At 28.5% G+C, this 57671-nt stretch carries 48 protein-coding genes, 3 pseudogenes and 2 riboswitches (2 of these 53 only partly in view); of the genes and pseudogenes, 8 read left to right on the top strand and 43 right to left on the bottom strand.

The genetic code is table 11. From position 1 onward, the window contains the following. The 3 genes in view from purF to purE are tightly spaced (at most 11 nt apart) and all read right to left on the bottom strand, a layout consistent with a single transcriptional unit that may run on beyond the window. Window positions 1-1241, bottom strand: the 5' portion of a protein-coding gene (gene purF / locus ACTG45_RS01675; RefSeq protein ID WP_021382604.1) for an amidophosphoribosyltransferase. Its footprint begins 127 nt before the window's first position; only the first 1241 of its 1368 coding nucleotides appear in the window; its start codon is at window positions 1239-1241; the stop codon falls past the left edge of the window. An 11-nt stretch (window positions 1242-1252) separates the two neighbouring features. After that, window positions 1253-1951: a phosphoribosylaminoimidazolesuccinocarboxamide synthase gene (gene purC, locus ACTG45_RS01670; protein ID WP_479917920.1), complete on the bottom strand. Its 699-nt coding sequence runs from the start codon at window positions 1949-1951 to the stop codon at window positions 1253-1255. Between the two features lie 5 nt (window positions 1952-1956). After that, on the bottom strand, window positions 1957-2433 hold the full coding sequence (purE, locus tag ACTG45_RS01665; protein WP_003425290.1) for a 5-(carboxyamino)imidazole ribonucleotide mutase: 477 nt from the start codon (window positions 2431-2433) through the stop codon (window positions 1957-1959). Window positions 2434-3334: 901 nt separating this feature from the next. Between purE and ACTG45_RS01660 the strand changes: the two genes are divergently transcribed. Beyond that, window positions 3335-3550, top strand: coding sequence for a hypothetical protein (locus ACTG45_RS01660; protein WP_021364155.1), 216 nt, complete (start codon window positions 3335-3337; stop codon window positions 3548-3550). Window positions 3551-3555: 5 nt separating this feature from the next. After that, the gene (locus tag ACTG45_RS01655; RefSeq protein ID WP_479917919.1) at window positions 3556-3849 is read left to right on the top strand and encodes a spore coat protein; all 294 of its coding nucleotides are present in this window, start codon (window positions 3556-3558) and stop codon (window positions 3847-3849) included. Window positions 3850-4096: 247 nt separating this feature from the next. Here ACTG45_RS01655 and ACTG45_RS01650 read toward each other — a convergent pair whose 3' ends face one another. The 10 genes from ACTG45_RS01650 to ACTG45_RS01605 form a co-directional block, all read right to left on the bottom strand. Beyond that, the gene (locus ACTG45_RS01650; RefSeq protein WP_479917918.1) at window positions 4097-6160 is read right to left on the bottom strand and encodes a sulfatase-like hydrolase/transferase; all 2064 of its coding nucleotides are present in this window, start codon (window positions 6158-6160) and stop codon (window positions 4097-4099) included. 17 nt (window positions 6161-6177) lie between these two features. Beyond that, entirely contained in the window at window positions 6178-6903 is a 726-nt protein-coding gene (locus tag ACTG45_RS01645) for a sugar phosphate nucleotidyltransferase (protein ID WP_479917917.1), read from the bottom strand. Window positions 6904-7248: 345 nt separating this feature from the next. Then, complete coding sequence (locus ACTG45_RS01640) at window positions 7249-7980, bottom strand: HAD family hydrolase (protein ID WP_021382659.1); 732 nt, start codon at window positions 7978-7980, stop codon at window positions 7249-7251. Between the two features lie 87 nt (window positions 7981-8067). Further along, window positions 8068-9333, bottom strand: a complete 1266-nt coding sequence (locus ACTG45_RS01635; RefSeq protein ID WP_021382650.1) for a class II D-tagatose-bisphosphate aldolase non-catalytic subunit — start codon at window positions 9331-9333, stop codon at window positions 8068-8070. A 91-nt stretch (window positions 9334-9424) separates the two neighbouring features. Beyond that, complete coding sequence (locus ACTG45_RS01630; RefSeq protein ID WP_021382617.1) at window positions 9425-9733, bottom strand: PTS fructose-like transporter subunit IIB; 309 nt, start codon at window positions 9731-9733, stop codon at window positions 9425-9427. A gap of 87 nt (window positions 9734-9820) precedes the next feature. Further along, window positions 9821-10876 (bottom strand): PTS fructose transporter subunit EIIC, encoded by a 1056-nt coding sequence (locus tag ACTG45_RS01625; RefSeq protein ID WP_021382645.1) that lies wholly within the window; start codon window positions 10874-10876, stop codon window positions 9821-9823. A gap of 1 nt (window position 10877) precedes the next feature. Next, window positions 10878-11330, bottom strand: a complete 453-nt coding sequence (locus tag ACTG45_RS01620) for a PTS sugar transporter subunit IIA (protein ID WP_021382613.1) — start codon at window positions 11328-11330, stop codon at window positions 10878-10880. Beyond that, entirely contained in the window at window positions 11327-13357 is a 2031-nt protein-coding gene (locus ACTG45_RS01615; RefSeq protein ID WP_479919673.1) for a BglG family transcription antiterminator, read from the bottom strand. Before ACTG45_RS01615 ends, ACTG45_RS01620 begins: the two co-directional genes overlap by 4 nt. Before the next feature lie 261 nt (window positions 13358-13618). After that, a complete protein-coding gene (locus tag ACTG45_RS01610; protein ID WP_479919672.1) occupies window positions 13619-15862 on the bottom strand; it encodes an EAL domain-containing protein in 2244 nt (747 codons plus the stop codon). Window positions 15863-16188: 326 nt separating this feature from the next. Continuing rightward, window positions 16189-16770 (bottom strand): sugar O-acetyltransferase, encoded by a 582-nt coding sequence (locus ACTG45_RS01605; RefSeq protein ID WP_479919671.1) that lies wholly within the window; start codon window positions 16768-16770, stop codon window positions 16189-16191. A gap of 281 nt (window positions 16771-17051) precedes the next feature. Between ACTG45_RS01605 and uvrA the strand changes: the two genes are divergently transcribed. Together uvrA and ACTG45_RS01595 are read left to right on the top strand one after the other, a co-directional pair. Next, window positions 17052-20480 (top strand): excinuclease ABC subunit UvrA, encoded by a 3429-nt coding sequence (gene uvrA / locus ACTG45_RS01600; protein WP_479919670.1) that lies wholly within the window; start codon window positions 17052-17054, stop codon window positions 20478-20480. A gap of 189 nt (window positions 20481-20669) precedes the next feature. Continuing rightward, window positions 20670-21503: a serine aminopeptidase domain-containing protein gene (locus ACTG45_RS01595; RefSeq protein ID WP_021382615.1), complete on the top strand. Its 834-nt coding sequence runs from the start codon at window positions 20670-20672 to the stop codon at window positions 21501-21503. Window positions 21504-21839: 336 nt separating this feature from the next. Here ACTG45_RS01595 and ACTG45_RS01590 read toward each other — a convergent pair whose 3' ends face one another. Then, a complete protein-coding gene (locus ACTG45_RS01590) occupies window positions 21840-22406 on the bottom strand; it encodes a chromate transporter (protein ID WP_021382648.1) in 567 nt (188 codons plus the stop codon). Then, window positions 22403-22969 (bottom strand): chromate transporter, encoded by a 567-nt coding sequence (locus ACTG45_RS01585; RefSeq protein WP_479918769.1) that lies wholly within the window; start codon window positions 22967-22969, stop codon window positions 22403-22405. The genes ACTG45_RS01590 and ACTG45_RS01585 overlap by 4 nt, the downstream gene beginning before the upstream one ends. Window positions 22970-23081: 112 nt before the next feature. Between ACTG45_RS01585 and ACTG45_RS01580 the strand changes: the two genes are divergently transcribed. After that, entirely contained in the window at window positions 23082-23954 is an 873-nt protein-coding gene (locus ACTG45_RS01580; RefSeq protein WP_044212096.1) for a LysR family transcriptional regulator, read from the top strand. Between the two features lie 151 nt (window positions 23955-24105). Here ACTG45_RS01580 and ACTG45_RS01575 read toward each other — a convergent pair whose 3' ends face one another. Next, entirely contained in the window at window positions 24106-25497 is a 1392-nt protein-coding gene (locus ACTG45_RS01575; RefSeq protein WP_479919669.1) for a metallophosphoesterase, read from the bottom strand. 512 nt (window positions 25498-26009) lie between these two features. Beyond that, window positions 26010-26106: riboswitch (cyclic di-GMP riboswitch) on the top strand. Between the two features lie 53 nt (window positions 26107-26159). On the opposite strand from ACTG45_RS01575, the gene ACTG45_RS01570 reads away from it, so the two are divergent. Next, window positions 26160-26336, top strand: coding sequence for a hypothetical protein (locus ACTG45_RS01570; protein WP_021382611.1), 177 nt, complete (start codon window positions 26160-26162; stop codon window positions 26334-26336). Between the two features lie 305 nt (window positions 26337-26641). Here ACTG45_RS01570 and guaA read toward each other — a convergent pair whose 3' ends face one another. From guaA to ACTG45_RS01530, 8 genes and pseudogenes are all read right to left on the bottom strand, one after another. Beyond that, window positions 26642-28177, bottom strand: coding sequence for a glutamine-hydrolyzing GMP synthase (gene guaA, locus ACTG45_RS01565; protein ID WP_021382647.1), 1536 nt, complete (start codon window positions 28175-28177; stop codon window positions 26642-26644). Between the two features lie 220 nt (window positions 28178-28397). Beyond that, window positions 28398-28499, bottom strand: a riboswitch (purine riboswitch). A 59-nt stretch (window positions 28500-28558) separates the two neighbouring features. Continuing rightward, a pseudogene (gene larC, locus ACTG45_RS01560) lies at window positions 28559-29742 on the bottom strand (nickel pincer cofactor biosynthesis protein LarC). A gap of 87 nt (window positions 29743-29829) precedes the next feature. After that, window positions 29830-30570, bottom strand: coding sequence for a nickel pincer cofactor biosynthesis protein LarB (gene larB, locus ACTG45_RS01555; RefSeq protein ID WP_021382633.1), 741 nt, complete (start codon window positions 30568-30570; stop codon window positions 29830-29832). A gap of 164 nt (window positions 30571-30734) precedes the next feature. After that, window positions 30735-32363 carry a chaperonin GroEL gene (groL, locus tag ACTG45_RS01550; protein ID WP_479919668.1) on the bottom strand — a complete coding sequence of 543 codons (1629 nt, stop codon included), beginning with the start codon at window positions 32361-32363 and terminating at the stop codon, window positions 30735-30737. A 32-nt stretch (window positions 32364-32395) separates the two neighbouring features. Next, window positions 32396-32680, bottom strand: a complete 285-nt coding sequence (locus tag ACTG45_RS01545) for a co-chaperone GroES (protein WP_003420907.1) — start codon at window positions 32678-32680, stop codon at window positions 32396-32398. Window positions 32681-32872: 192 nt separating this feature from the next. Further along, entirely contained in the window at window positions 32873-34363 is a 1491-nt protein-coding gene (cls, locus tag ACTG45_RS01540) for a cardiolipin synthase (protein ID WP_479919667.1), read from the bottom strand. 18 nt (window positions 34364-34381) lie between these two features. Beyond that, window positions 34382-35257 carry a DNA-3-methyladenine glycosylase family protein gene (locus ACTG45_RS01535; protein WP_021382664.1) on the bottom strand — a complete coding sequence of 292 codons (876 nt, stop codon included), beginning with the start codon at window positions 35255-35257 and terminating at the stop codon, window positions 34382-34384. 293 nt (window positions 35258-35550) lie between these two features. Continuing rightward, on the bottom strand, window positions 35551-36582 hold the full coding sequence (locus ACTG45_RS01530) for a YeiH family protein (protein WP_479919666.1): 1032 nt from the start codon (window positions 36580-36582) through the stop codon (window positions 35551-35553). Window positions 36583-36769: 187 nt separating this feature from the next. On the opposite strand from ACTG45_RS01530, the gene ACTG45_RS01525 reads away from it, so the two are divergent. After that, entirely contained in the window at window positions 36770-37660 is an 891-nt protein-coding gene (locus ACTG45_RS01525; RefSeq protein ID WP_021382668.1) for a LysR family transcriptional regulator, read from the top strand. 51 nt (window positions 37661-37711) lie between these two features. On the opposite strand, the gene ACTG45_RS01520 is transcribed toward ACTG45_RS01525, so the two are convergent. From ACTG45_RS01520 to ACTG45_RS01450, 15 genes and pseudogenes are all read right to left on the bottom strand, one after another. Beyond that, on the bottom strand, window positions 37712-38638 hold the full coding sequence (locus tag ACTG45_RS01520) for a ketopantoate reductase family protein (RefSeq protein ID WP_021382628.1): 927 nt from the start codon (window positions 38636-38638) through the stop codon (window positions 37712-37714). Window positions 38639-38855: 217 nt separating this feature from the next. Beyond that, entirely contained in the window at window positions 38856-39440 is a 585-nt protein-coding gene (gene pyrE, locus ACTG45_RS01515; protein ID WP_021382612.1) for an orotate phosphoribosyltransferase, read from the bottom strand. Between the two features lie 84 nt (window positions 39441-39524). Continuing rightward, on the bottom strand, window positions 39525-40427 hold the full coding sequence (locus tag ACTG45_RS01510; protein WP_479919665.1) for a dihydroorotate dehydrogenase: 903 nt from the start codon (window positions 40425-40427) through the stop codon (window positions 39525-39527). Continuing rightward, window positions 40420-41112 (bottom strand): dihydroorotate dehydrogenase electron transfer subunit, encoded by a 693-nt coding sequence (locus ACTG45_RS01505; RefSeq protein ID WP_479919664.1) that lies wholly within the window; start codon window positions 41110-41112, stop codon window positions 40420-40422. Before ACTG45_RS01505 ends, ACTG45_RS01510 begins: the two co-directional genes overlap by 8 nt. A 38-nt stretch (window positions 41113-41150) precedes the next feature. Beyond that, window positions 41151-42071 (bottom strand): aspartate carbamoyltransferase, encoded by a 921-nt coding sequence (gene pyrB, locus ACTG45_RS01500; RefSeq protein WP_021382639.1) that lies wholly within the window; start codon window positions 42069-42071, stop codon window positions 41151-41153. A gap of 290 nt (window positions 42072-42361) precedes the next feature. Beyond that, window positions 42362-43387, bottom strand: coding sequence for a C40 family peptidase (locus ACTG45_RS01495; protein WP_479919663.1), 1026 nt, complete (start codon window positions 43385-43387; stop codon window positions 42362-42364). 425 nt (window positions 43388-43812) lie between these two features. Further along, entirely contained in the window at window positions 43813-44085 is a 273-nt protein-coding gene (locus ACTG45_RS01490; protein ID WP_479919662.1) for a hypothetical protein, read from the bottom strand. 142 nt (window positions 44086-44227) lie between these two features. Continuing rightward, complete coding sequence (locus ACTG45_RS01485; protein ID WP_234781077.1) at window positions 44228-44320, bottom strand: hypothetical protein; 93 nt, start codon at window positions 44318-44320, stop codon at window positions 44228-44230. A gap of 315 nt (window positions 44321-44635) precedes the next feature. Further along, window positions 44636-45766 (bottom strand): M56 family metallopeptidase, encoded by a 1131-nt coding sequence (locus tag ACTG45_RS01480; protein ID WP_044212092.1) that lies wholly within the window; start codon window positions 45764-45766, stop codon window positions 44636-44638. A gap of 330 nt (window positions 45767-46096) precedes the next feature. Then, entirely contained in the window at window positions 46097-46243 is a 147-nt protein-coding gene (locus ACTG45_RS01475) for a hypothetical protein (protein ID WP_479918768.1), read from the bottom strand. A 210-nt stretch (window positions 46244-46453) separates the two neighbouring features. Beyond that, window positions 46454-47563: an IS200/IS605 family element RNA-guided endonuclease TnpB gene (gene tnpB / locus ACTG45_RS01470; RefSeq protein ID WP_479919661.1), complete on the bottom strand. Its 1110-nt coding sequence runs from the start codon at window positions 47561-47563 to the stop codon at window positions 46454-46456. A gap of 75 nt (window positions 47564-47638) precedes the next feature. Continuing rightward, window positions 47639-47737 (bottom strand): annotated as a pseudogene (locus ACTG45_RS01465) (transposase); the annotation flags it as partial. 583 nt (window positions 47738-48320) lie between these two features. After that, window positions 48321-49235: pseudogene (locus ACTG45_RS01460) on the bottom strand (M56 family metallopeptidase). 169 nt (window positions 49236-49404) lie between these two features. After that, window positions 49405-50670, bottom strand: coding sequence for an NAD-specific glutamate dehydrogenase (gene gluD / locus ACTG45_RS01455; RefSeq protein ID WP_021382594.1), 1266 nt, complete (start codon window positions 50668-50670; stop codon window positions 49405-49407). Between the two features lie 128 nt (window positions 50671-50798). Beyond that, on the bottom strand, window positions 50799-51623 hold the full coding sequence (locus ACTG45_RS01450; protein ID WP_479917909.1) for an ATP-binding protein: 825 nt from the start codon (window positions 51621-51623) through the stop codon (window positions 50799-50801). A 277-nt stretch (window positions 51624-51900) separates the two neighbouring features. Between ACTG45_RS01450 and ACTG45_RS01445 the strand changes: the two genes are divergently transcribed. After that, window positions 51901-53082: a class I SAM-dependent methyltransferase gene (locus ACTG45_RS01445; RefSeq protein ID WP_479919660.1), complete on the top strand. Its 1182-nt coding sequence runs from the start codon at window positions 51901-51903 to the stop codon at window positions 53080-53082. A 134-nt stretch (window positions 53083-53216) separates the two neighbouring features. Here the strand turns inward: ACTG45_RS01445 and ACTG45_RS01440 are convergent, their stop codons facing one another. From ACTG45_RS01440 to ACTG45_RS01425, 4 genes are all read right to left on the bottom strand, one after another. Beyond that, window positions 53217-54443, bottom strand: a complete 1227-nt coding sequence (locus tag ACTG45_RS01440; protein ID WP_479917907.1) for an NAD(P)/FAD-dependent oxidoreductase — start codon at window positions 54441-54443, stop codon at window positions 53217-53219. Continuing rightward, entirely contained in the window at window positions 54418-54891 is a 474-nt protein-coding gene (locus tag ACTG45_RS01435; RefSeq protein WP_009895266.1) for a 4Fe-4S dicluster domain-containing protein, read from the bottom strand. Before ACTG45_RS01435 ends, ACTG45_RS01440 begins: the two co-directional genes overlap by 26 nt. Then, a complete protein-coding gene (cooS, locus tag ACTG45_RS01430; RefSeq protein WP_169467575.1) occupies window positions 54884-56785 on the bottom strand; it encodes an anaerobic carbon-monoxide dehydrogenase catalytic subunit in 1902 nt (633 codons plus the stop codon). Before cooS ends, ACTG45_RS01435 begins: the two co-directional genes overlap by 8 nt. A gap of 169 nt (window positions 56786-56954) precedes the next feature. Continuing rightward, a protein-coding gene (locus tag ACTG45_RS01425) for a CapA family protein (protein WP_479917906.1) crosses the window boundary here: on the bottom strand, window positions 56955-57671 show its 3' portion. The gene runs 351 nt beyond the window's last position; 717 of the gene's 1068 nt are visible here — the last part of the coding sequence; the start codon falls outside the window, past its right edge; the stop codon is at window positions 56955-56957.

Here is a 57671-nt window from a genome sequence, read left to right as displayed (position 1 = left end):
CTATCACATCCAATATATTCTCTCATTTCTTCTACGTTGTTACTTGATGCAATTAATTTAGAACGATTTGGAGTATCTATTCCATAATAACAAGAGTAAGCTACTGGAGGAGATGTTATTCTAAGATGAATTTCTTTTGCTCCTGCTTCTCTTAAAGATTTTACTAACTGTTTAGATGTAGTTCCTCTTACAATTGAGTCATCTACTAAAATTATAGATTTTCCTTTTATTATTGTTGAAAGAGGGTTCAATTTTATTTTTACTGCTATTTCTCTTTCTTCTTGTGTAGGTTTTATAAATGTTCTTCCTACATATCTATTTTTAACTAAGCCTTCACTTATTTTTAATCCACTAGCATTTGCATAACCAATAGCTCCTGGCCAACCTGAATCTGGAACTGGAACTACCATATCTGCATTTACATTTTCATTTTGAGCTAATCTTTCACCACATTTAATTCTAAATTCATATGCATTTACATTGTCTATAGTTGCATCGTTTCTTGCAAAGTATATGTGTTCAAATATACAACTCTTCTTAACCGGCTTATAATTTTCTGAATAAAAATATGATTTTAATTCTCCATCTTTAACTATTATTATTTCCCCTGGCTCTACATCTCTTATAACTTCTCCGCCAAGTATGTCTATTGCACAATTTTCTGATGCAAATATATATTCATCGCCCTTTTTACCAAGTACAAGAGGTCTGAATCCATGTGGGTCTCTAACTGCAACCAATTCTTCCTGACTCATTATTACAAGAGCATATGCACCTTTGATATAATCCATAGTCATTTTTAAACTTTCTACTATATCACCTTTGTAATATCTTGCAAGTATATATAAAATCACTTCTGTATCTGAATTAGTTTGGAACATATATCCATCTTCTTCTAACATGTCTTTTAAATAATTTGCATTAACTAGATTTCCATTATGAGCTATGGCTAATTGTCTTTTTCTACAACTTCCAACTAAAGGTTGACAGTTTGAAACATGACTTCCCCCAGCTGTTGAATATCTAACATGTCCAATACCTATATTTCCTTTTAACTTAGATAGTTCACTTTCTTTAAAAACATCTCCAACTAATCCCATATCTTTTTTGTACTTAATTTCTCCATCATCCAAAAGAGCTAAACCACAGCTTTCTTGCCCTCTGTGTTGCATAGAATATAAAGAATAATATAGTTCTTTAGTTACATCTTTATTAGAGTAAATCCCTAAAACTCCACACATACATTTGCCTCCTATTTATTATTCATTCTTGAAAGTACTTCCGTATAACCTTCTACAAGGTCTCCAAGGTCTCTTCTAAATCTGTCCTTATCTAACTTTTCATTTGTATTTACATCCCAAAGTCTACAAGTGTCTGGTGATACTTCATCTGCCAATATTATGTTTCCTTCTGAATCTTTACCAAATTCTATTTTAAAGTCAACTAACTTTAGGTTTAATTTTAAGAAAAATGCTTTTAGTAATTCATTTATTTTTAAAGTTTCTTCTCTTAAGAATTTTAATTCTTCTCTAGTTGCTAATTTCATTGCTACTGCATAATCATCATTTAACATTGGGTCTCCATAAGCATCGTTTTTGTAGCTTATTTCAAAGATTGGCTCATCGAAAACTTCACCTTCTTCAAGACCAACTCTTTTGCAAATAGAGCCCGCAGCAATATTTCTTACTATTACCTCTAATGGTAAAATCTCTACTTTTTTAACTAGCATTTCTCTATCTGATAAACTTTTTATAAAGTGTGTATTTATATTATTTTCTTTTAACATTTCAAAGATTATTGTTGATATCTTATTGTTTAGTATACCTTTTGAAGATATTTCTGCTTTTTTTTCTCCATTAAATGCTGTTGCATCATCTTTATAATAAACAACATATTCATTTTCATTATCTGTAGAGTATACTTGTTTTGCTTTTCCTTCATATAATAACATTTCTGCTACCCCCTTAAATTCTTGTCGTCTTCTAGCACCTTTTGTGCCATCTCTTCTCTATATGATTTCAAATCCTCTTTTAATTTTGGGTATTTTAAAGTCATTATCTGTAATGCCAATAAAGCTGCGTTTAAACCTAAATCTATTGTAACTGTCGCAACTGGTATTCCTTTTGGCATTTGAACTATTGATAAAAGTGAGTCTAGTCCGTCCATAGTTGATGATTTAATAGGTAATCCTATTACAGGAATTAGTGTTTGTGAAGCTATTACACCTGGTAAATGTGCTGCCTTTCCTGCTGCTGCTATTATTACATCAGTATCATCTTCTATTTCTTTTAGGAATATTGAAAGTTGTTCTGGTGTTCTATGAGCAGATAATGCTCTTGCTACAACTTCTATTCCATATTTTTCAAGTAGTTTTATCCCTTCTTCTAATTTTGGATAATCTGATTTTGAACCCATAACTACTGCTACTTTCATTAGACTTCCCCTCTCCGTTTATAAGTTATTTTACATTTCAAATCATTCGTATCATTATACGAATTATACACCTTAAATTTTATATTAATATACATATATTATCAACTCTTTTTTGAAATTTTTTAAAAAAAATATTTCTTGTATTTTTTTCATTCGCCCTGTGTCGAACTATATTTATATTTTTTTGTTAAAATAAAAAATGGATAGTCTCAAGATTGATTTTTTTAATCAACTTTTAAATTTAACTCCTTTTTTGAATTTTTATATATTATTTTTTATTACTTCTTTTTTACCTTATCAACTATTTTTTAAAAGAATGCTGTTAAATATCATAATATAAACCTTCTTTTCTAATATTATTTATATATTAGTTAACAATAAATCGTTTTTTAGAGATGGCAACAGACTCATGATTATCAAATACTACTGAATCATATTTAACTTCATTCATTTGTATAATTATAGTCATTTCTTTTTTAACTATGTCATCGTTTCCGTAAACATCTCAAGCCTCACTAGGATATTGCTCCTTTGTCTTAAACCATCTGACTCATAAAAATCTACTAATGTCATATTATTTTCTTTTTTCTTTATTTATTTTTTAAGCTATATTATATGTAACTTCTCCATGTAAGTCTATAGTTGCTAATATATTGATTTCAGTTGTTTCCTTCTTTTAGGATTCGTACACGATGTAGATATCATTAGTATTGATATTAAACATAAACTTAATACTTTGGTTTTATTTTTAAAATTCATTTTATCCTCCTAAAAAATTTTATGAGTTGATTAAAATTTGATATAAATAGAATATAAGATACTGTAAAAAAATGTTATGGTTATTTCATTAAAAAGGAAGACATAATATTAAAGAATAAATTACAATATAGGAGATGATTAAATGAGAATACTTTCAGAAACTGAAAAAATATCTTTAGCAGCTGTTATAAAAATGGAATCTGATGGATTACTTATGCAAAGAGCAATAAATATGTTAATATCAGATGAAGACCTAAAAAGACAATCAGAATCTAGTATATTAGCAACAGAAGGAAGAATTAAAGCTATGCAACAATTTATAGTTGAAAATGAAATACTAATTTCTGAGGAGGTATAAACAATATGAGAAATATGATAGAAAATCTAATTAAAAACAATACTTATATAGACGATAAAGTAATAATATTAAGTATGCTTGCATCTTCTAAAGCATCTGCTAATATGTACCTTAACTCTGCATTAACAAGTAGTACCCCTGAATTGAGAGCTATATATTCAGCTTCACTAACTCAAATGGTTGAAGGTCATACAGCACTTACAGAATTAAGTATTAATAAAGGATGGGTTAAGCCATACGACAAGCCTATTCAACAGTTAACATGTAGTTATAAGGAATCTCAAAACGTTATCGATTAGGCTAAATAAAATATATTCCTAATTATTTAACTTTAACTAGATAATAAAAAAGAGATATCTCAAAATAAAAATTTGAGTATCTCATTTTTTGTACAAGAAAAGAAAATAGTTTACCGAAAAATCTTTTTTATTAAATTTGATATATAGAAATTCTTACTACCTAAATTCAGTAGTTCTATTTTAAAAGTAGAATGTTTATTAAAATAAAATAAACTGTATCTATTTAATATCTAAATAATTTTTAATATTAATATTTAATATTTCTCTTTATATGATTATATACTATCTCTCTATAATACTCTAAAATGTCATTATCTTTAATTTCTTTACCTTCCTTTTTATCAAAAACAGAATCACTATATTCATCAAAATTAATTGTTCCATCTATATTAGTAATATCTTTTGTTTCTAATATATAACAATATTTATCATTATTAACCATAGCTTTATAAGTCTGACCAGGATATATTGATTCACTATAAGTGAACTCACGACCTTTACCTCCTAGTGTCTTTGGAAGTACACAATCATACTTCGATAAATCATATTCTATATTTGCCAACTTCAAAGTTATAGGAATTAAATCCATATTACTTATATACTCAGTATTATCATTGGATATACTTCCAGACCCTCTAACCATTAATACATTATTAGTTATATTTGATTTTAATAAAAAATCATCTTTGCCTAAAAATGAAGCACCATGGTCTGAAAAAATACTAATTAAATACTCTTCTTCAGAGTAATTTTGTAATATATAATCATAGATTTGCTTCAAATTACGATCTAATTGTCTAAGAGCTACTTCATATTTTTTAACAGTTTCCTCATGATATTCTTGTCGTACACTTACACCTAAGTTCATCTTTGATAAAGATGTCTCTATATCTAAAGATGTTTGATTAACAATATTATAATCAATTCCACGGCATTCAATATCTTCTATTGGCTTGTGAACATCGTTTAAAGACATAAATACGAATTGATTCGTTTCTTTAAATGACTCAATATGTTCAATAACATCATTAATTAATATTGAATCACAAAATCCTAGACTATTCTTAAAAACAGTTCTGTCAAATCCTCTAAAACCACTACTGTATGGAGCAATTGCATATGACCCACCTATGTTTGCAGTGAAGTATTCATTTTTTTTCATAATCTCACTAAATAAATCTATGTCATCTGGAAATTTATATCCCGTACTATGATGTATAAAGTGATGATTAGTTGTGTATAGACCTGTAAATACACTTGTAAAAGATGGATATGTCCACTCTCCTGTTGTATAGCAATTTTTAAATATAATTCCTTTATCAAAAAACTCTTTTGTATAAGGCATTGATTTATATTCTGTTTCTGATAAATATTGTTGAGATAAAGAATCTATAAATATAGTGAGAACTAATTTTTTATTATTTTCTTTAAATCCTAATTCGATTGGTTTTCCAACTATAATATCTTTATCTGAATTCAAACTAACTCCTTTATCTACTCTATAGTACTTAAAAAAATCAGGTGGATCTACTTGTTGTGATTTTAAATTAGTATTTCCAACTTTAAAATCAATAACTTGATTATATTCAGTTGTAGCTATTGGAACAATGTATTTTCCATTATCTAAATTAAATTCCTTTGTAGTCATAGATTTAAAACTCTCTATTGGACATATTGAATATAAATTAGGAATATTAAGACTCATACATATTTTTTTTTGAAGGTCTCCTAAAGAATTATAATATGTATCAGAGTAAAAACATATATAGTCATTATATTCAATGTTTGAATTTTTATTGAAATACTCACCTACCATAACTTTCCATTTATCATCATAAAAGTATGTAGGAAAACTAGTAACACTTAGCTCAATAAATCCAAAAAATCTTTTTAAGTCCTCAATTACACTTATGTCTTTTATATTTTCAATACAATAATCAATAAGATTTTTTACTTGTTCATTAGCATAAACTAATTTATCATCTACATAATCATATTCTGGAAGCTTAGCAAAATGTTTTAAGAATGTCACACTCAACATAGCTGCTTTAATAGCATCAGAATATTTACCCTTAGCAATCAAAATATTTGCTAAATAAAAGTTATTATCATAATTATTGGGCCTAAATTTCAAAGCCTTTCTAATATGTTCTTCCGCAAGTTCATATTCTTCTGCAAAAAAATATGTAACTGCACGCGCAGTGTGAATCTCACTGTCAAAAGGTAATACTTGCTCATATTCATTAATATAATCTAGTGATGTTTTTACATCAAAAGATTCTTGGTTCATTATTTTATTTAAAATTCCCATATAAATTCCTTCCTAATCTACTTAGAGTATTGTAAAGACTTGTTCATCATAAAATTATTATTTTGAACTATACATCTTTCTGAAAACTTCAAATCTTCTTCAGTATCTATTTCAAAACAATCCTTAAAATCTATTTTCTTAATGTACATATTTAAATTCTCTTTATTTTGCATTACAACATCATCCCAAAATAAACTTCCAAAATCTCCACTACTTACTGTTTCTTCTAATTTTTTTGCTATAATATTTCCATCTGTTAATGACCAGTAGGACACACCACATAATATATAGCCATTATTATCACCAACATACATATCATAAATCTTGTCATTTTTATCAAATTCAAATATATACTCATTATTAAAATTTTCCCTATAAAAAGTAAAATAAGTAGATTTATTTATATCTGGATCTATAAAGTTATTATATAAGTATACATCTCCCTCTATAACATAACTATCAGGTAAATACTCTCTTAATAAATACATAGTATAAATATTATTATACATATCGTATTTATCATTATATATTAATTCCACATTATATTTTTCTGATAAATAGTAAAACTCTTCTTTTAGATATCCTACAGCCACTTTTATATCTCTTATACCCTTTTCCAATAGACATTCTATTTGGGTTTCTATCATTGGTTTTCCATTAACTTTAACTAATGGTTTAGGCGATTCCAAAGTTAATGGTCTCAATCGCGTCCCCATTCCCGCTGCTAAAATTATTGCTTTCATATCTAACCCTACCTTCCAATTGAATATTGTGCTTGTTTATAAAATTTAATCTAGTATTTATTTTTGTTATTTTAAGGATTTAAATATAATATAAATTTTAACTTATCATCCTTAGTATAATTCATCAAAGTCTATATAACTTAAATTAATAACTACCTATCCTTTTATTTATCGGACAATTTGTTAAAAAATTTATATTATCAATACAGAAAGTTTTTTAAATTAAAAAGTACTTTAATATTCTTTTAAATATTAAAGTACTTTTTCTAAATAATCTATTTTTTAATATAAAACAAATTATTTACAATTTAAATATATGATTTTACATATATATTTTTAATTATTTTATATAATTCTATTACTAATATTTGATTTACTACATACTTTTATAAGTAAAGACAATAAATCCTTATATTTCAAAATTACAAAATCAGGCTTATAAAACAATTCTTCTACTCCATGACCTCTATGATTCATCCAAACACTCTTCCATCCAGCTTTTCTAGCACCTACTACATCATTTTTATAAGAATCGCCTATATAATATGTATTTTCTCTATCTAGATTCATGACATTCTCAGCCACTCTAAAAATATTGATGTCTGGCTTAGAAAAACCAACCTCACTAGAAATAAAAATATGATTTTTGTCAACCCATTTTTCAATATTCAACTGCTTTAACTTCATCCTTTGATGCGCTGATGGCCCATTCGTTATGATTCCTATATTAATATTTCTTTCTTTAGAAAAATTCAAAATCTGCTCAATTTCTGGTATTAAAGTAATTTGTGATTGCTGATATATATACTCATCTTGAAAATTTTGAGCATCCTTTTCTGTAATAGGATTTCCTAATTCTTCAAAAGCCTTCATTATTCTATATACATGCATTTTCTCAATTGGCATCTCTCCACTCTCAGTCAAATGGAATACTTCATCACTATATTTTCTACTGCTTATATATAAATCTTCAACAGAAACACCTTTTATTGAAGAAAACAACTTATCATATGCAATATAAAAAGGTGTCAATTGGTTGTATAAAGTATCATCTACATCAAAAATTAAATTAATCAAAATATTAATCCTCCTAAATTTAATAGTGGTAAGTATAATTATAACTATAAATACCTAGTATAACAATACTTACCACTATAAGTCCTATTATTTATTTAAAATTCTTGTAGTAACACCTTTTAAATTATAACATTCTGCATAATCACGTAAAGGTCGTTTAATATGGTCTACAACAAATCTTTGACCATCAATATTATTTTTGCTTAAATTACTATAAAGCACTTCTATCTCTCTTTTAACATCATCATTGTTGAATGTATAATGACCTGCAATATCTAATATCTCATTAGATAAAACTTCATCCTTAAATATTTCTTCAGTAGTTAGATTTTTCTGTTCTCCCATTACCCACTTTCTCCAACGTCCACATTCTATAGCATCGACAAGAAGAACGTGTCTAATATTTGAAGTTTTTTCAATTAATCCTTCTTCCTTTAGTTTTCTTTCAACTTCTGCTAGTTTCAAGTATGCTCTAGTCTCTTCAGTGCCATATTGAGGAGCAACATTTGTAGCAATAATTTGAGAAGGTATATGTTCTAATAAAGTTACATCATCTAAATAATCTCCATTATGCTCTTTTAAGCCAACTCCATACTTTTTAGCCATTTGAGCTAAATCATAAGCATTCTTAAAATTAAAAGTGCCTACTTGCTCTGTTTTTCTAGTTAGAGTCCCTGTCTGACCAACTATAAATGTTGGCATTGGTAAATCTCTCTTTTCAAGTTCAATTTTTAATCTAGTTATAAATGTTTCATATGTCTCAGTTGAAGTTAATCCTCCATTTGTTTCCTCTGTCCCAACTTCATAGCCTATTTCTGGTAGGTTGAGTCTTCTTCTTTCATTTTCACAATATTCAATTAATTCTACAGTTCTTTCTAGGACTATATCTAAAGGGATTACCTTTCCCATTTCAAACGGGTCTTTTGTAGGGTCAATCATTAATAAATCAAAACCTGCCTCGATATCAGCTAAATAAGATTTTTTTCCTAATTCCATGGCTTTGTCAACAGGCAAATGGTCATTTCTTTCTTTGTCTCTTTGCCATGGGCCTCCATGATCTCTGCATAAGTAATATAAACCATCAAATCCAACTTTATCAGCTATCTTCTTAATATCCTTTGTAAAAGTTTCTTGATTCCAACCATTTACATAACCACCACCTAGTTCATCTGCATCTACTTGATTTCTGCTGGCAATAAACATTAAAGGAAAATCATCATCTTTTGCTAGTTCAAAACTTGCCTGTAACAAGTTTGGTGACATAGGACCAATTCCTAAAAGTGTTGCACTTTTCCCCTCTTCTTGTAAGTCTAGTAGTCGTTGTACGACAGTCTTTATTGGTAATTTTTTCATGACTATATCTCCTTTTATTCTATTTTTAAGATGTATTTAATAGAATTAATATCAAATACATCTTAATGTTATATGTAAAATAAATCAAACTTTATTGAAAAGTATCTTTTATTTTCTTAATTAATGCATCAGATTTTTTAATTATGTCAGAAACACTCATTCTTACAACTTTTTTTCCTTTAAATCTATCCATATTTCTAATTTCAACATCATTAGTTAGTATTACACAGGCTGCTTCTTCAATCTCTTTAGGTAACAACTCATTGTCTATTCCAGAACTCCCCTGAGTCTCAACCTTTATTTCTATACCAAATTTTTTTGCTGATAATTCAAGTGATTCAGCTGACATATAAGTATGTGCTACTCCACTAGGGCAAGATGTTACTGCTACAATTTTCATATTCTTATCTCCTTTAAAATTAGAATTTTGTATGATTATTTTTATAATAGGTTTTCATATAAATTAACAGTATTTATATCTATATATCTATAATTCTTCAAATACTAGTTCAATAGAATCGTCTATATCTTCTTCAATTTCTTCGTCTTCTTTTACATCCTTCTTTACTAATTTCATTAATACTGCAACGACTATTGCTCCAGTTATGACTGATGCAATATATCCCAATCTATTATCAACAACTGGTAATACTATCAGACCTCCCCAAGGTGCATGATTTAAACACCCCAATAAAAAGGCCATAATGTTTCCTATAATCGACCCAGCCATAATACATGGAATTACTCTAACAGGGTCTGCTGTTGCAAATGGAATCGCTCCTTCTGTAATTCCAACACATCCCATTAATAGAGAGGCTTTTCCTGAGTCTCTTTCCTCTTTACTAAATTTTTTTGGGAACAATAATGTAGCTAACCCTAATCCAATTGGAGGTATACAAATTGCAACACCAACTCCTCCCATTAAATATGGAAGTGTATCAACTTGAGTTTGGGCAAAAGTCGCAGCTACTTTATTTATAGGACCGCCCATATCAGAAGCTATCATTCCTCCTAGGATACCACCTAAAGGTATTTTAGAAACACCAGACATTCCATTCAACCAATTAGTCATCCATGTCATAAAAGAAGCTATAGGTTCTCCAATTAAAAATACAATTATACCACCTGTAATCAATGTTCCAAGCAAAGGATAAATGAATATTGAACCTAAAGTTCTCATTGTAGGTGCCAATTTAATTTTCTTTAATTGCAAAACAACAAATCCTGCTATAAATCCTGCTATGATACCACCTATAAAACCAGCATTTACTTCTTTTGCTAAATATGCACCTATCATACCTGGAGCTAACCCTGGCTTATCTGCCATACTAAATGCTATATAACCACCCAATATTGGAATAAACAAAGCTAGACCAGCAGCTCCAATTTGATTAAGTTTAGCTAGCCATCCAGTTTCAGGAACAGCAGCTTGTCCACTTAGAGTTACTGATAGAGCAAATAATATACCTCCAGCAACTACAAATGGAATCATATATGAAGTTGCTGTCATAAGATGTTTTTGTAAAAACTTTAAAATCCTCATTCTAATCTTCCTCCCCTATTTTTTCTTTTATAAGATTATAGACTGTTTGTTCGTCTGACTCTCTAATTTGATTTCTAAAACTTTCATGCATTAACAAACGTGCAAGCTTTGATAAAATCTTTAGATGAAGATTATTTTCATTGTCTTTTGCCACAGATATTAAAAATATTAAATCTACCTTTTCACCTTCTTCTGTCCATTCAATAGATGTATCAAGTTTTCCAATTGTAATACAAGAATCCTTAACTCCAATACTTTGACTGTGAGGAAGGCCTATACCATGCCCAATATAGGTTGACAGTGTTTCTTCTCTCTTTAAAACATCTTCTAAGAATTGATTCTTTTCTTTCAGATAACCCTCTTTTGATACTACATCTACTAATGATATAATAGCCTCTTCTTTTGAAGTTGCTTTCATCTCAAATGAACATTTTACATTGACTAATTTGCTCATTCAGTGACCTCCTTCTCATATTTATGAATTAAACATTCTGCTTCTTCTTTTGTCTTTACACTTTCTAACATAGTAATAAAATTGGTTTTATAAACCATTTTAGTTAAATTAATTATTGCAGGAATTTGCTCCTTTTTATCTCTACTTGCTAGACAAAATATGATTTTAACTTTCTTATCTCCAAATTTGACTGATTCTTTGCATATTAATAAACTTATTGAACTTACTTTGACCAATGAACTATCATTACCATGTAACAAAGCAAATTCCTCATCCTTTACAGCATAGAAACCTACATTATTTAGAATATCTATAATATTATCAGCATATTGTGCTGACACAAAATCACAATCAGCAAGTATATTTGAACTAATTTTCACAGCATCTTCCCATTTTATTTCTTTATCAATCACACTTATTGTATCAATACCTATTAAATCACTTAGTTTAAGCTGTCTAGATAGCATTTTCTCATCACTATATCCTAGTTCTTGCCATATAATATTCAGTACTCTTTTTTGAGCATCTTCTTCTAAAAAATCTAATCTCTTTTTAATTGATATGTAATTGGTCAAGACATTCTTTCTTTTTATTCCTTTTTCTTCAAGTTTTAAATAATCGTTTTCTTGTAAAAAAGGATTAATCTCTATAATTGTTTTAGGTAAGTCTAATACTATTTTTGATGTTGTTACGATAAAATCTATATTTTCCCAGTCTTTGTAATCTTGTAATTTGTATGATGGAATGCTATCTACTATATTTATTTGATAGTCATTTATTAAAGTATCTTTTAATATAGCAATTACACCATATCCAAATCCACAAACTAATAATATATTTTTATAATTGTTACTTTCGTTTCTTTGTACACTTCCTAAAAAATGTATTGCTAGAAGTATTATTTCATTTTCATTTTTTATTTGATTTAACATCCTATTTTTTTGTACAGAAGTTTTGGTAGCTTCAAGTACATATTGATATTTATCTGGTATTACATGGAATAACTCTTCATAAATCTGTATATTTTGTTTGATTCTCTCTATCAATGGAGCGATATGATTAAGTAGACCTTTATAAAGAATCATATCTTCTTTAAAATCAATGTTCAGTATTTCAGACATATTATAAATTAAATCCTGAACTATTATCTCTGTACTAATTAAATCCATATCTTCATTTAAACTTGCATACTTATTTGTAAAAAATACAAAACTATTTAACAATAAAATCTGTTCTTTAGTTAACTTCTTTTGAATGATTTGTTCAAATTCTTGGTCAAATTTATTCTCAAAATATGGTTCACTCAATGAAGAAGATTCTAAAGGATGTTTTTCATCTGAATGTATGTACCATGTAAAAAGAAAAATATTTGATACATACCATGTAAAAGACTCATCATTTAGAGTCCAGCCCATTTGTAAAAGTAAATCTGTAGACCAATTATATATATCATTCAAGGAAAGTCCTTTGAATATTTTTTCGATTACCTTCACTATATACTTCTCAAACACGCTTAAATCAGATTTTTCTTTACCAAAAAGGTAAGAATATAATTTTAATATGTTTAACCTTTGTTTGTATATAGTATCTTCATCTCCATTTATTTTGAAAACTTTATCATAAGTAATAGTTATTTGATTTCTCTCTAGTTCATTTGATAAAACATTAAGGTCATTTTTAATCGAACTTCTAGAAACTTTAAACTCTTTGCTCAATTTTTCTAAGTTTAACTTATCTATTTTAAACATTGATATAATCTTCATAATAGATACTCTTTCAGTTAAGGAAAATACATAGTCATTATTGTCTATATATACTACTTGGAAATCACTTGGAATAATTAATGAGCCTTTATTCATTCTTTGTATTAGTGGTTTATTTAATGATTGCAAAAGAACATTTAGATTGTCTATGTCATATCTAACTTTTCTTTCTTCTATGCTTAACTGTTGACTAATTTCCCGGTAACTTGTCTTACTTTTATCTTTTAGAAAATTCATAATGAGTAACATTCTTCCACTTATCATACTTTCCTCCTTTCAAAATAATTAGAGTTATAAAAACAGCAAATTTTATATTATTATGTATATTTTACTTTCTTTATGTCTGAAAACAGGAACTGACTTTCTATATATTCAGAATAATACAATAAAGCTTTAACGACAACTTACAACATTTGAAAATTGTTTTTACAAAATCTGTAGCTGTCTTTTTTATTAAATATACAAATAAAAAAAGCAGGTTATATTTTCAATCATATAACCTGCTCAGATTTTTCTTTTAGATATTTAATCATTCGATATTTTTAAACTTTTTATTTTATTATCAGCATATGTGAACTCTTCAAATTCAGATATTAATAGTGGTTTAGAGAAAACATAACCTTGAATATAATCACATCCTATACTTTTTAGAAACTCAACTTGTTCTAACTCTTCAATTCCTTCAGCAATTATCTTCATACCAAGTCTTTTGCCAAGTTCAATAATAGACTCAATAACTACCTTACCACGGTCTATATTATTTTTGCTGACAAAGAATGAACGGTCCAATTTAATTATATCAACTTTAAAATCTTTTAATATCCCTAATGATGAGTATCCAAATCCAAAATCATCTATAGAGCACTTAAATCCCTTAGAATGAATATCATTTATTACATCTATAGCTTCTGGATTTTCTAAGAAGATAGATTCTGTAAGCTCTAAATCTATCAGATATGTTGGTACATTATATTTATTACATATAAGTTCATATTTTTCTAAAAAAGACTTATCATTTAAATGTTGTCTTGATACATTAACAGAAATTCTCAATACTTCTTTACCTTCTTTTATCCATTTAGAAATCAATTTGCATGTCTCTTCAAGTATATATAAGTCTAATTTACATATAAATCCACTTTTTTCGAAAAGAGGAATAAAATCACTTGGATAAATTATACCTTTTTCTGAATTTCTCCAACGCACAAGAGACTCTGCTCCACTGATTTTACCATTTTTTATATCAATTTTTGGTTGTAAACATATAAAAAAATCTTTATCTTCAAGGGCTTTTTCCATTAAATTTGAAATTTCCTTCTCAGATATTAATCGCTTTCTTTCTATATCACTATAAAAAGAAAAATCACTTTGATGAGCTTTGTTGAAGCTTTTTCTTGCTGTATTTGCATAGTCTTGTATTGTGATTAAATCTTCATTACGATTTTCAATAGTGTAAATACCTGCTGATATTCTTAAAAAGTACGGATTTTCTCTACTCTCATTAAAATAATTTATATCAGCTTCTATTTTATACAATAACTCTAAAACTTCTAACACTGGTCTATTTTTAATAAACAAATAGAAAAGGTCTGCATCATGACGACATAGAAATTCTTCATTTTTAGTAATATTTTTAGATAAAACATTATAAATATGTTTGAGTGTCATGTTTCCTTTATCACTACCAAAGCAATCATTTATTAACTTAAACTCCTTTATATTTATCGCTATCATCATATAGGTACTATCTGGCGATTCTGAAATTAAGGGTTTTACTAACATACTAAATTTGGTTTGGTTAATGCCATTTGTTATATTATCTAAATATGCAATATTTTCTATTTGATTTACATATTTTTTTCTTATAGTATATAAAAGCCATGTTATAATTCCAATAATACATGTAACTATAAACGTCATTATTATTGTAAAAGAGTTTAGCTTATTAAGTTCACCAAGTACAGCTTCTTCAGGCACTATAAGAACAAAATACCAATCATTTAGACCTTTTGTAATTGGATAATAAGTTAATAAACATTTTATATCTTTTGATGATGTTATTATAATATCTCCTGACTTTTCATTTTCAAAATCATTAAGCATCTTTTGAGCCCAAGGCTCATTTATAGAATCTTTATATTTGTAACTAAGGTCTTTTATTAATTCACTGTTTTTTCCTATAAAAAGAGGGCTTCCCTGTCTATTAATAATTTCAATAGTTCCTTTTCCATTAAAATTATCTATTTTAAGAATATCATTCATACTTTCTTTATCAGATACACCTATTAAAAGGCTAGAAATCTCATGGTTATCATCAAATATAGGCACTGTATAGAGAACAAACCCTAACGATTCTATTACTTCTGAGTATTCTTTACCTTCTATTCCTTTTTTATATGAAACAGTATCCTTCAAGTCAAGTTTTTTTCCACTTAAAAACTCTGCCTTACCTTCTAAATCAATTATTCCAATGTCATAATACTTATAACTAGTCTTTCTTTTAGATAAGTACTCATATCGACTATCACCCTCATATTGTTTAATAAAATCTGCCATTATTCTTAAATCAGATAAGATAAATTTTATTTTAGAATCAACATTCATTACAATTTGTGTAGATACATCCTTTAAATAGCTTTTAGTTTGTTTATTAGATATATTGTGCAGTTTTATGGTACTGAAAATAATAATTACAAGGATTGAAATAATAAGTGAATATAAGATTATAGACAAAACTAAACTATTTTTCTTATACCTTGATAATTTCATTTTTTGTCCTCCAGGTTATAAATCTATTTTTTAAATGTATATTAGCACCTACAAATTTCTCTACTAAGAATCTATTCATACTATATTATAGTATCCTATTTCTTAATATTCAAGAATTCCATATTAACATTATGTTAATAATTCGTAAATAATATCTTTATTAATCAATCATATGAGATATAATTCTTTATGTGCATAAATATGGTAAATGGAATAAATACAATGCCTAATATCTATTAATAAAAAAAACTACCCCTAATTTTGAGATAGCTCTTTATTTTAATAATGTCTTCGATATTTCATGAATAAATATATTACAATAGTTCTCACTTATTTTCTCTAATAACATGACAAGGATTACCATAAGCTATAGTATTAGATGGTATTGATTTTGTCACAACACTTCCTGCACCAATAGTTACATTATCTCCTATTGTTACACCTGGTAAAATAATACTTCCTCCACCAATCCAAACATCATTCCCAATTTTAACTGGAGCTGTTATAGTTTTACAAAACTTAAATCCATCATCAGTTTTTTCTCCAAATCTATCTTTAGCATTTGTTGGATGAAAAGCTGTATATATTTGCACATTAGGTGCAATTAAGGTATTATCACCTACTATTATTTCATTATCATCTAAAAAAGTACAATTCATATTCACTTCACAATTGTTTCCAAAATAAATGTTATTTCCATAGTCAACATAAAAAGGTGCCGTAATCCATATATTCTCTCCTCTTTTACCTAAGAGCTCAGTTAAAATACGTTCTTTATTAATCTTGTCATCTGATTTCAAATTATTATACTCTCTAGTCAAATCTTTTGCCTTATGCCATTGATATAACAATTCCTTATCTCCACAATCATATAACTCTCCTGCTAACATCTTTTCACGTTCTGTCATCTCAGCCTCCTACAATATCCCATTGTAAATTTTAACAAACTGTAAATACAACTTATACTCATTACAACAAATATAACACAAACTATATTTGTATTACAATTCATCATTATATTATTTTTTTATTTATTTTTAAATTTTAACACCTAAACTAAGTATTATTTATTATTTCATTAAAAATTTAATGTTATCATGAATTAAAACAATCCCAAGAAAAATTTAAATTTCCCTTGAATCTAACACCATGTTAGGGTATATTATGCATTCAGAGAGGTGAAGAATAAATGAAAATAAACAATTATAAAGAACAAAGTATTATTACAAATCCTAGAATATTTGAAAATGAATATCAAAATTTACCAAATACTCCAGTAGAATTATTAAAAGTAGTCCAAAACCTAGTAATTCATGGAGACCAGGGAAAACTATATGGTATAACCTTTAATATGCAACAAGCCGATGAAGAATTACTTCGTACAATTCCTCAAATGTTAAAAAGAATATTTGAAATAGATTCTAACTCACTAACTATTCCAAGAAAGCCAAAACAGAGATTAGTTGGTATGTGCAGAGACTACTCTTTACTTCTTGTATCTTTCCTAAGATATATAGGTTTTGAAGCTAGAATAAGAGCAGGTTTTGCTAATTATTTTGAAAGTGAGCTTCCTTATGAAGACCACTGGCTTGTAGAATACTATGATATGGTAACAAAAAGGTGGATAAAAATAGATGCACAAATAGATAACATACAAAAAAATTATTTTCACATTAATTTTGACACTCATGATGTCAGAAAAATAGATGGGTTTTTAACTGGCTCAGAAGCCTGGATAAGTTGTCGACAAGGCCATACTCACCCAGATGACTTTGGATATAATAAAAATTGGAAAGGTTGGCACTCCATAAAGGGTACCCTTCTACATGACTTTAATAATATGATTGGTTTGGAATTGCTTCCATGGGATTTATGGACAGAATTAAGTTCTAAAAAATACAATCAATTAACAAGAGCAGAAAAAAATTTGTTAGATGAAATGGCAGAGATATTATCAAGTGGCAATATAAAAATAGAAGACCTTAATTTGTTAATAGAAAAATTACCTGAAGATTATTTGACATCAATCTTTTCTCAGTTAAAAATGTTAGGTATTTCGGAAACAAAAGAATTAGGTAATCCTCTTGAACTAGAAAAAAAATTCAAATTTACCAAAGCAATAAATAAACCAATTAAAAATTCACTTTGTCACAATAAAAGTTCTATTTATTTAAAAGGAGGAAGGCAAAACAATTTAAAAGATGTTGAGGTTACAATTCCAAAGAATCAAATAACTGTTATTACAGGTGTAAGTGGTAGTGGAAAATCCTCTTTAGCTTTCGATACGATTTATGAAGAAGGAAAAAGACGTTATTTTGAAAACCTAAGTAATGGAGCAAAACTTTCAGAACATCTTCAAAAACCTGAATTCGATTTACTTCAAGGATTAACTCCTACTATAGCTATTGAACAAAAAAAAGGAAGCCAAAATCCTCGTTCTACAGTTGGTACTCTTACAAGCATTTGGGATTACTTAAGAATGTTATTTGTATCAATTGGAAAAAGTTACTGTCCATATTGCAAAATTCCATTAGAAAAAAAGAATACTACAAAAAATTATTGCCCACATTGCCAAACTATTTTTTCTAAGATAAATACTTCAACTTTCAATGCTAATTCCCATACTGGAGCTTGTCATGATTGTAATGGATTGGGTTTTACCTATCAAGTTAATCCTCAATTAATTGTAAAAGACCCTACTATTTCAATATTGGATGGAGCTACTTACTACTTTGGAAAATTGAGGGGGAAAAAGCCAAATGGTAATTGGATGGTAGGTGAATTATATGCAATCGCAAAAGATAAAAATATCGACCTAGATATGCCTTGGAATGAATTGCCAAGAGATTTTATAGATGCAATCTTATATGGTACAGGTGATAAGATATATGAATTTAGCTTTGAATCAAGGGGGCGAGAATCAAAGATTAAAAGACCTGCATCAGGGGCAATCAACCACATTCAAAGACTTTTTAGAGAATCCAGTTCTCAAAATAATGCCTTACATCAATATATGAACAAAATTCCTTGCCATACATGTGGTGGTGAGTTGCTATGTATTGAAGCTAGATTCACTACAATCAAAGGTTATCGCTTCCCTGAATTAACAAAAATGACGATAGAACAGTTGTGGAATTGGTTGTGTGAATTACCAAATCAACTTCAACAAAATGAGATATCTTTGGTAAATGATATATTAACAGAATTAAAAATTCGAGTTAGTTATCTATTAAAGGTAGGTCTTAGCTATCTATCAACAGATAGAACAGCTCCAACCTTATCTGGAGGAGAGCTACAGAGAGTACGATTATCAAGTCAGCTAGGAAGTGAATTAGTAGGCTTAACCTATATTCTAGATGAACCATCTATTGGTTTACATCCAAGAGACCATAATCTAATCATCAAAACTATAGAAGAGCTAAGAGATAACGGTAATACTGTTATAGTCGTGGAACATGATAGGGATACAATACTGGCTGCTGATTATATTATTGATGTAGGTCCAAACGCTGGTACAAAAGGTGGCTTCATTATTGCAGAAGGTACAACTCAAGAAATTATAGAAAATCCAAATTCTATAACAGGCAAATATCTGAGTACATCCAATAAAATAAGTTCAAAAAATAATGTTAAGCCAAGTAAATGGTTAAACTTAAAGGGATGCCATGCAAATAATCTAAAAAATATTGATGTAGAAATTCCCTTAAACTGTATGTGCTCTATTACAGGTGTTAGTGGTTCTGGTAAGAGTTCTCTTGTATTTCACAGTTTACTTCCTGCTTTAGAAGAAAAATTAAACCAAAAATCTATCCCAAATAAAAACTATACCGAACTTACTGGATTTGATACTATTGATGATTTTATCTTAATGGACCAAACACCTATTGGAAAATCTAGTCGCTCTACACCTGCTACTTATATCAATATCTTTGATGAAATTCGTTCTCTATTTGCTAAAACTTCACAAGCAAAACAACAATTATTGGATGAAAGCCATTTTAGCTTTAATAGCAAAAAGGGGCAATGCCCCAACTGTCAAGGATTAGGAAAAACAAAAATTATTCTACAATATATGGCAGACCAATGGGTAACTTGTAGTGAATGCCAAGGTAAGAGATATCAAAAAGAAATACTGTTTGTACAATACAAAGGAAAAACAGTGGCAGATATACTTGACATGGAAGTAACAGAAGCAAAATCATTTTTTAGTGATTGTCCTGATATATATAGAAAACTCTCCCTATTAGATGAAGTGGGACTTGGCTATCTAAAACTAGGACAAAATACATTAGGATTAAGTGGAGGAGAATCTCAAAGGATAAAATTAGCAAAAGAATTAGGAACAAAAACTAAAAAAAGAATGTTATACATATTAGATGAGCCTACTACTGGACTTCATTTTAAAGATATAGAGAATTTGCTAATTACTTTTAAAAAACTTGTAAATGAGCAACATTCACTTTTAATTATTGAACACAATACAGAAGTTATATGTGCTTCTGACTGGGTTATCGATATAGGTCCAGAAAGTGGAACAAATGGAGGAGAAATCGTTGCTTCAGGAACGCCTGATGAAATAAGAATAAATCCAAATAGCATTACAGGACATTTTATATAAAATTAAGGTATTGCGAATGAAACTAGAAAAAATTGAAACATAAAATTAGCAGTTATTATGAAAAAATTATTACTGTAGCTACATAAGAAAAGAGTTAACTTTAATATATTGCTGTGATAAAATATGACTAACCTATAAATTAGATTCTAGAAATCATTATATTTTTGTAATATAAGGAAAGGAAACCAAATGAATTGGCAGCATATAAAAATACCAAATGGAGATATAAATATTTTTTGTAATTCATTCATCACTGGAAAATCATCTATGAATATTATTGTTACGCATACTCCCATTGTTACTACACTTGAGATGCAAAAAGCCTATGAACCACTTACTCAATATAATGTAAATATCTTCGCTTTTGATTTTTCAGGAACAGGGAGAAGTGATGGAAATGAAAAAGATTTCTCTCGGAATTCAATTGTAAAAGACTTAGATTCTGTTGTTACATATATAGAAGAAAATTACTCTTCTAACATACATCTATATGGAAATACTGGTATTGGTGGTATGTTTGCCCAATATTATGCATGTTCAAACAATAAGCTAAAAAGTTTTGCTCAGTTCGCTTGTGTTGATTATAAAAATACGACAGGAGTAGGTTATCCCTATCCAATTGTTAAATTATTGAACTTTTTTCTCAAATATCTCCCTAATTTCCATATAACATTAAAACCTCCTAAGTATGAAGGTTATAACGAAGTCTATGATAACGAATTTTATAAAGTATTGGAAAAGAAAAATCCTCATATTTGGAAAAATAGTACAAAAATGATTAGCACCATGTTAGAATGTTTTGTTGCACAAGATAGTACAATAAAAAATGGAGTTAATATACCCACTCTTGTCTTCAAAACACTTCATGACAGATATTTTAAAATACAATATTTTGATAGTTATTATAATTCTTTAAAATGTAAGAAGAAGCTTATTGAAATTGATAATGTTCATAATAGTTACTATTTAGACAGTGATAAATTTTGTCGAGAAGCATATAATTGGTTTTTAGAAAATCAATAATGTGTAGGATTATGTTACTAAGTAAATATTATATTGATGGTCAATACACCTATTTTAACATTAAGTATTGATATATTAAACTCAAATGAATTCTTGGAATAAACAATTATATCTATAGCTTAATTTAATAATATCTATTCAAAGAAAAATCATTTCTTGTATGGTAAATAATAAATCTAATCTAAAGACTATGTAAGTTTTAGATTGTCTTTTCAAATCTTCTTAAACGTCTGAATAGCCTTACTCTATTGGCTATTTGGACATTTTTATTATTGATTGACATGTGCCAAAACTCACCCAAACACGGAACTTGTATAATGTGTTTGAGTGATGACATTATAAATAAAAAAGCACTCCCACTATACCACTTATTAACATAATTACTATGGGATTAGTCTTCCATTTACGCACTATAAATAACATAACACAAAATATTACTAGTGCAATCCAATTTAACGTCTTAAATATGGAATTAAAACACATTGTACTCGTCCCAAATAATGCAAGGATTATAATTGTGGCGGCAGCTGAGATAATTAAACCTAATGATGCTGACTTTAGACCGTTTAATATTTCAAATATATAGGTAGAATTTTGGTGCCTTTGAAAAAAATTATATAAAAATAGAGATATTACTACCCCACATAATACACAACCTAAAGTAGCCGCAACTGCTCCCCAAAAACCTCCAATTTGAAGCCCAACAAAAGTAGAAGTATTAACAGCTAATGGTCCTGGTGTCATTTGCGAAATAGTTATAATATCTGTAAACATTTTCTCACTTATCCATCCAGTTTGATTTACTACTTGCTCTTGAATTAAAGGTATTATTGCATAGCCACCACCAATACTAAGCAATCCTATTTTCAAAAATATAAAAAATAAGTTCCAAATTGTATTCATTTATTTTCCCTCTTCTTGTAAAAAACTCGTATTACACACATAAAGCAACAAACAACTAATATGAGAGCTACATTTATACCCATCACAAAATTTGCAAAGAAAGCAATAGGTATCATAGCTGATAAGAATAGAGAACGTTCTTTTAGTATCATAGAACACATATCAATAATCAAATCTACGATTAATGCAGCAACACCAGCTTGCATTCCTTTTAATACTGCAGCAACAATAACATTGGAGATAAAAGTTGTGTAAAATACTGATACTAATCCAAGAATAGCAAGTGGAGGTATTATAGCAGATATACAACTAATAACAGCTCCTAAAGTACCTGCTACTCGATAACCTGCCAAAGCAGATAAATTGATTGCAATTGCTCCAGGAGTTGATTGTGCAACTGCCGCCATACTCATCAAATCATCCTCTGTAAAGTATTGCTTCTGTTTTACAAAATAACGTCTAACCATAGGTACAACTACATACCCCCCTCCAAAAGTGAATGTGCTAATGAATAAATTGATAGTTAGAAGCCAAAAATATGGTTTTTTGCTTTTCTTCAAAATCTACCTCCTTCTTCCTTCTCTTATTTAGTATATCTCTTGCCCTTCAATCTGTAAAATGATAGAATTTAATAGAATCAATTAATTTTATTCATGTCTAGTGAGGATACTTATTATGAACATACGATATTTAGAGATTTTAGAGGCAATTGAGCAAACAGGAACATTCACAGGTGCTGCAAAAAAATTACATATCACACAATCTGCTGTATCTCATGCCATAGCTGAACTTGAACAACAGGCTGGCACAGCACTATTTGACAGATTACCACGAGGAGTATGTCTGACTCGTTGCGGTATTTCTCTTTTAGAAGAAGCACGCAGTATACTAACCGCTTGTCGCAATTTAGATAAGAGAATTAGCCATTTAGAGGAAAGTACACCTATAAATATTGTATCTAGCATTACAATTGCTTCTTTTTTACTTCCTCCAATTTTAAGTCGATTAGAGAATTCATTTCCATCTCTTAAAGTGAATGTACGTGTTGAAAGTGCTAATTCAGCTATGGATATTTTAAAAAATGGAGAAGCCGATATAGCTTTTTGGGAAGGCACAGAACCTCAAGGGGCATTCCGTACAATTTTATTAGGTTCGTATAAATTATGTGTTGCATGTGCTCCAACTTTTCCTTTATCAGAACAAGTAATATCTCTACACCAATTATGTACGTTTCCATTGTTGTTACGTGAAAAAGGAAGTGCTATTCGTGATACTTTAGATAGTGTATTATCTCTTTCCAGCCAAAAGGCTTATCCCGTTTGGGAAAGTGTTAGTTCTTTTGCACTTATTAAAGCTGCAGAGGCAGGGTTAGGTATAACCATTTTACCAGAAAACTTATTATCAGATTCGTTATTACATAATAAATTACGATTGGTTAAATTAGATGGAATAGATATGGAAAATAAAATGTTAGCAATCTTACATAAGGATAAAAATATCACACAACCTTTGAAAATAATATTAGACAATATAACCAATATACTCTAGTTTGAAAATTTGATTTTTTAACATCAATTTTTGTTAAATGGAAAAAGTGTGTACTATTCTTTGATATTGTGATATTTTAATTATCACCACTCTTTAGAATAATACACACTTTATTTTAGACATCATCTAAACTAAAATAAGACGAGAGTCTCTATTGTATATGTTTTAAATTAATAATATATTCTTTTTTACCTTTCTCAACTCTAAACTTATCATTTTTATTAGGATAAATAGTCACAACATTATCTTTATACTCTGATTCATCACATTTTATATTAAGTGGCATAATTTCAGATTCTTCACATAGATAGGTAATAGGCTTATCTTTGTTCATTACAACAACCTGTACCATACCATCACCTTTTGGAGATGATATATTTCTCCATTTATATCCTACTGTTTTATATATATCCTCTGCTGGTGTCCCAGATTTAAAAACATATATTTTATCCCATTCAGGAGTCGTTACTTCTGATAGTCTTATTTCGCTCTTACCTTTACTGATTTTATTAACTGAAGAAATGAACTCTCCAAATTTTTCATCTTCTTTATTTTTTTCAAATTTAACTAATTTACTAGTTTTGTCAACCACATTCCATTTGTCATTATTTTTCTCTAATTTAAAGTTAATCTTAGAAATACATTCCCCATGTTTACCTGGTTCAGTAACTATAACATTTTCTCCTGATTTATTTTTATAATCATGCTGCTCAATTTGGACATGATTATGTCCAGCAACTATAGCATCAATTCCATCAACTTGTTGCGCTAAGTCTTGTATTCTATTTCCTGGGTTTCTAGGTTTTTTGGGTTTTTCGCCTGTATGTGCAACCGCTACTATGATGTCAGGTTTCTCTTTTTTCATTATACCAACCCATTTTTTAGCATCCTCTACCAAATCATTCATATACAATTCACCATTATATCCTTCTTGGTCTTTTAACTCTAATGATTTAGAATCTACAAGCCCTCCATCTTTCCATTGTTTTCTCTCTCCAACTTCTTTTATAGTAAGCCCTAAAATTCCAAGTTTTACATTTCCTTCAGGTGTGTTAATGTTTTTTATTATGTATGGTTTTGTATAATTATCTCCATTTTTCTTATAAGTATTTGCTGATAATATATTTATTTTTTGTTTTTCAAAATCAGATATCATATTATCTAAATAGAATTTATTATTAGCTATGAATTCATGATTTCCAAGAACTGCAACATCATAACCTACTTCTTTCATATCTCTTGCAAGAGGTGTCTCAATATAACTCTCAGTGTTATTGTCACTGTTTTTATATCTAGCACTAAAATAATCATCCATACTGCTACCTAATGCCTGTCCACTATCAAAAAAATCTCCAGCATCTACCAAAGTTATATTTTTATCTTTTTCTCTTTCTTCTTTTACATAAGAAGTTAATTCATAAGGTATAACACCATGTAAATCAGTAGTCGCTAACACATTTATTTCTGTTGTTTTCTTTGAGGCACACCCAGACATCAGTGCTGCAAATAGAAAAGTAACTACTATAATTATTTTATTTTTCATAATCCCTCCATCTTCTAAAATATTCATTTTAATATATTAACTACCAAATTATTCTATAGTATTAATATTAATACATTATGTACAGAAAGCATATTTATTTTCATATACATAAAATGTTAAAAATTAAAAAACTAGATAACTTAATCTCTAGTCTTTTTTATCTTATCTTACTTAATACCATTTTCAACATTATCTGACCTTTGCTAATAAGTATAATTTATATGCTTATTACTGTCAAGTTTACCTCATCTCCTCTACAATATATCCCAAAGTTACCTAATTTCTCTCTACTTAATTTATTAACTACTTCTATTTGCTTCAATTTATACCATCTTCTTAATTTAATAATAGAAGCTTTTTAATAGAAAAACTACAGGCAAAATTTATCATAATCAACACATCTGGTCTGTTTTTTGAAGTAAAATAACATTCATATGCATAAATTTATTCAATTTTCAAATAATCATGTTGAATAATAAGTAATTCTGTTGTATTATTGTAGTTGTAGAATAAAACTAAATCGGCAAAACTAGAGAAATTTAGTGACGCAAAGCTATAGGGACTAAGACTTATAAAATAAGTTATAGGTTATGTCAGCCAGTTGCCAAAAAGATATAATCTTTTTGTTTTTCATGAAAGTTTTTTAGGGGGATAAATATATTATGTTTGGAGATAAAATGGATAGATGTACACATATATTGACTGCTTATATTGGTAGTCCATATGATTATTGTGATTTTATAGATACACAGCTAGATGATTTTATACTAGAGTACGGAGAAAATGTGGTAGAATCTTGCCTACATCAAGTGATGATATTGGTAAGTAAGTATAATTAGGTAGGTTTTGTTTTCTAGAAAGACCTTTTTAGTTTTATCTACATTTAAATAATCTTATAGTAAAAAATTTAAATATCATATGTTAGTTCTACTACAATTAAACTTGGTCAATATCGAAAAAAATCTGGACGAGTTTATTACAAGTTAAATAATGATGAAATCGAAGAAATAATAAAATAACTTGAAAATCTATTATTTAAATAAATTTGATTAATGTAGATAAACAAGTCTAGGTGAGTTTATTATTAGATAAATTTAAAAAGCTATAAACCTTGAAATCACAAGGTTTATAGCTTTTTTATTTATTATTCCCATTCAATAGTACCTGGTGGTTTAGAAGTTATATCATAAACTACTCTATTTACTCCATCAACTTCATTTATTATTCTATTAGAAATTCTTTCTAATACATCATAAGGCATCTTGTACCAGTCAGAAGTCATTCCATCAGAAGAAGTAACTGCTCTTAAACCAACTAAATAAGCATATGTTCTTTCATCTCCCATAACTCCAACAGTCTTAACATCTGGTAATGTTGCAAAAGCTTGCCATATTTCTCTATATAGACCTGCTTTTCTAAGCTCGTCCATATAAACAGCATCAGCTTCTCTTAATATATCACATTTTTCTTTAGTTACATCACCTATAACTCTTATTCCTAGACCTGGTCCTGGGAAAGGATGTCTAAATATTAATCCTTCTTCTATACCAAGCTCTAATCCTATTTTTCTAACTTCATCTTTAAATAACTCTCTTAATGGCTCTACAATTTCTTGGAAGTCTACATCTTCTGGAATTCCACCAACATTGTGATGAGACTTTATAGTAGCAGCATTTCCATGCCCACTTTCTATAACATCTGGATAGATTGTTCCCTGAACTAAGAAATCCATTTTTCCTAATTTATTTGATTCTTCTTCAAATACTCTTATAAATTCTTCACCTATTATTTTTCTCTTAGCCTCTGGCTCAGAAACGCCCTTTAACTTAGATAAGAATCTATCTTCCGCATTAACTCTTATTAAATTTATATCAAATTTCTCTCTAAATATTCTTTCTACATCATTTCCTTCATTTTTTCTAAGTAAACCATGGTCAACAAATATACAAGTTAAGTTGTCCCCAATTGCTCTATGAATAAGAACTGCAGCAACAGAAGAATCAACTCCTCCACTTAAAGCACATAAAGCTTTTTTATCACCTATTTTTTCTTTTAATTCTTTTATTTTATCTTCTATAAATGAATCTGTAGTCCAGTCACCTTTTACCTTACAAATATTGTATAAGAAATTTGTAAGTATCTTATCGCCTTCCAAACAGTGTTCTACTTCTGGATGGAATTGAACTCCATATAAGTTTTGTTCTACATTTTCCATAGCCGCTACTGGACAATCGTTAGTATTTGCAACTATATTAAATCCTTCTGGAACTTTTTCTATTAAATCCGTATGACTCATCCATACACTATTTGTAGTTATACCTTCAAATAATGATGATTTTCCATAAGTTATAGCTGTTTTTCCATATTCTTTTTCTTGTTTATTACCTTTTCTTACAACTCCGCCTAATACATGAGACATTATTTGAATCCCATAGCATATTCCAAGTATTGGAACTCCTAGTTCAAATATCTCTTTTGATATTGTTGGTGAATCTTCTAAATATGCACTATTTGGTCCACCAGTAAATATTATCCCTTTTGGATTTTTTTCTTTTATTCTTTCTATGCTTGCAGTACATGGAAGTATTTCACAATATACGTTGTTTTCTCTAACTCTTCTAGCTATCAACTGATTATATTGTCCTCCAAAATCTATTACAAGTACTAATTCATGTTTCATAAATTTACATCTCTCCTTGTATAATATAGTTTTTATATATTTATTTTAACACAATACAGTCTAAATTATATTAAATCTTTTTACACAAAAAACCTGTATAGTAACTTCCATAATTTCTAACAAAAGTGAAATTACTATACAGGCTTCCAAAATACCTTTATCTTATAGCCAACACATAGGGAGTATAACTCAGCCTACACATTTACTTAACTAGGTCTTTTGGTATAATAATTTCACTCATAGTCAAGATATTTACGGTATCTTGGTAGAGACTCTCAGACCATATTTCTGAGCATATACGAGTGAGTTTATATTTTATATATTTTTTTCTGTTTGCTTTTATTTAATAAAGCTGAGTATTAATTTATCAAAATTTATTGCTTATGTCAATAAGTTTTCACTAAATTCTTCTTTTATTCTAAAATTTATATCAGCAAACACTTTTTTTATAGGAATATCTTCATTTTTTGCTATAGTTTTACATTCATTATATTCTGGAGTAGCTTTGACTAGTTTATCTTTATAATACCCTAATTTTACTGTGACCACTCCATATTTTGTATCCAATTTTACAAATTTTCTCTCTAGAATTTCTCTATTGTATGCATTATATCGCACTCCAAAAGTACTAGTTTCTAAAAGTAATATTTTAATAAATTTTTCTAAATCTGATTTATTACATAAAATAGATACTTTTGTTGCAGGTCTATTCTTCTTCATATAGATGCTCTCTGTATAAATATCTAACGCTTTCTCATCTAATACTTTTTCATACAAATAAGAATAGATTTCTGAAGACATATCATCAATGTTTGCACTAATTTCATAAATTAACTCTTCTTTTTTTTTTCACCTAATACAGTTCTTAGCATGTTCGGCACTTCAAACTTTTTATGACCTATTCCATATCCAATTTGTTTTGGAGAAAATTCAAACTCATCTACAAACTCATCACACAAAACTTTTATGATTGCAGCTCCTGTTGGAGTTGTACATTCCCCTTTTACATTATTTAATTTAATTGGTACATCTTTTAAAATTTCCATAGTTGCAGGTGCAGGTATAGGTATAATTCCATGTTCACATTTTACAAATCCTGAACCTACAGTCACTGTACTGGCACAAACTTTGTCTACACAAAGTAAATCAACTAATATAGAAGCTCCTACTATATCTACAATTGAATCTATAGCCCCTACCTCATGAAAGTGTATCTTATCTATCGTAGTTCCATGAACTTTTGCTTCTGCTTCTCCAATTACCATAAATATTTTTTTTGCTTTAGATTTTACATTTTCATTTAGACCACTTTCATCTATAATCTCAAATATATCCACTAAATTTCTATGTGTATGCGTTTCTTTTGTAATTACTTCTACTTTTGTACCTACTATTCCATTCTCATTTTTTGAGCTGATGTTTATATTAAATTCATCGCTCATATTTAGTTTATGAATTTCCTCCAGAAAAATTTCCTTAGGTACACCTAAATTTAATAAACTTGCAAGGGTCATATCCCCTGATATACCACTTATTATATCAAAATAAAGTATTTTTTCACTCATATATGTCTCCTTAATTTTAACAATAAAAATATAATAGAAATTAGATTTTATTACGTAATTTATGTTTAATTTATATCAATATATTTATTATAATTTATTTATCATTGCTGCTAAATATCCTGCTCCAAATCCATTATCAATATTTACAACAGATATCCCAGATGCACAACTATTTAACATAGCTAGCAATGCTGCTAACCCTCCAAAATTTGCACCATATCCTACAGAAGTTGGAACAGCTATCACTGGAACATCAACCAATCCTCCAACTACACTTGCAAGTGCACCTTCCATTCCTGCAACAGCTACTATTACCCTAGCACTATCTATTTTGTGTCTTTTGTTTAAAAGCCTATGTATGCCTGCCACTCCTACATCATAGATTCTATCAACATCATTACCTAGAAATTTAGCTGTATAATATGCTTCATCTGCTACTGGTATATCAGAAGTTCCCCCTGTAGCAATCACAATTTTGCCTTTTCCTATATTCTCTATATCATGGTTTTGAATTTTAAGAATTTTAGATAATTCTTCATACTCAGCATGATTATAGATTTCTTTAATTTTTATAAATGTATCTTTTCTACATCTTGTCCCCAATATATTGGAGCCTTTTTGATTCATTTTATCAATAATTCCTAAAATATGCTCGTCACTCTTTCCTTCACAATAAATAACCTCTGGGTATCCATTTCTTAGCTCTCTATGATGGTCTATATTTGCATATCCAAGGTCTTCATATGGTAAATCTTTTAATTTATCTAATGCAACATCTATATCAATGTTCTCATTTTTAACTTCTTCAAGCAACTTTCTTAAGTCCATACTCTCGCATCCTTTTTAATTTTAATTTTTTATCTAATAACAATTATACCTCAATTAATATTTATGTAACATTACTTATACATAAAAGAACTATTCCAACTTAGAAATTAAAACTAAGTCAGAATAGTTCTTTATATTAAGATTTATGTTCTAAATTTTTTAAATTACATCATACCTGGCATTCCGCCACCCATTCCTGGCATTCCTGCATCTTCTTTCTCAGGAAGGTCAGCAACAGCAGCTTCAGTAGTTAAGAAAGTACCTGCTATTGATGCAGCATTTTGTAAAGCACTTCTACTAACTTTAGTTGGGTCAACTATACCAGCTTCTATCATATTTACATATTTTTCATTTAATGCGTCAAATCCAGTTTCTGCTTCAGAATTAACAATATTTTGTACAATTACAGCACCTTCAAGACCAGCATTTATAGCTATTTGTCTTAATGGTTCCTCTAATGCTTTTTTAACTATTTGAGCACCTAGTTTAACTTCTCCTTCTAAACTATCAACTAGTGTACCTATTGCTGGTATAACACTAACAAAAGCAGTTCCTCCACCAGCTACTATTCCTTCTTCTACTGCTGCTCTAGTTGCATTAAGAGCATCTTCTATTCTTAACTTTCTTTCTTTTAACTCAACTTCTGTAGCAGCTCCAACTTTTATAACAGCTACTCCTCCAGCAAGCTTAGCTAATCTTTCCATTAGTTTTTCTCTATCAAAATCTGAAGTAGTTTGCTCTACTTGATGTTTGATTTGAGCTACTCTATCTTCTATAGCTTTTTTATCTCCAGAACCATCTACTATCGTAGTGTTTTCTTTAGTTACTTTAACAGATGAAGCTCTACCTAACATAGATAAATCAGCTTCTTTTAAATCATAACCTAATTCTTCTGATATTACTTGAGCACCTGTAAGTATTGCTATATCTTGAAGCATTTCTTTTCTTCTATCTCCAAATCCTGGTGCTTTAACTGCCACTACATCAAATGTTCCTCTTAATTTATTAACTACTAGCGTAGACAATGCTTCACCTTCTACATCTTCAGCTATTATCAATAATTTTTTACCTTGTTGAACTATTTGCTCAAGAACTGGTAATAATTCTTGTATGTTAGATATTTTTTTATCAGTAATTAATATATATGGGTCATTTAAAACTGCTTCCATCTTGTCTACATCTGTAACCATATATGCAGAAACAAATCCTCTATCAAACTGCATACCTTCAACAGCATCTAATTCAGTATTCATAGTTTGAGATTCTTCAACAGTTATAACTCCATCTTTTCCTACTATTTCCATAGCCTCTGCTATTAATTTTCCAACTTCTTCATCACCAGCAGATATAGAAGCAACTTGAGATATAGCTTCTTGTGTTTCTACTATTCTTGATTGATTTTTTAATTCTTCTACTGCTACTATTACCGCTTTTTGTATCCCTTTTCTTAATAATATTGGGTTAGCCCCTGCTGTTACATTTTTTAAACCTTCTCTTATTATAGCTTGTGCTAAAACTGTAGCAGTTGTAGTACCATCTCCAGCTACATCATTAGTTTTTGTTGCAACTTCTTTAACTAATTGAGCACCCATATTTTCAAATCTATCTTCTAACTCTATCTCTTTTGCTATAGTTACACCATCATTAGTTATAAGTGGAGAACCGAATTTTTTATCTAATATAACATTTCTTCCTTTTGGTCCTAATGTTACTTTTACTGTATCTGCTAATTTATTTACACCAGCTTCTAAAGCTCTTCTTGTTTCCTCTGAAAATTTAATTTCTTTAGCCATTTTAAACCCCTCCTAATAAACTTATTCTATATTTATTCAATAACAGCTAATACATCACTTTGTCTTAGTATTGTATACTCTTGTCCTTCTATCTTAACTTCTGTTCCAGAATATTTTTGGAATATAACTTTATCTCCTACTGTTAATTCCATTTTTATTTCTTTTCCTTCAACTATTCCACCTGGTCCAACTTCTACAACTTCAGCTATTTGAGGTTGCTCTTTAGCTGCTCCTGGTAAAACTATTCCACTTGCAGTTTTTTCTTCTGCTTCTACTTTTTTAATTACTACTCTGTCAGCTAATGGTCTTATTTTCATTCTTTACGCCTCCTAAAATATTAAGTATAGACTAGTTCGCCTATGTTTTTAGTTATTTTTAAATTAATACTACTTTTATATGTAGATTTATATATATACTTTTTGTTTATTATCACTCTATTCAATAGAGTGCTAACAATTATTATAATATACCAATCACACATAATTTTCAATACCTTTTTTAATAATTTTTTATAATATTGGTGAAAATAATCTGGCTATAGATTCTTTGATTTTTTGTATTATACTTCTATTCTTAAATACCTCCAGATTCAGCTCTTCACAGTGACTTAAATCTTCAAAGAAATCATCTGTCATTACTCCAATAACTTCTTCATCATAGATAAATGCATTTACTTCAAAGTTAAGCATAAAACTTCTTAAATCCATATTAGCTGTACCTGCAGAAGCAATTTTATCATCTATTATTACGACTTTAGAATGTATAAACCCTTTATTATACAAATAAACCTTACCACCTGCTCTTAATATTTCTTCAAAATAGGAATAGGATGCTATATTTACTATCTTGTGGTCTGCAATCTTTGGAAATATTATTCTCACATCTACTCCACTAAGTGCAGCACTTTTTATTGCTTTTAGTAAACTCTCATCTGGAATAAAATATGGAGTTTCTATATAAACATTTTGTCTAGCTTGACATATCGCAGAAAAATAAGCATAATGAATATCTTCCCAATCACTATCTGGTCCACTTGCAACAACCTGTATCATACTTTCACCAACATTACCCACACTTGGAAAGTAATTTTTAGTCACTAAAACTTCTTTTGTTGTGTAATACCAGTCAATTAAGAATGTCATTTGAAGCATGTATACAGAAATACCTTTAATTCTGATATGAGTATCTCTCCAATACCCAAATTTATCATTTTTTCCTAAATATTCGTCTCCTATATTTATTCCACCTGTATATCCAATTATTCCATCAATAACAACAATTTTTCTATGATTTCTATAGTTCAATTTTCCTCCTATTATAGGAAATTTTGTAGGTAAAAATGCTGCTATTTCTATACCAACTTCTCTCATTTCTCGGAAAAATTTTCTATTAAACCAAAATCTCCAACATCCTACATCATCATATAAAATTCTTATTTTAACGCCTTCTTTGGCTTTCTTTATAAGTTCCTCTTTTAACACTCTACCTATATCACTATCTTTTATAATAAAGTACTCTAGATGTATATGGTCTTTTGCTTCTCTTATATCTTCTATAAGCCTTTTAAACTTTTCATTTCCATCTACAAATACATCTACTTTATTATTTTTAGTGAAGGGAAACATACCAGTCTTTAACAACATATTTATTACTCTTTTTCTGTAACTACCATCCTCTTCATCTCTTAAAAGCTTGTTTTGCTTTATAGATTCTTTTTCTAGTTCAACGATTTCTGTTATCTTTTCTAATGTATCAAAAAGTTTCTTTTCTTTTATATTGTTAGCTAGTTTTTGAGTCTTAAATAATTTTCGCTTTCTAATATTTCTACCTGATATAGCATATACAATTAAACCTATCCCTGGAAATATAATAAACATTAGTAACCATGACATGGTTTTTGCAGGATCTCTATTTTCAAGTAATATAATCACAGAAATTATGGCTCCAGCTAGATATGATATAATTAAATAGAACAGAAATATTGTTCCTATTACTCCCATAATTTCTCCCCCTTAATTCTATTTTCCTATACCAAGTTCTCTTGCATAGTAAAATAAATACTGTTGAGCAAATCCAGACATATCTCCGAATTTATCAATCCCATAAGTTCTCATTTTAGGTAAACTCATATCTTCATCTATGTAGAACTCTTGCATAACTCTCTTAACCCAAACATCAACTGGAAAAGAATCATATTTTTGCATGCCAAATAATGCAATACAATCACATACTTTAGGTCCTACTCCATTGAATTTTAAAAGTTCTTTTCTACAATCATCTGTAGTTAAATTTGTATATTCAGATACCTTATCATTATTTTCTATAACTGCCTGTGTAGTACTTTTTATGTACTTGTCTCTAAAACCTGTTTGACATGCTCTTATTTCCTCTTGAGAGGCCTTATTCAGCTCTTCTGGTGTTGGGAATGCATAGTATTCAACACCCTCATACTCACCTATGTACTTACCAAATTTTTTTGATAAATTTTCTATAGCTCTTTGTATCATAGGAATTCTATTATTAGAGGAAATTATAAATGATATAAGCATTTCCCACCCATCTTGTCTTAATATTCTTATTCCACATCCAAACTCAGTAGCTTTATTTAAATATTCATCCATATTTTTTAGCTTATTCTTTATTTCTGTATAATCAGTTCCTAAATCAAAGTAATTATACCAAATACTATTAAACTCCTCTAAATTTGTATTATTTAAATATACTTTATCATTTTCTTTTTTTACATTTAATATTCTACCCTTTGCAACACCAGTGTATGAGTCATCTTCTTGTTTATGCCATCTAAAACATTGACCACACTCAAATATATGTTTTGGATCAAAATCTGTTACCCCTTCTAGTATAACTCCATTATCCTTTTCATAAACATTCATATACCAAATCTCCTTAATATTTATATTTTTATTTTGTCCATTTATTTAAAAACTTAACTTTAATATGTGTATTTTACTTATTTTAACACAAAGATAAGTAATTTCAAAATTTATAATGTTATTATTATGTAAAATAATATTTTACTTTAAATTTTCACTTTAAATAAAAAATGAATTTCTATAAGTTTATACCCATTTAAACTTATCGAAATTCATTTTTTATTTATATTATAAATTATTAGTATCATATTATTTTAATTAATCAAATTAATATTACAAACACTATTTTTGTACTATATAAATATTTTTATTAAAACTATAGCTGATACAACTTGCACTGTACCTACAAATAAACCATATAAAGAAACTTCTTTCCCTTGTTTCACTAAATCTTTTACATTAACCTTCAAGCCAATTGCTGCTAAAGCTATTATTTCAAATTTATTACTTATTTCTTTACACAATACAGATACTTCTTTTGGTATAATGTTCATTGAGAAAAGTGCACAAGTTATAAAAAATCCAATTACATACCATGGTATATTTACTTTTTTCTTTTTTATCTCGTCCTTTTCTTCTTCAAATATTTCACTATTAGACTGATTTTTCATATGCCCAAATACTAATACAACAACAACTAAAAATATCACTCTTACTATTTTAAAAATAGTTGCCAAATCTTTTACATTTTCTCCAACCATTGCTCCACTTGCTACAACTTGACCAATTGATTGTAAAGTCCCACCTATCATTGCTGATGTTTTTACAAGTTCATGGCTATATAAAAGTTGAGCTATTATTGGAAGTAAAAACATAAGAAATATACCAGTAACATTTACAATAGTTATTGCAATTCCCTTCTCTTTGTCTGTAGCACCAACTACTGGAACTGTTGCTCCTATAGCAGAAGAACCACATACTGCGTTTCCGCTTGCCATTAAAAATCTAAAATTTTCTTCAAAACCTAACTTTTTGCCTATATAAAGTGCTGCTATTATTGTTATTGTCATTTGTAATATTATAAATAAAATTCCTGAAACTTTTAAGTCTATTAAGGTAGATACACTGAGTGTTGCTCCTAATAGTACTATTGAATATGATAGTAAATCTGTCTCTGAAAATTTATAGCCTTTTTGAAACACCTTTTGATTTAAGAATAAATTTCCTACAAACATGCCTAAAAATATAGAAATTGATGCTGCTCCTACCTTAGGAATTAGAGTAGAAATAAATATACTCATGTAGCCCACTAGTACTGATACAATCAGTCCAGGTAATATTTCTTTTATAGTTTTTGATGTCAAATTACTTTTATTCTTTAACATAATATACCTACCTTATAATTAATATAGTTTTCTTTACAATAATAGTATATAATTGTAATAACCATAAGTAAAATAAATATATAATATCGTAATGATTAATATTTTTGATGATTATTACATGTAGTATAATTATTTGTAGAAAGCATATAAAAAATGTAAAATTTCATTAAGTAAAGGAGATATAAAATTGTTTGAGGAATTAAAAACATTTGTGGCTGTAGTTGAATATAAAAATTTTACTAAAGCTGGTGAATACTTAAACTTATCACAGCCAAGTGTAAGTAAACACATTAAAAATCTAGAAAACTACTTTAAAGTTGTACTTATAAACAGGTCTATTAAGCAAAAGACTATTTTTATAACAGAAAGTGGACAAATATTATATAAAAGGGCTAAAGAAATATTAAATCTTTTAAATATTACTTATCATGATGTAAGCCAAGTTTCAGATGTTATAACTGGACGCTTAAAAATTGGTGCTAGTTTAACCATTGGAGAGTATATTCTACCTAATTTCTTAGCATTATTTTCACAAAAGTATCCTGACATAGATGTAGAAATTTTCATAGAAAATACATCAATTGTATCTTCTCATGTTAAGGATTACATTTTAGATATTGGACTTATTGAAGGCACTTGTTCTTCTCCTACATTTATTCAAGAATATTTTTTTGAAGATAAGATGGTTTTAGCACTTCCATATAATAGCCCTTTGTTAAAAGACTTTAGCTTTGACAAGCTACAAGACCAGAAGTGGATAGTAAGAGAAGATGGCTCTGGTACTAGAGATTATTTAGATATGTTTTTAAGTGTTAAAGAGATTATTCCAAAAAGTATGATGGTTTTTGGAAGTAACTATGCTGTCAAAGAATCTGTTAGAAATAATTTAGGAATTACAATAGTTTCTAATCTAGTTACAAGCTTACCTGTTTTAAATAATGAACTGTCTGTCATAGAGCTTGGAAGCAACTACAACAGACATTTCTCATATATACATCCAAAAGATATAACTTTATCAAAAGCAGCAAATATTTTTATTGATGAGTTAAAGGTATTTAGCAATTTAAACAGTTTATAATATTAATAGAATTTAAAATCAATGCTTATCAAAGTTTTGTATAAATAATCTTTAAAATCTACTTTCAATTACTTTTATCATGTAAAAAAAAGTCTGATTTATAGGGGTAGATATGTTATATTTCTTTCCAAGTTCACAAATATTTTTAGAAAACATATCTACTTCTGTAAGTCTATGAGCTTCTACATCTTGGAGCATTGATGTTCTTCCTTCTTTTGAATGTTCTAATATTCTATGTAACGAATTTTCTACATCATCTTCTGTAAGATGTATGCCTTTTGCTTGAGCTATATCAACTACTTCTCTCATTGCAGACTTTGCTAATTCCCTTAGATGCTCAGAGCTTTGAAATACCCCATAAGATGCACCTAGTATAGCTGACGTTTGATTTACACCTATATTAACCATGTATTTCCACCATATATCTCGTTGAATATCTTTTGATAGAATATATTCTATATTTACACTATCAAATACCTCAGTTATTATATTAGTTTTTCTATCTTCATTATTATCTTTGTTTCCAAATACAATGATTCCATTAGTAGTATGTATAATATTATTATTAATTTTCTTAGCATCTATATTGGTAACATATGAGTATACCATTTTTTCAATTCCAAATCTTTCTCCTATTATCTCTTCACTATCAACTCCATTTAATAAAGACATTATCACTGTATTTTTTCCAACTAATCCGTCTAATTCTCTTATATTTTCTCTCAAATTATTATATTTTAAGCCTATAATTATAAAATCAGCCTCTTGTTTATACTCATCCTTAGTTACATAATCAAAATCATACCTTTTCCCATTTATTATAAATCCATCTTCTAAATATCTTTTCTTTCTTTCCTTGTCACAAAGAATTTTAAAATCATACTTGGAATTTAAAAATTGTTCTGCAAAAGTAGCCCCTACAGCTCCTACTCCAAAAAATATAACCTTTTTCTGAGTTTCATTCAATTGATTTTTCATACTTATCCCTCCTCAATATATATAATAATTTTTTTATCTTATACTTATATTGTACTGCTACTAGCTCCTATTTTGTAAATATATTTTTAACAAAAAAACAGTTAACCTTAGTCTATAAGGTTAACTGTTTTTTCTTTAATCTATATCTCACATTAATAGTTTTTACTCTAAAAAATTTATATTTTCTAAGTACCACTAAAATTAATCGAGTTATTTGTTACATTCCTAATTCTTTAAATTCTCTACTTCCAGGTTTAACAACTGGTAATTTTCCTTCTTTACATAGAGGACATTCATCAGATTCATAAACTTGTATATCAAGTTTTATAGCACTATATATAGGCATACCTATATCATGATTAGTTCTGTCTGCTATACATGCAACACCTATAACTTCTCCGCCTAATGCTTCCAATACTCTTTTTGTCTCTATAGTTGATTTACCAGTAGTTACAACATCTTCAGCAATTATTATTTTTGCACCTTTTTTAACTTCAAATCCTCTTCTTAATTCCATTGTATTGTCTTTTCTCTCAGTGAATACAGCTTCTTTCCCTAACTGTCTTCCTAATTCGTAAGAAACTATTACTCCACCCATTGCTGGCCCTACTACTAAGTCTATATCTAAATCTTTTATTTGTTCAACAACTGTACTTAATACTTGAGCAGCATACTCTGGAAATCTTAATACTTTTGCACATTGTACATATCTATTACTATGCTTTCCTGAAGATAATAAAAAATGTCCTTCTAATAATGCATCACTTTTCTTTAATATATCTACTACATCTACTTTACTCATATTATTTTTCCTCCATATTAATATTATAAAATTATTGTTTACTTAATCTATATTTTTTATTTTTAAAATACTATTTATACTACCTTATATAATTCCTTTTATTTCTTCTAAACTCTTTATTCCTTCTTTTTCCATAAATTCATTAATTCCATCTATTATTTCAAGACCAATTTTAGGATTCATAAAGTTTGCAGTTCCAACTTGAATACAAGTAGCACCTGCCATTATAAATTCTATAGCATCTGTAGCTTTAGTTATTCCGCCCATTCCCATTACAGGTATATTTACATTTTTACACACTTCATGTACCATTCTTAAAGCTATAGGTTTTATAGCTGGACCAGATAACCCAGCATAGACATTTTCAAATACTGGTCTTCTATTTTTTATATCAATTGCCATTGCTTTAAAAGTATTAACTAGAGATACCCCGTCAGCACCCTCTTCTTCACAAACTTTTGCCATTCCTACAATGTCTTCTGCATTAGGTGATAGTTTTATTACTAAAGGTAGTTTCGTTATGTTTCTTACCTCTCGAACGACTTCCCTTGCCACTTCATTTTTTATACCAAAAGCCATGCCTCCAGCTTTAACATTTGGACAAGATATATTTAATTCAATAATATCTATAGGTTTGTCATTTAACATTTGAACACCTAATAAGTAGTCTTCTAGTGTACCACCTCCAACATTAGCGATTCTAACTAAATCTAATTCGCTAAAGAAAGGCAATTCATTATCTATAAATCCTTGAACTCCAGGATTTTCAAGCCCAACGCTATTCATCATCCCAGATGGTGTTTCATGAACTCTCATACCATTGTTACCAGGTTTTTTATTTAAAGTAAGTCCTTTACTGCTTATACCACCAAGTTTTTGTATATCATAAATGTCGTTATATTCTCTTCCAAATCCAAAAGTTCCAGACGCCATTATTACTGGATTTTTAAATTCTATACTTCCAAATTTTACATTTAAATTAGCCATTAAAAATCACGTCCTCTCCCCAGAACACTGGGCCATCTTTACAAGTCTTTTTATTTCCTTCATTAGTTTTACATGTACATACTAAACAAGCGCCGACTCCACATGCCATATGGTTTTCAAGAGACACCATAATTCTTGTTTTAGTACATTCTACCATCTTAACTAATTTTTCCATCATTGGAGTTGGACCACATGTTAATATGTAATCGTATTTCTCCACATCAATTATATCTGTTACAAAAGTATTACCTACTGTTGTATGGACTTCATTACACACTTGCTTATATTCATCTTCTAATATAACATCTTCTCTAAATCCAAGATATGCGTCACAGTTTTTTATGTTTTTAGCAACTAAGTATAGTGGCGCTACACCGATTCCGCCTCCTACTAGAGCTACTTTTCCATCAACCTTAGTATATCCATTACCATAAGGTCCTTCTAACTTTATAGTATCATTTACTTTTAGGTTACTTAAAATTTGAGTTCCTTCTCCTACTACTTTATAAAGAAAAGTTATTCCTTCTTCATCTATATCATGTATACTTATAGGTCTTGAAAGTACTGGATAAGTGTCCCATGCTCTTAGCATATAAAATTGTCCCATTCTACCTTCAAAATTACCTTTTACTTTCATTCTATACATATCTTCGCCTATGTATATATTTTCCAGAATTTTATACATCCCAAAATCTCCTTTACTTTACTATTATATGAGGGCTATTAATCTTCATTTATACCTAAAAGTTTTATTATTAAAGCCATTCTAACATACATACCATATTTAGCTTGTTTAAAATATACAGCTCTATCATCATCATCTACATCTATATCTATTTCATTTACTCTTGGTAATGGATGCATTACCAGCATGTCTTTAGATGCTTTTTCTAATTTAGCTTTATTTAAGATATAATAGTTTTTAAGTCTTTCATATTCTGATTTATCTTCAAATCTTTCTTGTTGAACTCTAGTCATATATAAAACATCCAAGCTTCCTATAACATCATCTAAATTATTAGTCTCATAGTATGCATGTCCTTTTATAGCTTCTTTTATATAATCTGGCATTTTCAATTCTTCAGGCGCTATAAATACAAACTTTGTATTTTTGTATCTGGCCATAGCCTTAACCAAAGAATGCACAGTTCTTCCATATTTTAAATCACCACATAATCCTATCGTATGGTTTTCTAAAGTTCCTTTTAATGATTTTATAGTAAGTAAATCTGTAAGTGTTTGGGTTGGATGTTGATTCCCGCCATCTCCTGCATTGATAAATGGCACTTCCGTAAATCTAGCAGCCTCTGACGCTGCCCCTGATTGAGGATGTCTCATAGCTATTATATCAACATAACTAGATACTATTCTCATTGTATCACCTAAAGTTTCACCTTTTGATGCAGAGGATGAGTTTGGCTCTGAAAAACCTACAACACGACCCCCTAGCCTGTTCATTGCAGATTCAAAGCTTAATCTTGTTCTTGTTGATGGTTCATAAAATAATGTAGCTAATAGTTTGCCTTCACATATACGAGAATATTTTGACGGATTGTCAATTATTTTTTGAGCTAATTCTAATATTTCATCTATTTCTTCTATTGAAAAGTCTTCTGGTTGGATTAAATTTCTTGATTTTAACATCTTTCGTCCTCCTTTTTTAGCCTCTCTGAACTAAAATTAAAAGTATTTTTGTACTGTTAGTAGCTTACCACCTTTGCCTTATCCTGTCAAGGGATTGCACAAATAATCATTATATGGAAAGACTACTATTTAATAGTAATATTAACTTGAATATTGGCTAAATGTAAATCCATACAAAAACGCTCTATATTACATTTAAAATATAATCATTTTTTGTTTCCTGATTAAATTAAATATAATATAGAGCGTTTATACTTATGTATTTATCAATTTGTCAAATTACAAATTGACTATAATATTCTTTTTGCTGTAACAAATCTTGCTGTATAGTATGCTGAATTTATACTAGTTACACGAACTGTCTTTCCTGTTGATGGTGAATGTATCATATTACCTCCACCTACATATATACCAACATGACTAACAGAACCAGAACCATTAGTTGTGAAGAATACTAAGTCTCCTGGCTGTAAATTTGCTTTGCTTACAGTTTGTCCATAATTAGATTGTGCTTTAGATGTTCTTGGTATTTTCTTGCCTACTGCATTTCTATATACATATTGTGTAAATCCAGAACAGTCAAAAGTATTTGGTCCTTCTGCTCCCCAAACATATGGGCAACCTTGTTTAGAATATGCCAAATTAAGTACAGCTTGAACTGCATTAGAGTTAGCTGTTGGCACATTTGTATTATTATTTTGTTGATTGTCATTTGTATTATTATTTTGTTGATTATTATCTGTAGAATTTCCATTTTGATTAATACTTGGGTTTACTTCTGGTTCTTCTATTACTGGAGCTTTATCTGATATATAAGATGCTTTTACATATCCTTCTGTTTCTCCATCTTTAACTTTTAGCCACTCACCATTTTCTTCCAACACCAATAAAGAGCTTCCTTTTTCTAGCTCCTCAATTACTTCTGAACTTTCGCTCTTATCTTTTCTTAAGTTTACCTTATCAGCGTTAGTATATCCTACACCTTCAGATATATCTACATATCTAGTAGCTAACCAACCTTCACCATCTTCAACTTTAACCTTAACCCATTCCCCTTGAATTCCTAGAACAGTAAATTCATCACCAGAATAAGCTATATTTTGAACTTGACCTTCTTCTCTTATCTTTATAGCTACTCCATCTTTTATCTTTGCAACTTTATATTTTACTTCTTTATATTCACCTAAATTTAATTCAGTATTTGTTTTATCATCCTTATTTTGAGATGAATCATTTACTTCATCCGCATTTACAATTGAACTTACTGATAATGCCATAACTGATGCAAATACTGGTATTAATATCTTTTTCTTCACGATAAACCTCCTAAAATTTTCCCATAATTATCTTATGATTCTATTTTGTAGGTGAAGTGTACCTAAGGATAAAATACTAATACACAATACATTAATAAAAGCTCTATCTGTAACTTTTTTGTAAACCACTTTATATAACTTTTATAGTATCATTATATTAATAAAATAAATAACTTAGTTTATCCAATATGTCACCTAAATATACATTATTTACTTAATTATATAATACGAGTCTGTAAAAGTAAAGAATTTTGTACCTTTAGAGGCTAAAGTACGCATAAATATTGTTTTATGTGTTTTTTTATGCGTTTTCATGTGGCGTATATTTTTTGAGTGAATTACTATAAAGTTAGCCATTTTGTGATTTTTTTAACTTTGAATAAAAAACTCTTCTATGCTTATTCTTAAGTAGTAATTACTCTAAATTAATCAGCCGAAAATTCAGGAGCTAATTTATTATAATAATCTACGTCAATCATTGCTATTACCTCACAACCTTTGGGTGTAATGCCTAATCGTTTACATTTTTCTTCATATTTCTTTCTCATATATTCAGGAACATCTACATATGTAAAAGATATGTATGAGAATATAGCTCTAGAAGTAATCTTTTCATTCTCAATATTTTTAGGTAATATATCAAAATTACTGATACTAGTTGAATTAACTTTCAAAAAGTGATAGAAGATAATAAGCATAAAATTAGTGCCATCAATATACAATTCTTATACTTTTCATTAAATATATTCTTTACTCTATTTTTAATATCAAATTGTTTATGTATACTAGCTATAAATTTATTTGAAGTATTTGAGCTTTTTGTCATTACATTTATAATCGTCAAAGCGTAGTCCTTTTTCCTCTTAAGTTTCTATTTTTTAAAACACGTTCATCACAATAAAATTCACAATCTAAATCTATATGTTTATCCATTATATATACAAATGGATTAAACCAATATACTATTTGTTAAAATAAGATTATATATTTTAAATAAATGTCCCTACTCTTAAAATGCATACGTTCATGCCTAAAAATCCAACCTAATTCTTTTAGTTTATAACCATGTGGTGGCAAAAGTAACATGAATTAAGGAAGTCTAGAGTCTCAACTTTATAGGATAAATCACTCATTAAATTTTTAAGTTTTATATATTTAAATATAGTGCAAGTTGAATATGCCACCACAGTTATAATCCAAGTTTACAATATGATGCTATTACTTATAGTTTAAACAATATTTTCTTAATCACTTTGATAGACTGTCATAATACCTCACACCAACACCTATTGGATCAGAGTCTTTAGGAATCAAACCCAGTTCTTCACAATTTCTTTTATGTGCCTCTCTAACATTTTTAGGAGCATCTGCATATGTAAATTCTATCGTTGTGACAGTTATGCTATTAATAATATGGGCATCTTCCATGTCTTTAGGCAATACATTAAAATTAATCATACTAGTTGAATTTACCTTCAAAAAAGTAATAGAAGATAATAAACATAGAGTTAATGCCATTAATATACCATTCTTATACTTTTCATTAAACATATTCTTTACTCTCTTTCTAATATCAGATTGCTTATGTAGACCAGCTATAAATTTATTTGAAGTATTTGTTCCTTTTCTCATTGCATTTATAATCGTCAAAGCGTAGTCCTTTTTTTCCTCTGAGTTTCTATTTTTTAAAACACGCTCATCACAATAAAGTTCACAATCTAAATCTATGTGTTTATCCATTATATATACAAATGGATTAAACCAATATACTATTTTTAAAAACAAGATTACATATTTTAAATAAAGATCCCTACTCTTAAAATGCATAAGTTCATGCCTAAAAATCCAATCTAACTCTTTTAGCTTATAATCATGTGGTGGCAAAAGCACACATGAATTAAAGAATGCTGGAGTCTCTACTTCATATGAGTACTTGAGCTTTATATTTTTTGTTATATCAAATTCTTTCAATATACTTTTATAAAGATTTACTATCTCTTCATCATCAACTTCATAGGATAAATCACCTATTAAGTTTTTAAGTTTTACATATTTGAATATAGTATAAATTAAATATATAACTACAGATATAGTCCAAAGGCATACTAAAACACTACTAATTATAGTTGAAATATTATTAAATCCTTCTAAATTTATGTTATTGATATTAATATCTTTTTTACTTCTCAATATATTTATTGTAAAAGTATAATATGTAAATGGTAAAAATAATTTGATAACAATTATCATCCATATATAGTAATTAAATTTTTTGCTAAATTTTTTAAATATATTTTTCTTGAAAATTAATATCAGAAGAATACTTAAACTGCTCACTATAACAGTTCTAAAAATCCCATTTAGAATAAAGTTAGACATATATTTTTCCCCTATCTTATTTAATAGTGTTTTATAGTTAATTTTAATTAGTTCTTAATACCTTCATATCATATTTATTACTTAAAATATATATTTTCTGTAATAAATAACTATGTTTTATTGTCTTATATTATAGTTATTTTAAGGCATGATTTATGAAATATCCTTATACTTAATTATAGCTTAGTAATGATTACTGTGCATTAAACATCATTAATTTAATATCTATAAATTTGACAGTTAGAAATATACAAAGTCGAAGCTATAATTAAGATTTGATAGTCTAAATATAAAAATTTCATAATATTAACTTTAAGATTAAGTCTAACATTATTTTTTTATATCCATGCAATCTTTAAAAAATCTAGGCATCATTTCTATTGGATCTGAATCTTTTGGAATTATCCCAATTGCTCTACAATTTTCTTCATGTTCTCTCCTAAATTTTTTAGGTGCATCTGCATATGTAAAATCTATTGTTACAAATACATCTTCTTTTCTTCCTTCAAATGTATATCTTGAGCTCTCTAAGAAATCATTTTCTTCAATAAGACTGGTTGACTGAACCTCCCATGACTAAAGTCACAGGGTTCCTGCTTCATAGAATTTTGCATACTAAAATATGTCTTACCAATTCTCCACAGGCTATCCCCGTAGTTCCTACGGTTCTTACATACGTTATCTATTTTAAACGGTTATTAGTCTTAATCCTTCTTTTAGTATATTTATACTTGCATTTATATCTCTATCGTGAGTTGCATTACAACAAGGACAAACCCATTCTCTTATACTTAAATTCTTCATTTCCTCGTTTTTGTACCCACATTTATTACATATTTGCGAACTTGAAAAGAATTTACCTACTTTTACAATTTGTCTACCATACCAATTAGCCTTGTATTCTAATTGATGAATAAATTCTGACCATGACACATCAGAAATAGAAAGAGATAATTTACGATTTCTAGTCATATTCTTTACTTGTAAATCTTCTATGCAAACAATATCATTCTCTCGTATTAATTTGGTAGATAGTTTTTGTAGAAAATCCTTCCTTTGATTAGCTATATGTTCTTGAAGTCTTGCAACTTTTAATCTTGCCTTATTTCTATTTAAACTACCAATTGTTTTTCTCGATAGTTCTCTTTGTAATTTAGCAAGTTTATTTAACGACTTCTGAAGATACTTAGGATTTTCTATAAATTGTCCACAACTTGAGATACAAAATTCTTTAATTCCTAAATCTAAACCTATCTGATTATTAGTATTTTTAAATGCTTTAATATCTATATCAGTACAACATAATGATACATAATATTTACCACTTGGTTCTTTAGATACTGTAGCATTAAGTATTCTCCCTTGAGGTACTTGTTTATCCCTTACTTTAACCATACTAAGTTTAGGTAATTTTATATATTGACTAAAGTACATAATGTTTCCATTTGTAAAGTTAGTTCTATATGAAAATCTATTAGTTTTCTTTGATTTAAATTTAGGAAATCCTGCATTTTCTTTAAAGAATTTTTTATATGCGTTTTCTAAATCTTTTAAGGTATTTTGTAGTGAAAATTTGTCAGGTTCTTTAAGCCACTCTAATTCTTTTTTTAAATTGGTCAAATCAGAACTGCACTGTTTATAAGTAAAAGTTTCTTTATTGTTTTCATAAACTTCTATTTTTTTAGAAAGATATTTATTATATACAAATCTACAACATCCAAAAGTTTTGTTAATTAACTCTTGCTGTTTTTTATTTGGATACATTCTAAACTTATATGCCTTTTCCACTACTATCACCTCACTTTACTTGTTTTTTCTGATTAATTAATATATTTTCTTATCTGCTCCTTTGTATTTTCTGATACAGTAACAACTAAATATATTAATTAAATCTTCTTCAATTTCATTTGTTAATACTGGATGTCTATATTTTACACACCATGTTATATGGTATTGTACTAAATATACATATCTGAGTCACTTCAATTTTTCATCACCATCCTAATATTAACAAGTACAATTTTTTTAAACAAGTATTTTAAAGGTTTTTATATTTATTTTTAAATAGAATATGTAAGAACCGTAAGTTCTAACTTTTATCATTTTTGAGGTTGTCGTTCACATAAGTTCGCTACTACCTATGCAGTTCTCTTATGAACTTCTTACACTTTCATGCAAGCACAGACTATATCTTATCCTTCGGCATTATCCGTTAAGGTCTACCCACTTCCACTACCAATAGCTTGTAGTGTACTTCCCTCAGGAGGAATAGTCGTTGAAGTTTCTCCTACTTAGGAGCTTACCTGCTGATTGCCCATTTTAAAGTACTTAGGGTTTAACCTTATACCATCTAACCAATTTTTTCTACTTTCGTAACTTTCACACTTAGGTTTATTTCATCCTTATGTTTTAGTTTGGTTAGCTTTAGGGGTTTCCAGCAATTCAAGTAGTGTTGGATAGGTTATATCCTATCTCCACATATAAGTTTCCCTATATGCTGACTATTTTAGCTACTAACTCACGACTTAAAGTCACGAGTATGCGTAGCTATTTTTTAATCAAATTTTAAAAATGTAATAGAAGACAACAGGCTTATAATTAAGGCTATTAAAATACCATTTTTATATTTTTCATTAAACATATTTGTTATTCTTTTTCTAATATCAGATTGTTTATTTAGACCAGCTACAAATTTATTTGAAAAATTTGTACCTCTCTTCATTGAATTTATAATGGTTAAAGCGTATTCTTGTTTTTGCTGTACATTGCAATTTTTTAAAACTCTTTCGTCACAATAAAGTTCACAATCTAAATCTATTGCTTTATCCATCATATATACAAATGGATTAAATCAATATACTATTTTTAAAAATAGTACTATATATTTTAAATAAAGGTCTTTACTTTTAAAATGCATTAGCTCATGTCTAAAAATCCAATCTAACTCTTCTAATTTATAATCATGCGGTGGTAAAAGTACACATGAATTAAAAAATGCTGGTGTTTCAACTTCATAAGAATACTTAAGTTTTATTTCCTTAGATATATTGAATTCTTTTAACAAACTTGTGTAAAGGCTTATTATTTCTTTGTCATCAACTTCATAAGATAAATCATTTACTAAATTTTTAAGTTTTATATACTTCAAAACAGTATAAACTAAATATATTATTACGGTAAAAATCCAAATATACAATAAAATACTATTACTTGAAGTTGATACTTCATTAAAATACTCCAAATTAATATTATCAATATTTATATTTTCTTTACTTCTAAAAATATTTAAAGTAAGAGTATAGTATGTAAAAGGTAATAACAATTTAATAACTACTATTATCCATATATAATAGTTAAATTTTTTACTAAATCTTTTAAAAAAGCTTTTCTTAAAAGCTAATATTAAAAGAATACATAAACTACTTACTATAAGAGTTCTAAAAATTCCATTTAAAATTAAATCAACCATTAATTCTCACCCATCTTACTTATAGCACTTTAATTTTTATATTACATAATTTATAAATTAAAACAAAAAATGACCCATATTATCTGAGCCACATAATTTAAGGGCTGTACTATGTACAGCCCCTTTATATCTTAAATAATTATATCCTATTATTTATTAAGAGTAAATCCTAGTACCATCCTCTTAATTTCATAGCTTCAGCAACTTTCTTAATTGAATGCATGTAAGCAGCTTCTCTCATTGTAACATTGTACTCTTCTTTGATTTTCCAAATAGATTCAAATGCTTTAACCATAGCTACTTCTTCTTTTTGCTCTACTTCTTCTTCTGACCAGTAGTATCCATATAAGTTTTGTACCCACTCGAAGTAAGAAACTGTAACTCCACCAGCATTAGTTAATATATCTGGAGTAAGAACTATTCCTCTTTCAGCAAATACTTCATCAGCTTCTGGAGTAGTTGGTCCATTAGCAGCCTCACAAACTAATTTAGCTTTTATAGATTCAGCAACTTCTTTAGTTATAGAGTTTTCTAATGCAGCTGGTATTACTATATCAACATCTGAAGCCCAGAACTCTTCTAAAGATATTCTCTTAGCTCCTGGGAAGTTTAATAAGTTACCATGCTCTTTCATGTGGTCTAACATAGCTTGACCATCTAAACCATTTTCATTGTATATAGCATAAGAACCTTCTGATTTGCACCATTCAGCCATAGCTACAACAGTACCACCAAGTTTTTCACAGTTAAGAACTGTGTAAGAACCAACGTTTCCTATACCTTGAATAGCTAACTTAGCTTTTTTCATATCTATTCCTAATTTAGCAGCAGCTTCTCTTGCAGTAACAGCAACACCAAATCCAGTAGCAGCTGTTCTTCCTAAAGAACCACCAAATTCAACTGGCTTACCAGTTAAAACACCTATAGCACTTTGTCCAGTTAATTTATTGTACTCATCAACCATCCAAGACATTATTTGTCCATTAGTGTTTACGTCTGGTGCAGGAACGTCAACTTTCTCACCTATTAATTTATATATTCCATCTATGTATCCTCTACTTAATCTTTCTAATTCACCTTGAGATAAAGTTGATGGATCTACTATTATTCCACCTTTACCTCCACCATATGGTATACCTGTTACAGAACATTTGAAAGTCATCCATATAGATAAAGCTTTTACTTCGTCTCTTGAAACATTTTGATGGAATCTTATTCCACCTTTTGTTGGCCCTACTGCATCATTATGTTGTGATCTAAATCCTTTAAAAGTTTTTATAGAACCGTCATCCATTTTAACTGGAATTGAAACTTCTATAACTCTCATAGGTTCTTTTAATAATTCATAAACTGCTGGTTCCATACCTAATTTATCACATGCATTTTTTACTTGAGATTGCGCCATCTCGAAGACATTTACATCTTTTCCTGACATTTGAAAGCCCCCTTATAAATACGTTATAATTATGTATACTCCATTTAGAAAAAACCATTTCCTAAATTTACAGTTTAATTATAGCACACTTTATTGCAAATTAGTATATCATTTTTTCAGTTTATTTTTTAACATGGGAGGAAGTTTATTTTTTTAATTTTATGAATGTTAATATCTATTTTTTGTACATTAACTAAAGTCATTTTCTCAATAGACTTTTTTATTATCTGTTGCATACTTTCAATTTTTTTTATAACTTCTAAATCATTGATATTTATACTTACAAAAATATTCATAAAATTATTGCAATTCTCTATATTGATTTTATTTATTCTATCAATGCTCCCAAAGTTGTACACTTCATATTCAATAATCTGTTTAATTACTTCTTCACTAATATAAAATTTTCCGATATAGCTAAAAGTTGGTCTTATTATTGTTTTTTCCAAAACTACCATATTCCTATTATTTCCTTTTCTAAAAAGTCTCTTTAATGGATTTATACTAAGGCCACTTGCCATACTTTTTATTTCAACTGCTGGAACAGGAATTACATGATTTCCTTCTTTTCTAGATTGTTTTGCTATTTCTATTTCATATTTAGTACTTATCTCTTGGATATTCACAAATTTATAAACTCTTCCAATTGATAATCTATCTACAATCTGATTAACCATTTTTTTTGATGTTCCAATAATAAGAATTCTTCTTATATTTTCTTTTTTAATTGTCTCCCTAACTTCTTTCCTATGTTCCAAATTATAAAAAATAGCCCTTTTAACTGCTTCTATAGTAGTACTTGCTTGTTTGGCTGATATTCCAGCTAAAACCTTGTTTTTATATATTAAAATTCCATCATCAATTATATAATCTATATCATTTTCATATGCAAACTCTAAAGCCTTAAAACTCTTTCCTGTACCACTTGACCCAACCAAAGCATATACTTCCATTTCACATCTCCTTCATAAAATAGCTTAAATCTATTTACTACAAAATTTTATTACACTTTATTGATTAAAATTATTATATCATTAACAGTTGAATATTATATCCAATATGAAATTTTATAAGCAAAAAATATACTACAATATGAAATTCTTTTACAAAAGATAAATTTCCTTCAAATAGAAAATTTACTGAAAAAAATTTTACTTTTTTAAAAAAAGGAATATAATATACTTTAAGCAAGGAAAACTTACTGGATTTACATTAGAAGGAGCTGGTAATATGAATATTACAAAAAATTTTTTAAGAGACTATTTAGAAAGATTTGGCGAAACACCATTTCTAGTTAGGCTTAAAGACGGAGAAGAATTTCTAATTGGAGATGGCTCTCCTCAGTTTAAAGTTATTGTAAATAATGATATTAGCAAATCTGAATTACTAAAAAGTACATCTTTAGCACTTGGAGAATCCTACATAAATAGAGATATCGAAGTTGAAGGAGATTTATTCTTAACTTTGAATCTGATTTTGAAACAAATAGACAAATTCAATATTGATAATTCAGCTGTAAAACATCTATTACACTCATCAAATTCAATGAGACATCAAAAAAAAGAAATACATGCTCACTATGATATTGGCAATGATTTTTATAGCTTATGGTTAGACAAAACTCTTAGTTATTCTTGTGCATACTTTAGAAATGATAATGATACTCTTTACGAGGCTCAAGTCAATAAAGTTCACCACATATTAACTAAACTAAATTTAGAAGAAGGTATGAGTCTTCTTGACATTGGTTGTGGTTGGGGATTCCTATTAATAGAAGCAGCAAAAAAATATAAGATTCATGGCGTTGGAATTACACTCAGTGAAGAACAATATAAAGAATTTAATAAAAGAATCCAAGAAGAGAATCTTCAAGATTATCTCGAAGTAAAACTTATGGATTATAGGGAGCTTAAAAACTCAGACCTTATGTTTGATAGAGTTGTAAGTGTTGGTATGCTTGAACATGTTGGTAGAGAAAACTATGAACTTTTTATTAAAAATGTAAATGCTGTCTTAAAGGATGGAGGATTATTTTTACTTCACTATATAAGTGGTCTTAAAGAATCTTATGGAGACCCTTGGATAAAAAAATACATTTTCCCAGGAGGGGTTATTCCTAGTCTAAGAGAAATGATACATATTTGTAGCGACTACAAATATCATACTATAGATGTAGAAAGTCTAAGATTGCATTATGTAAAAACCTTATTACATTGGCAAAAAAATTTCTATGAAAATCTGCCAAAGATTAAAGAAATGTTTGATGATAAGTTTATAAGAATGTGGGACTTGTACCTTTGTTCTTGTGCTGCTGCTTTCAATACTGGTATTATAGATATACATCAGATACTCTTAACTAAAGGTATAAAAAATGATTTACATCTTACTAGAGAATATATGTATTCTCATTAAAAATAATAGTTTTATAAACTGTAATATAGTTTAAACTTAAGTATAAAAATAGAGCTATTCCTAAATAAGATTTCTTATTTTAGAATAGCTCTATTAATTGATTTTTATATTGTAAACATTACTCTACTATAGCTTTATACGCTATAACAAAATTCTCCATTTTCTTTTATATTAAAAAAGTCTGCATAGCATACATCAAATATTCTATTTTCTAAATCAGATATTTCAACTTTGTTTTTTATCAAATAAGTTAATACTCCTACATATGAAATATCTCCTTGTATAACAGCTCCATAAATTACATTGTCTTTAAAAACAAATTTTTTATAATCATCAATTCCATCTCTAATTAATACTTTATAACTATCATCTAAAGGTGTATTCATACCTATAGAAATAGTTGGTATATCCATGAAATTCATACTATTTTTAAAAGCAAATTCGTCTTCTATCTTTTTATCTTTTCCAACCATATTATACGCAGCTACAATTCCTTGCTTTACTGCTAAAGGCCAAATAGCATTTTTGCCAACAACATCTCCTGCTGCATAGATATATTTTTGTGTTGTTTGGCATATATCATCTATTATTATACCTCGATCATATTCTATTCCTGTTCCATCTAAAAAATCAGCATTCGGTTTAACACCTGTAGCCACAATTACCATATCTGCATCAAGAATATCTCCATTTGAAAACGCAACACCTTTAACATTTTTACTATCATCTAAGACAATTTCTTGAATTGATGCACTTGGGTAAAATTTTACACCCTTTTCTTTAAATTTATTTTCATATACTGATGCTGTATATTCATCTAATTGTCTATCTAGAATGTATTTTTCCATAAACGCTACAGAAATATTTAACTGCTCGTATTTAAATAATCCAACTAATGCATCTATACCAACTAGACCAGCACCAATTATAACTACATTTTTAGAGCTTTCTGCTTTTTCTTTTATTTTATAAATATCATCTATGTTTCTCACAGAGTATACAAAATTTCCATCTCTTAAATTTTTTATTGGAGGAATAGCAGAAGATGCGCCTGTAGCTATTAAAAGTTTATCATAATTTACAGTAATATCTTCTGTCTGAACCTCTTTTTTATTTATATCTATACCTTTAACAGTTTTACCTGAAATCCAATTTACATTATTTTTCTCCATAAAATCTTCATCAACAAAATTTATTTGTTTCAAAGTTCTGTGTTCAGATATAACATGATGTAACATACATCTTGAGTATATATTTTCATCTTTAGAAATTACTACTATGTTTGAATCTTTATCTAATTCTCTTAATGTTTTTACTGCATTGATACCAGCAGCACTAGCTCCTAACACTACATAATTCATCATTTTCCTCCTTCTGTAATTCAATTGCTCCACTTGGGCAATTAGCTACACATCTAGGATACTCCTCATCTTTACATAAATCACATTTAAGTATGTTTTGCTTGCTTCTATCATCTGGTTTTAATAATCCATATGGACAAGACATTACACACATATAACATGAACCACATTTTTCTTCATCATATGAAACGATTCCACTTTCACTGTCTTTATGCATTGCACCACTCATACATGCTAATACACATTCTGGTTCATCACAGTGTCTACAAAGAATTGGAACTGGATTATTATGCTTGCTATCTAACTCTATATGTCCTCTACTATCATTATCTATATTTTCTAAATCAAGAGTATACATATCATAGTCTTTATTGTGTTTTAGCATACATGCTAATACACAACTCTTGCATCCTGTACATAAATCTTTATTTATAAAAATTCTATGCATTACATTCCACATCCTTTAACCCTAAATTTTTTCTTCTGTCTATTATTATTTCTTCTAATTGATTAGCTGAAGATTTAGGGTCTGGATTCACTATAACATGTCCTCCTGTTAAGTCTTTTAATTTTTCTGTTAATACTTCTGTTACTAATTTTCCTCCTGTTATAAATGGAGGTAAAGCTAAATGAAGAGGTAAACCAAGGGCAAGACCAAAAGCTCCATCAGCCAAGGCTTGTTCTTCCAACCATTGTGGAGCTGAAAGCACCAATGGTAATTGTGGTAAGTCTATTCCAAGTTCAGCTGCTAATTCAGTTGCTACTATTTCCAATCTTCCTATCGCTAGACATGGTCCAAAGTTTAATACTGGTGGTATTCCTAGAGTCTTACATACTTCTTTTAAATTTTCTCCTGCTAATTCTTCTGCTCCAGGTGACATAAGACCAACATTTTCTAACCCTCCAGTAGAGCATCCTGCTGAAAGTACTATTATATCTTTTTTAATCAATTCTTTAGTAAGCTCAACAGTATTTACATCATGTCCTCCTGCTGTCATATTTGAACATCCTACAACAGCTGCAACACCTTTAATTTTTCCTTCTGCAATTAAATTAATAAGAGGTTTCCATGAATCTCCTAAAAACGCTTTCAAGTTCTTTTCACTTACACCAGTTAAAGATTGTTCAAATCCATGGTCTTTTGGTATGTCTATTTCAACACTTCCTCTTCTCTCTTTATAAGATTCTAATGCTTTTTCTATCAATGTATTACTAAGTTCATCTAATTTACTTCTGTCTAATCCTATATATTCTGCATTTGCTTTTTTAGCAACGTCATCTAAGCAAACCATTTTCACTTTATATTTATCTGCTATTGGCTCAAGACCTGGTATAGTACAGTTAAACTCCGAAAGAACTATATCTATTGCTCCAGTTGATAAAACAGCTTCACTTGTAAAGTTATTACCAGCATGTCCAGCAAATACTTCTTGATAGTGTTCTCCTCTTAATTGTAGATCTTGACCAACACATGTACATCCTACTAACTTAAATCCTTTTGCTCCAACTGCTTGAGCTAATTTTATAACATCTTCATCTTTTAATCTATCTTGGAAATTTGCAAATGTTGAATGTTGATGACCTGTTATCATTATATTTATGTAGTCTGGGTCTATTACATTAAATCCTACAGGAGCCATTCTTATAACTGGTTCTCCTAGCATAACATCATTTAAAAGATTAGTTAGTGTAAGACCATATAACCCTGTTGATATACCTAGATTTAAACAGTTAACTAGCATGTCTACTGGGTCACTATTTAAATTTGTTGATGATTTTACTATTGCATCAAAAACTTCTGACTTTGCACCACCAGGCATTATCCCCAGCTCTTTCCATTTCTTCACTCTAGGTGCATAAGCTATTTTTTCTACCAATTCCATTTTGTCATCTCTTGATTTATATAAATCATTAATAACTTTATCAGCAACTTTTATACATTTATCATATTTTTCATCACTTTCTATACCAAACATCTCTGCTAATTGATTTAATGTTTTTTCTCCTTTAATAACACCTTTAGTTATTCCAACATTCTTTAAATTCTTAGCTGTATTTTCTACCACATGTAAATAACAAGCTGCTCCAGATGCTACAGCTCTTAAAAAGTTTCTTGCTACTATAGTGTCTGCATCTGCTCCACATATACCTCTTGGAGATTTAGGAGTTACTCTACATGGTCCATTTGAACAGAGTCTACAACAAACCCCCTGAAGTCCAAAACCACATTTAACTTTTTGATCTTCTGTTCTATGAAATGCTGTTTCAACATCCTTTGAAGCTACAAAACTTTCTAATTTCTTGTCTGCACTTTCGCACATTTTACAAGTGTTACAAGCCATTACAAATTCCCCCTTATATTTTATATTAAAAAAGTAGATTAAATAGCTTTATTATAATTGATTATAATTTAACTATTAAAATCTACTTATTTAATACCACGTTTTACCATATCCTAAACAAAATATAAATTATTAAAATAAATATATATATTTATTTTTTTTTACATTTTTATTTATTCAAATCTTTACTTATTTTTTCTAGTTTATTTAAAACTCTATCTTTCTCACTTCCATCCAGTACTTTTGGTTGATAATTATTTCTAGAGCTACTAGATGTTATTGATGTAGGGATTATATTTGGCTCTTTAATTGAAGTTAACTTGTTATCTGAAAAAGAAAAAGTTTGTTGATATATATAACTATCTGTATCAGAAGGATTTTTATTTCCTCCAAAACAAAAATTTCCTAGACTATAAGCTATATACTTATCTTTATATTTTTCTATACCTTGAATAACGTGTGGATGAGAACCCATAACTAAATCAGCTCCCTTATCTATTACATAATGAGCAAAATCTTTTTGTTTTTTATCTGGATAATAATCTAATTCTATACCCCAATGAAAATACACCACAACAATATCTGATTTTTTCTTTAGAGTTTTAATATCATCTTCCATTTGTTTCAAGTTCTTTTCATTATATTCAGTTGATAATCCATTATATCCTAATAATCCTACCTTAATTCCTTTGACATCTATAACAGCATCTTTGCCTAGACCAAAATAATTTATTTTATTTTCATCTAAGATAAACTGTGTGTCTTTCATTCCTTCTTCAAAATAATCTTCTGAATGATTATTCGCAACACTTACTGCCTCTACACTTCCAGATTTTAAAATATTTACATATCCTGGAGCCCCTTTAAATGCAAACTTCTTTTCTTT

This window comes from Clostridioides sp. LIBA-7602, assembly GCF_056688945.1.
Note: the sequence above shows the minus strand (reverse complement) of the source record. Positions and strands in the feature narration are given on the sequence as shown.

Coding starts and splice junctions, on each gene's coding strand:
- purC (WP_479917920.1), bottom strand. CDS start 1,951: ATGTTATTATATGAAGGAAAAGCAAAACAAGTATACTCTACAGATAAT.
- purE (WP_003425290.1), bottom strand. CDS start 2,433: ATGAAAGTAGCAGTAGTTATGGGTTCAAAATCAGATTATCCAAAATTA.
- ACTG45_RS01660 (WP_021364155.1), top strand. CDS start 3,335: ATGAGAATACTTTCAGAAACTGAAAAAATATCTTTAGCAGCTGTTATA.
- ACTG45_RS01655 (WP_479917919.1), top strand. CDS start 3,556: ATGAGAAATATGATAGAAAATCTAATTAAAAACAATACTTATATAGAC.
- ACTG45_RS01650 (WP_479917918.1), bottom strand. CDS start 6,160: ATGGGAATTTTAAATAAAATAATGAACCAAGAATCTTTTGATGTAAAA.
- ACTG45_RS01645 (WP_479917917.1), bottom strand. CDS start 6,903: ATGAAAGCAATAATTTTAGCAGCGGGAATGGGGACGCGATTGAGACCA.
- ACTG45_RS01635 (WP_021382650.1), bottom strand. CDS start 9,333: ATGAAAAAATTACCAATAAAGACTGTCGTACAACGACTACTAGACTTA.
- ACTG45_RS01630 (WP_021382617.1), bottom strand. CDS start 9,733: ATGAAAATTGTAGCAGTAACATCTTGCCCTAGTGGAGTAGCACATACT.
- ACTG45_RS01625 (WP_021382645.1), bottom strand. CDS start 10,876: ATGAGGATTTTAAAGTTTTTACAAAAACATCTTATGACAGCAACTTCA.
- ACTG45_RS01620 (WP_021382613.1), bottom strand. CDS start 11,330: ATGAGCAAATTAGTCAATGTAAAATGTTCATTTGAGATGAAAGCAACT.
- ACTG45_RS01615 (WP_479919673.1), bottom strand. CDS start 13,357: ATGATAAGTGGAAGAATGTTACTCATTATGAATTTTCTAAAAGATAAA.
- ACTG45_RS01610 (WP_479919672.1), bottom strand. CDS start 15,862: ATGAAATTATCAAGGTATAAGAAAAATAGTTTAGTTTTGTCTATAATC.
- ACTG45_RS01605 (WP_479919671.1), bottom strand. CDS start 16,770: ATGACAGAACGTGAAAAGATGTTAGCAGGAGAGTTATATGATTGTGGA.
- uvrA (WP_479919670.1), top strand. CDS start 17,052: ATGAAAATAAACAATTATAAAGAACAAAGTATTATTACAAATCCTAGA.
- ACTG45_RS01595 (WP_021382615.1), top strand. CDS start 20,670: ATGAATTGGCAGCATATAAAAATACCAAATGGAGATATAAATATTTTT.
- ACTG45_RS01590 (WP_021382648.1), bottom strand. CDS start 22,406: ATGAATACAATTTGGAACTTATTTTTTATATTTTTGAAAATAGGATTG.
- ACTG45_RS01580 (WP_044212096.1), top strand. CDS start 23,082: ATGAACATACGATATTTAGAGATTTTAGAGGCAATTGAGCAAACAGGA.
- ACTG45_RS01575 (WP_479919669.1), bottom strand. CDS start 25,497: ATGAAAAATAAAATAATTATAGTAGTTACTTTTCTATTTGCAGCACTG.
- ACTG45_RS01570 (WP_021382611.1), top strand. CDS start 26,160: ATGTTTGGAGATAAAATGGATAGATGTACACATATATTGACTGCTTAT.
- guaA (WP_021382647.1), bottom strand. CDS start 28,177: ATGAAACATGAATTAGTACTTGTAATAGATTTTGGAGGACAATATAAT.
- larB (WP_021382633.1), bottom strand. CDS start 30,570: ATGGACTTAAGAAAGTTGCTTGAAGAAGTTAAAAATGAGAACATTGAT.
- groL (WP_479919668.1), bottom strand. CDS start 32,363: ATGGCTAAAGAAATTAAATTTTCAGAGGAAACAAGAAGAGCTTTAGAA.
- ACTG45_RS01545 (WP_003420907.1), bottom strand. CDS start 32,680: ATGAAAATAAGACCATTAGCTGACAGAGTAGTAATTAAAAAAGTAGAA.
- cls (WP_479919667.1), bottom strand. CDS start 34,363: ATGGGAGTAATAGGAACAATATTTCTGTTCTATTTAATTATATCATAT.
- ACTG45_RS01535 (WP_021382664.1), bottom strand. CDS start 35,257: ATGAATGTTTATGAAAAGGATAATGGAGTTATACTAGAAGGGGTAACA.
- ACTG45_RS01530 (WP_479919666.1), bottom strand. CDS start 36,582: ATGTTAAAGAATAAAAGTAATTTGACATCAAAAACTATAAAAGAAATA.
- ACTG45_RS01520 (WP_021382628.1), bottom strand. CDS start 38,638: ATGAAAAATCAATTGAATGAAACTCAGAAAAAGGTTATATTTTTTGGA.
- pyrE (WP_021382612.1), bottom strand. CDS start 39,440: ATGAGTAAAGTAGATGTAGTAGATATATTAAAGAAAAGTGATGCATTA.
- ACTG45_RS01510 (WP_479919665.1), bottom strand. CDS start 40,427: ATGGCTAATTTAAATGTAAAATTTGGAAGTATAGAATTTAAAAATCCA.
- ACTG45_RS01505 (WP_479919664.1), bottom strand. CDS start 41,112: ATGTATAAAATTCTGGAAAATATATACATAGGCGAAGATATGTATAGA.
- pyrB (WP_021382639.1), bottom strand. CDS start 42,071: ATGTTAAAATCAAGAAATTTAATCCAACCAGAAGACTTTTCAATAGAA.
- ACTG45_RS01490 (WP_479919662.1), bottom strand. CDS start 44,085: ATGCTTATTATCTTCTATCACTTTTTGAAAGTTAATTCAACTAGTATC.
- ACTG45_RS01485 (WP_234781077.1), bottom strand. CDS start 44,320: ATGGATAAACATATAGATTTAGATTGTGAATTTTATTGTGATGAACGT.
- ACTG45_RS01480 (WP_044212092.1), bottom strand. CDS start 45,766: ATGTCTAACTTTATTCTAAATGGGATTTTTAGAACTGTTATAGTGAGC.
- gluD (WP_021382594.1), bottom strand. CDS start 50,670: ATGTCAGGAAAAGATGTAAATGTCTTCGAGATGGCGCAATCTCAAGTA.
- ACTG45_RS01450 (WP_479917909.1), bottom strand. CDS start 51,623: ATGGAAGTATATGCTTTGGTTGGGTCAAGTGGTACAGGAAAGAGTTTT.
- ACTG45_RS01445 (WP_479919660.1), top strand. CDS start 51,901: ATGAATATTACAAAAAATTTTTTAAGAGACTATTTAGAAAGATTTGGC.
- ACTG45_RS01440 (WP_479917907.1), bottom strand. CDS start 54,443: ATGAATTATGTAGTGTTAGGAGCTAGTGCTGCTGGTATCAATGCAGTA.
- ACTG45_RS01435 (WP_009895266.1), bottom strand. CDS start 54,891: ATGCATAGAATTTTTATAAATAAAGATTTATGTACAGGATGCAAGAGT.
- cooS (WP_169467575.1), bottom strand. CDS start 56,785: ATGGCTTGTAACACTTGTAAAATGTGCGAAAGTGCAGACAAGAAATTA.